28 protein-coding genes and 1 riboswitch (2 of these 29 running past the window's edge) are annotated in these 57671 nt (G+C 70.8%); of the genes, 12 read left to right on the top strand and 16 right to left on the bottom strand.

Annotated features, from left to right (window positions below):
• Together ACFYWY_RS13425 and ACFYWY_RS13420 are read right to left on the bottom strand one after the other, a co-directional pair.
• Positions 1-578 carry the start of a ricin-type beta-trefoil lectin domain protein gene (locus ACFYWY_RS13425; protein ID WP_389184427.1) on the bottom strand. It extends 643 nt beyond the left edge of the window, so the window shows 578 of its 1221 coding nt (coding positions 1-578); it begins with the start codon at positions 576-578; its stop codon lies off the left edge, out of view.
• The gene (locus ACFYWY_RS13420) at positions 575-1408 is read right to left on the bottom strand and encodes a type VII secretion system-associated protein (protein ID WP_389184458.1); all 834 of its coding nucleotides are present in this window, start codon (positions 1406-1408) and stop codon (positions 575-577) included. Before ACFYWY_RS13420 ends, ACFYWY_RS13425 begins: the two co-directional genes overlap by 4 nt.
• A 605-nt stretch (positions 1409-2013) precedes the next feature.
• Between ACFYWY_RS13420 and ACFYWY_RS13415 the strand changes: the two genes are divergently transcribed.
• Positions 2014-2985, top strand: coding sequence for a mannose-binding protein (locus ACFYWY_RS13415; protein WP_389184425.1), 972 nt, complete (start codon positions 2014-2016; stop codon positions 2983-2985).
• Positions 2986-3123: 138 nt separating this feature from the next.
• Here ACFYWY_RS13415 and ACFYWY_RS13410 read toward each other — a convergent pair whose 3' ends face one another.
• Both ACFYWY_RS13410 and ACFYWY_RS13405 read right to left on the bottom strand, forming a co-directional pair.
• Positions 3124-5520 (bottom strand): glycoside hydrolase family 65 protein, encoded by a 2397-nt coding sequence (locus tag ACFYWY_RS13410; RefSeq protein WP_389184422.1) that lies wholly within the window; start codon positions 5518-5520, stop codon positions 3124-3126.
• The gene (locus ACFYWY_RS13405) at positions 5517-6260 is read right to left on the bottom strand and encodes an HAD family hydrolase (RefSeq protein ID WP_389184420.1); all 744 of its coding nucleotides are present in this window, start codon (positions 6258-6260) and stop codon (positions 5517-5519) included. Before ACFYWY_RS13405 ends, ACFYWY_RS13410 begins: the two co-directional genes overlap by 4 nt.
• A 214-nt stretch (positions 6261-6474) precedes the next feature.
• Between ACFYWY_RS13405 and ACFYWY_RS13400 the strand changes: the two genes are divergently transcribed.
• Positions 6475-7053 (top strand): IS607 family transposase, encoded by a 579-nt coding sequence (locus tag ACFYWY_RS13400; protein ID WP_389184417.1) that lies wholly within the window; start codon positions 6475-6477, stop codon positions 7051-7053.
• A gap of 61 nt (positions 7054-7114) precedes the next feature.
• Positions 7115-8695: an IS200/IS605 family accessory protein TnpB-related protein gene (locus tag ACFYWY_RS13395; RefSeq protein WP_389184414.1), complete on the top strand. Its 1581-nt coding sequence runs from the start codon at positions 7115-7117 to the stop codon at positions 8693-8695.
• Between the two features lie 19 nt (positions 8696-8714).
• Here the strand turns inward: ACFYWY_RS13395 and zwf are convergent, their stop codons facing one another.
• From zwf to ACFYWY_RS13360, 7 genes are all read right to left on the bottom strand, one after another.
• Positions 8715-10172: a glucose-6-phosphate dehydrogenase gene (zwf, locus tag ACFYWY_RS13390; RefSeq protein WP_389184412.1), complete on the bottom strand. Its 1458-nt coding sequence runs from the start codon at positions 10170-10172 to the stop codon at positions 8715-8717.
• 3 nt (positions 10173-10175) lie between these two features.
• Positions 10176-11207: a phosphogluconate dehydrogenase (NAD(+)-dependent, decarboxylating) gene (gnd, locus tag ACFYWY_RS13385; protein WP_389184409.1), complete on the bottom strand. Its 1032-nt coding sequence runs from the start codon at positions 11205-11207 to the stop codon at positions 10176-10178.
• Between the two features lie 78 nt (positions 11208-11285).
• Complete coding sequence (tkt, locus tag ACFYWY_RS13380) at positions 11286-13349, bottom strand: transketolase (protein ID WP_389184406.1); 2064 nt, start codon at positions 13347-13349, stop codon at positions 11286-11288.
• A gap of 366 nt (positions 13350-13715) precedes the next feature.
• On the bottom strand, positions 13716-15056 hold the full coding sequence (locus ACFYWY_RS13375; protein ID WP_389184403.1) for a diacylglycerol/lipid kinase family protein: 1341 nt from the start codon (positions 15054-15056) through the stop codon (positions 13716-13718).
• 226 nt (positions 15057-15282) lie between these two features.
• Entirely contained in the window at positions 15283-16302 is a 1020-nt protein-coding gene (locus ACFYWY_RS13370; RefSeq protein ID WP_389184400.1) for an ABC transporter substrate-binding protein, read from the bottom strand.
• Positions 16303-16311: 9 nt separating this feature from the next.
• Entirely contained in the window at positions 16312-17097 is a 786-nt protein-coding gene (locus tag ACFYWY_RS13365) for an ABC transporter ATP-binding protein (protein ID WP_389184397.1), read from the bottom strand.
• The gene (locus tag ACFYWY_RS13360; protein ID WP_389184394.1) at positions 17097-18125 is read right to left on the bottom strand and encodes a FecCD family ABC transporter permease; all 1029 of its coding nucleotides are present in this window, start codon (positions 18123-18125) and stop codon (positions 17097-17099) included. The genes ACFYWY_RS13365 and ACFYWY_RS13360 overlap by 1 nt, the downstream gene beginning before the upstream one ends.
• A gap of 200 nt (positions 18126-18325) precedes the next feature.
• Positions 18326-18418, bottom strand: a riboswitch (cobalamin riboswitch).
• Positions 18419-18763: 345 nt separating this feature from the next.
• On the opposite strand from ACFYWY_RS13360, the gene ACFYWY_RS13355 reads away from it, so the two are divergent.
• From ACFYWY_RS13355 to ACFYWY_RS13325, 7 genes are all read left to right on the top strand, one after another.
• Complete coding sequence (locus ACFYWY_RS13355; RefSeq protein ID WP_389184391.1) at positions 18764-20098, top strand: MFS transporter; 1335 nt, start codon at positions 18764-18766, stop codon at positions 20096-20098.
• Positions 20099-20227: 129 nt separating this feature from the next.
• Positions 20228-21562, top strand: a complete 1335-nt coding sequence (locus tag ACFYWY_RS13350) for a non-ribosomal peptide synthetase (protein WP_389184388.1) — start codon at positions 20228-20230, stop codon at positions 21560-21562.
• A 237-nt stretch (positions 21563-21799) separates the two neighbouring features.
• On the top strand, positions 21800-25024 hold the full coding sequence (locus ACFYWY_RS13345) for an amino acid adenylation domain-containing protein (RefSeq protein WP_389184385.1): 3225 nt from the start codon (positions 21800-21802) through the stop codon (positions 25022-25024).
• On the top strand, positions 25024-26997 hold the full coding sequence (locus ACFYWY_RS13340) for a non-ribosomal peptide synthetase (protein ID WP_389184383.1): 1974 nt from the start codon (positions 25024-25026) through the stop codon (positions 26995-26997). The genes ACFYWY_RS13345 and ACFYWY_RS13340 overlap by 1 nt, the downstream gene beginning before the upstream one ends.
• 49 nt (positions 26998-27046) lie before the next feature.
• Complete coding sequence (locus ACFYWY_RS13335; protein WP_389184380.1) at positions 27047-28858, top strand: amino acid adenylation domain-containing protein; 1812 nt, start codon at positions 27047-27049, stop codon at positions 28856-28858.
• Positions 28848-31718 carry a condensation domain-containing protein gene (locus tag ACFYWY_RS13330; RefSeq protein ID WP_389184377.1) on the top strand — a complete coding sequence of 957 codons (2871 nt, stop codon included), beginning with the start codon at positions 28848-28850 and terminating at the stop codon, positions 31716-31718. The genes ACFYWY_RS13335 and ACFYWY_RS13330 overlap by 11 nt, the downstream gene beginning before the upstream one ends.
• 192 nt (positions 31719-31910) lie before the next feature.
• The gene (locus ACFYWY_RS13325; RefSeq protein WP_389184374.1) at positions 31911-33743 is read left to right on the top strand and encodes a DUF4328 domain-containing protein; all 1833 of its coding nucleotides are present in this window, start codon (positions 31911-31913) and stop codon (positions 33741-33743) included.
• Positions 33744-33885: 142 nt separating this feature from the next.
• On the opposite strand, the gene ACFYWY_RS13320 is transcribed toward ACFYWY_RS13325, so the two are convergent.
• Positions 33886-36816: an ATP-binding protein gene (locus ACFYWY_RS13320; RefSeq protein WP_389184371.1), complete on the bottom strand. Its 2931-nt coding sequence runs from the start codon at positions 36814-36816 to the stop codon at positions 33886-33888.
• Between the two features lie 342 nt (positions 36817-37158).
• Here ACFYWY_RS13320 and ACFYWY_RS13315 point away from each other — a divergent pair, with 342 nt between their 5' ends.
• Both ACFYWY_RS13315 and ACFYWY_RS13310 read left to right on the top strand, forming a co-directional pair.
• Complete coding sequence (locus ACFYWY_RS13315) at positions 37159-38277, top strand: isoafricanol synthase (protein WP_389184369.1); 1119 nt, start codon at positions 37159-37161, stop codon at positions 38275-38277.
• Between the two features lie 175 nt (positions 38278-38452).
• Positions 38453-41215 carry an ABC transporter substrate-binding protein gene (locus ACFYWY_RS13310; protein ID WP_389184366.1) on the top strand — a complete coding sequence of 921 codons (2763 nt, stop codon included), beginning with the start codon at positions 38453-38455 and terminating at the stop codon, positions 41213-41215.
• 149 nt (positions 41216-41364) lie between these two features.
• Here ACFYWY_RS13310 and ACFYWY_RS13305 read toward each other — a convergent pair whose 3' ends face one another.
• From ACFYWY_RS13305 to ACFYWY_RS13290, 4 genes are all read right to left on the bottom strand, one after another.
• Positions 41365-43083 carry an acyl-CoA dehydrogenase family protein gene (locus ACFYWY_RS13305; protein WP_389184363.1) on the bottom strand — a complete coding sequence of 573 codons (1719 nt, stop codon included), beginning with the start codon at positions 43081-43083 and terminating at the stop codon, positions 41365-41367.
• A gap of 110 nt (positions 43084-43193) precedes the next feature.
• The gene (locus ACFYWY_RS13300) at positions 43194-43751 is read right to left on the bottom strand and encodes a PadR family transcriptional regulator (RefSeq protein ID WP_389184360.1); all 558 of its coding nucleotides are present in this window, start codon (positions 43749-43751) and stop codon (positions 43194-43196) included.
• 146 nt (positions 43752-43897) lie between these two features.
• The gene (locus tag ACFYWY_RS13295; protein ID WP_389184358.1) at positions 43898-53428 is read right to left on the bottom strand and encodes a neuraminidase-like domain-containing protein; all 9531 of its coding nucleotides are present in this window, start codon (positions 53426-53428) and stop codon (positions 43898-43900) included.
• Between the two features lie 64 nt (positions 53429-53492).
• Positions 53493-57671, bottom strand: the 3' portion of a protein-coding gene (locus ACFYWY_RS13290; protein WP_389184355.1) for a SpvB/TcaC N-terminal domain-containing protein. The gene runs 3378 nt beyond the window's last position; only the last 4179 of its 7557 coding nucleotides appear in the window; its start codon lies beyond the right edge, outside the window; it ends in the stop codon at positions 53493-53495.

The raw sequence follows: 57671 nt of genomic DNA, 5'->3' as shown, positions 1-57671 counted from the left end.
TGCGCGTTCCCGCCGAGCACTGTTCCCTCCGACGCCGGCCCCCTGCGGTCCTTTTCGTCGCTCCCGCCGAGCATCATGAACGGCACCGACACGAGCAGCGCCCCCGCGACCGCGGCCCCGGCCAGCACCGCCCTACCCGGCCGCCCCACCGGTCCGGCCTGCTGCTGCGGCCGGTCGATCGCGGTCACGGTCATGGTCCGTACGAACGCCGGCAGCCGGCTCTTGGCGGCCGCGGCGGCACCGGGGTCGCCTTCGGCTTCGGACTGACTGCCGGAGGCCGCACCGCTCTCGGAGCCGGTGCCGGTCTCGGAGCCGGCCCGGCTCTCGGAGTTGGTGCCGGTCTCGGAGCCGGCGCCACCTTCGGGCTCTGTGGTGCTGCCCTGTGCGGCCGTCTCCTCGGCCGCGGCAAGTTTCGTACCGGCCTCGGCTCCGCTCTTCGCCTCCGCGGGCTCAGAGTTGGGCTCGGTATTGGGTGCGGGTGCGGGCTCGGCGACGGCTGCGGTCGCGGCCGTCTCCAGGCCGTCGGAACCGGGCTCGGCAGGCGGGGAGGTGGGGGGTTGTGGGGCCGAACGTGTCACGTGGTCCTCCCTGAGGTGTGGGGCCAGGGTTCAGGAGAGCTGTCGGTCCGGGCGGCGGCCGCAGGGCCGGTACGGTCCGCAGGGCCGGTACGGTCCGCAGGGCCGGTACGGTCCGCCGAGCCGGTACGGTCCGCCGAGCCGGAGAGGCCGCCGGAGCTCTCCACCGTCACGGCCTCTGCTGCGGGCGCCCCCTCGGCACCCGGCACACGTACGGGATCGAGAAGACTGTCCGCCGGGACGAGCAAGGGGGCCGCGGCTCCGGCGTTCGCCAGCAACCGGGTGCCCGAATCACTCAGTGAACGGGCCAACTCGCTTGCGGGAAGCGTGTCATGTCGAAGTGCCGCGGACATGAACTCGTGTACCGGCGAGGTGAACAACAGCACCACCGGTGCCCCGTCCAGGCCGGTGGCCGTGAGCGGCCCGCCGTCCGGCCCGCGCACCACTGTGATCTCCGCCTCCGCGAGCGCCGCGAGCGCCTCGTCCACCGAGCCGTAACCGGTGGCGGCACGCTGCGCCGCCGCGTCCACCGGGTCGCTGGGCTCCGGCCAGCCGAGCACCCGGGCCGAGGGCCGGTACGCCGGGTTGGCGCGGTAGTCCCCCACGCCCCCGTCCTCGTCCGACTGCCACTCCCCCAGCACCGCCCACTCCGGCGGCGTCCGCTCCTCGGTCCACTCCGGGTCGACCACGCCGATCCAGTGCCCCGGCGCCCGGCGGGCGGCGGCCCGCACGGCCTCGGGTATCTCGGGCGTGTCCGCTAATTCGGTGATCTCGGTGACGTCGGCAACGACTGGCTCGGAAGCGGCGGTCGGGCCGGAGCCGTCAGGCACCACGGACAAGGCATCATGCCTGACCTCTTGCCGTTCTCCGGGCCGCATTTTCACCTGAACTCTTCGGTCCGTACGAATTCTTGGGTGCCGCGCGCCATGCGCGCACCTCGACGTTGATCAGATCGGGGAGCCAACAGGATGCCACACGCGCCCCGCCCGTGGGCGACCGGGTCATGTCCGTATCAGGGGCCCGCGTGCCCGTTTGCTGCCCGGGTGGTGAACTTTTGGGACCAGTGAGGCGTGGGTGGACAAAAGCCGGGGGGCGGTTGGGGCTGGGGGTGCTGCTGTCGCCCCTGTGACGGGCTAAGTTGGGTGTGCCATCGGACCCGTCGACGTACACATGCCTTCCGCCCGGACGTCCAAGCCAGGGCTGTACGGGAGGACTTCGCGGCTCGGAAAGGTTCGCAGCCCGGAAAGGCTCGGACCGGGTCCGCGGCCGCCGCCGTGGAGGGTCACGCGGAACTCGACGACCAGGACCGAGAGCCGAACCGGCTCACTCGACGCGGCACTTGCCCAAGCCCGCCGCGCCGACCGCCGTTCGTCCGGCCCGGCCGCTGTGCGGGCCCGTGCCCACCACCGACAGCTCCGCCACCGAGGAGGAGTACCGCATGTCCCCCCAGCACCACACCCCCGGCGCGAACGCGGAGGCGGCCGCCGCCCGCGCAGAGGAGGCCGGGTCGCCACCCCCGTCCTCGGCACCGGACGAGCAGGCCCCGAGCCCCGCCGCGGCCCCCAAGGCGGAGTCAGGCACTGCCCCGAGCGGGGAGACCGCTGCCGTGACCGCCACCGCCGCCGCCCCGCCCCCGGCCGCCGCCAAGCCCGCCGAGGAGCCCGAGGAGGGCGTCGCCGTGGCGGCGGCCGTCGGAACGGCACCGCCGGACGTCAACGCCGACACCGGTACCGACACAGGACGCCCCCGCAAGCCGATCCTGGCGGGGGCCGCGATCGCCGGCGCCGTCCTGGTCGCCATACCCCTGCTGCTGGCGGGGAGCGCGAACGACGAGCGACCCGACTCCGCCAAGGGGCTGGCCGCGGACTCCGACACCGTCCTGAACGCGAGCTCCGCCCCCGCCGTGCTCGACGACTACGTGGCCGAGAAGCCCAGTTCGTCCCCGGGCAAGGCGAAGCCCAAGAAGAGCGAGGCTCCGAAAGTCGCCGTCGTCCAGCCTGCCGCGCCCTCGCCGAGCCCCAAGGCGAGCAGCTCGCCCGAGAAGAAGGCCGAGGCGAAGCCCAAGCCAAAGTCGACCCCGAAGCCGAACTGGGGCACCAAGACCGTCTACGCGACCAGTGTCCTGCAGGTCGGACAGGCCTGGTCCACCAACCGCATCCGCATGGTCATGCAGAGCGACGGCAACCTCGTCGTCTACAACGAGAAGGGCAAGCCCATCTGGGCGGCCATGACGTTCGGCGCCAACCACCGGGCAATCTTCCAGCAGGACGGCAACCTCGTCATCCACAACGCCGACGACCGCCCCATCTGGGCCTCCAAGAGCCACGGCCACGAGAACGCCCAGCTGGCCCTGCGGGCGGACGGCAAGGTCGTCATTCTTCACAACGGCGGAGTCATCTGGTCCACCTGACGCCGCGGCGGGTCGGAAAGGCCCCCCCGGACTGTCGGACCTCGCCGCTATGTGACGGGCCGTGATCGCACAACGGCGCCACGGCCCGTCACGCTGCCCATTCCGCCGCTCGCCGCGCGGACCTCAGCGGCTGACAGGTCAGCCGACCGCCTCCCCGCCGGTCATCGCCGCGGCGCCCATGCGGTCGGCAGGGCGACGGCCCCTGGGCTGCAGCGGTTCCGGTTTTACGGGCACCGGCGTCAGGGGACGCTCCACGGGCCGGGACACCGTGACGGTGAACGGCTCGCCGTGGTGCAGGACCTTCAGCGGGTCCCCCTCCACCAGGGTGTAGACGGCTGCGGAGCTGCGGATGTCCACACGCAGCCTGCGCCCCCGCACCAGCACGGTGAACCGAAGGCCGGAGAGATGCTCGGGCAGCCGCGGGGCGAACCCCAGACCGCCCGCACCGCCCTCCCCGTCGCACTGGCGCATTCCTCCAAGCCCGAGCACCAGCGCCATCCAGGTGCCCGCAAGGGAGGCGATGTGCAGGCCGTCGCGGGTGTTGTGCTCCAGGTTCTCCAGGTCCATCAGGGCCGCCTCGCCCAGATAGGCATAGGCCAGCCGGAGGTGTCCCGTCTCGGCGGCCATGACGGCCTGGCAGCACGCCGACAGCGAGGAGTCCCGTACGGTCAGCTGCTCGTAGTAGGCGAAGTTGCGGGCCTTCTCCTCGGTGGTGAAGGCGTCGCCGCAGGTCAGCATGGCGAGGACCAGGTCCGCCTGTTTTACGACCTGTTTGCGGTAGAGGTCGAAGTACGGGAAATGCAGCATCAGCGGGTACTGCTGCGGGGAGGTGTGGTCGAAGTCCCACCGCTGGAAGCCCGTGAACCCGGCCGACTGCTCGTGCACACCGAGCGTCTCGTTGTACGGCACGGCGATCCGGGCGGCGGCGTCCCGCCATGCGGCGGTCTCCTCGTCGTCGACCCCCAGTTCCTCCGCGTGTTCCACGTGGCGCACCGCCGCCTCCGCGGCAGCCACCAGATTCCGGCGCGCCATCAGGTTGGTGTAGAGGTTGTCGCGAGCGATGGCGCTGTACTCGTCGGGGCCCGTGACGCCGTCGATATGGAAGACGCCCTCCGCGTCGTGGTGGCCGAGCGAGTGCCAGAGCCGCGCGGTGTGCACCAGCAGTTCCAGTCCCGGCCCCCGCTCGAACGCCTCGTCGCCGGTGGCGGTCACGTACCGCAGCACGGCGTCGGCGATATCGGCGTTGACATGAAACGCGGCCGTGCCCGCCGGCCAGTACGCCGAGCATTCCGCGCCGGTGATGGTCCGCCACGGGAACGCCGCTCCGGCCAGCCCGAGCTGATGGGCGCGGTCCCGGGCCGCGGGCAGGGTCGTGTGCCGCCAGCGCAGGACCGAAGCGACGGACTGGGGGGCCGTGTAGGTGAGCACCGGGAGGACGAAGGACTCCACGTCCCAGAACGAGTGCCCGTCGTAGCCCGTCCCCGTCAGCCCCTTGGCGGGGATCGCCCGTTCCTCGCCGCGGGCCGCGGCCTGCAGCACATGGAACAGCCCGAAGCGCACGGCCTGCTGGATCTCCGCGTCCCCGTCCACCTCGACGTCCGCGCCGGACCAGAAGTCGTCCAGATAGGCCCGCTGCTCGGCGAGCAGCCCGTCCCAGCCGGTGCTGCGGGCGGCGGCGACCGCGCCGTCGACCTGGTCGTGGACGGCGGGCAGCGACCTCTCCGCGGACCACCCGTACGCCACGAACTTCACCAGCCGCAGCCGCTCGCCGGGCGCCAGGGCGGCGGTGACCGTGAGTCTGCTGACGTCGGGCTCGCTCTCGGCCGACCAGGCCGTCCCCTCGGGGCCCTCGACGATGTGCTCGGCCGCGGCCGCCACCCGCTGGCCGCTCTTCCTGGTGCGGTGCACCAGGCGCAGCCGCGTGCCCTGGGCGAAGTCCTCCTCCGCCTCGAGCGGGGACTCGACCGCGGCCGCGACCCGCGGATCGCCGGTGTCGTGCGGCATCTGCTCGTTGGCGACCAGCTCGGACTGAACGGCCACGGTGGCCCCAGCGTCCAGCGGCTCCACCTCGTACGCAATCGCCGCGATGGCGCGCTGGGTGAACGACACCAGCCGGTACGAGGTGATGCGGACGGCGCGGCCGCCCGGGGAGGTCCACTCCGCGGTGCGGCGGAGGACTCCTGTGCGGAAGTCCAGTACCCGCTCGTGTGCCGTCAGTTCGCCATACCGCAGGTCGTAGGGGTGGTCGTCCACCAGCAGCCGGATGATCTTCCCGTCGGTGACGTTGATCATCGTCTGACCGGACTCCGGATAGCCGTAGCCGGCCTCGGCGTACGGCAGCGGATGCAGTTCGTGGACACCGTTGAGATAGGCGCCGGGCAGCCCGTGCGGTTCGCCCTCGTCGAGATTGCCGCGCCATCCGATGTGGCCGTTGGCAAGCGCGAACACGGACTCGCTCTGGGCGAGGACGTCGAGGTTCAGCTCGGTCTCGCGCAGGCACCACGGTTCGACCGCATAGCTGGGATGGGTGATCATCGTGACTCCAGCAGTTCGGCGAGATCGTTCACCACGATGTCCGCGCCGTGACGCCGGAGCTCCGCGGCCTGCCCAGTCCTGTCGATGCCCACGACAAGCCCGAACCCCCCTGCCCGGCCGGCCTCCACGCCCGCCAGCGCGTCCTCGAAGACGGCCGCTACACCCGGTTCGGCGCCCAGGGCACGGGCGGCGGCCAGATAGGTGTCCGGTTGCGGCTTGCCCCGCAAACGCTGCTCCCTGGCGACGACCCCGTCGATGCGCTCCTCGAAAAGAGCCTCGATGCCCGCCGCGGCCAGCACATCGCGGCAGTTGGCGCTGGAGGAGACCACGGCACGCCGCAGACCCGCGTCCCTGGCGGCGCTCACATACGCCACCGAGCCCTCGTAGGCCTCCACCCCCTCCTCACGGATCTTGCGGAGCACCAGCGCGTTCTTACGGGTGCCCAGGCCGTTCACCGTCTCTCTGTCCGGCCCCTCGTCGGGCGCACCCTCGGGCAGCCGGATCCCCCGCGAGGCGAGGAAGGTGCGCACCCCGTCCTCGCGCGGCCGGCCGTCCACGTACTCGTCGTAGTCGTGCACGGCGTCGAACGGCTCGAAGGGAACGCCCTCACGTTCGGCGCGCCGGCGAAGGTAGTCGTCGAACATCTCCTTCCATGCCGCCGCGTGCACCTTCGCGGTGCGCGTGAGGACGCCGTCGAGGTCGAACAGGCAAGTGCGTACGTGATCCGGAAGCCCCAGCATGCCGTCGAGGCTAGAAGGGTGAGGCGGTCGCCGGGGGCGGCAGATGCCGCCCGCCGCGCCACGCGTAGCCCGTGGGGATGATGTGGCGGTGTCATCCGGAGCAGCCGCGGGCACGGCCGGGCACCGGGCCCGGCCGCACGGGGTCGGGAACTGCTCGGAGTTGAGTCAACTCTAGTGTGCGTTAATGCCTCTGAGTGAGTGTTATAGTCGCTCGATGAACCTCAAGGAATGGGCGATAGCGAACGGTGTGCACCCGCATACGGCGTATCGCTGGTTCCGTGAGGGCACGCTTCCGGTCCCTGCTGAGCGGGTCGGGCCGCGCACGATTCTGGTGAACGTCGAGGCGAACTCGTCACCGACTGCGACAGGCGGCGTGGGCCTGTATGCCCGAGTCTCGTCCCACGACCAGAAAGCCGATCTGGAGCGCCAGACGGCCCGGCTGTCGGAGTGGGCAGCGAAGGCCGGGCACCGGGTGGTGCGGATCGAGTCCGAGATCGCCTCCGGGATGAACGGCGGCCGGACCAAGGCCAGGCGACTACTCGCCGATCCGGCGGTGATCACGGTGGTCGTGGAGCACAAGGACCGCCTCGGCCGGATGAACGTGGAACTCGTTGAGGCCGCGCTGTCCGCGACCGGCCGTCGCCTGGTGGTGCTGGACGAAGGCGAAGTCGATGACGACCTGGTACAGGACATCGTGGATGTGCTGACCTCGTTCTGTGCCGGTCTGTACGGTCGTCGCTCTGCGAAGGACCGTGCCCGTAAGGCTCTTGAGGCGGCGGCTGCAGGTGACTGATCCGAGGAGAAAGCAGCTCCGCTCCATCGACGCGCCGTTCGTTGCCCCGGGTCCATCTGGCGTGGCGGCACGCGACCGCCTCAAAAACCTCACGGCCAAGGACGAGAAGGTTCTTCGTGCCATGGGTGAGCACCTGGGACGCCTGGCCTCCCGAGACCTCAAACAGCGGTGCACGGACGGCCTGGAACACTCCACGGACACCTGGGCGACCCGCAAGCGGGACCTGACCGAAGAGTCTTCCTCTCGCTGGGCCGGGTCGATCACGAAGGCCACGCACGATCAGTGGGCGCTCTCCCGCCGCTGCCAGCTCGCCCACATCCAGGGCCTTGAGGCCGGTGTTCGAACGCTGGTGCACCGCCTGTCCCAGCCCATCGGCGAGAAGGGCACAAAGCGGGCACCGGGCGGATACCGGTCCGAGCACGAGTGGTTCCACAAGTCCCGCCGCCTGCACACACTCACCGCACGGCTGGAGCAGGAGGGGGCCGACCGCGAGGCCGGGATCGTGCATGTAGTGCGCGGAGGGAAGCGGCTCGCACGCAACCGGCACAATCTCGCTGCGGCACAGCTCACCGAGGAGCAGTGGCGACAACGCTGGGGGGCGGAGCGGTGGTCCCTGGCCGCTGACGGCGAATCGGGGAAGCGGTTCGGGAACGAGACGATCCGTGTCACCCCGGACGGCGAGGTGTCCATCAAACTCCCGGCACCGCTCGCGCATCTGGCGAACACCAAGCACGGCCGCTACGTCCTCGCCGCCACCGTGACCTTCGCCCACCGAGGCGAGGAATGGCGCGACCGCATCGAGGTGAACCGGGCGGTTGCCTACCGTATCCACTACGACGTGCAGCGCGGGCGCTGGTACCTGACCGCCTCCTGGCAACGCCCCGTCGTCACGACCATCCCGCTGGAGACAGCCCGCGCCCAGGGCATGATCGGCGTGGACACGAACGCTGACCACTTCGCCGCCTACCAGCTCGACGCGCACGGCAACCCGGTCGGCGACCCGCACCGCTTTCATTACGACCTGTCGGGCACCGCGAACCATCGGGATGCACAGATCCGGCACGCCATTACCCAACTCCTGCACTGGGCCAAACGATCCGGCGTCATCGCGATCGGCATTGAGGACCTGGACTTCACCGCCGAGAAGACCCGCGAGAAGCACGGCCGCAGGAAGCGGTTCCGGCAGCTCATCTCCGGCATCCCCACCGGCAGACTCAAGGCACGGCTCGTTTCGATGGCCGCCGAGACGGACCTGATCATCGTGGCCGTCGATCCGGCCTACACCTCCCAGTGGGGCGCGCAGCACTGGCAAAAACCCATGACAGCGCCTCACCGCACCACCACCCGACACGATGCGGCAAGCATCGCGATCGGACGACGCGCCCTCGGGCACCCGATCCGGCGACGGACGGCACCGCCCCTGTATCACCAGAGCGATGACGCAGGGCATCGGACCGTCCAGGCCGATCGCGGTACCCGAGGACGTAAGGAAACCCGCCGCCCCGTCACGGAGCGTGCACACGATGCACCTGGCCGGACAGGGACTACTCAAAGAACGCGGGCGACCAGCGCACCCAAAACCGTTCGGGATGCGCGCAGTGCCGGGACGTGGGTCCAAGACCCACTCCTGCTCACTGATTAGGAACGGTCACTCGCGGGTGTCAGTGAGCGTCCGGCAGGCTCCACCGGTAGGGCGCGATCAGCCGGTCGACCGACTCGGGGCCCCAGGAGCCCGGTGCGTAGGGCTCGACCGGCGGCGGGTTCTGAAGCAGCGGGGCGGATGCCTCCCAGAGCCGCTCGATCCCGTCGGAGCGGGTGAACAGGGACTGGTCCCCGAGCATCGCGTCCAGGATGAGGCGCTCGTATCCCTCCAGCGCGTACATCGAGTCGACGGAGTCCGCGTAGTTGAAGACCATCTCGGCCTCGCTCAGGCGCATGGCGGGTCCTGGCTCCTTCACCAGGAAACGGGCGGCGATCCGGCCAGGGTCATCGAAATCGATCACAAGTTCATTGTTCCGGGATTCCGTGCCGCTCTGCGCGGCCAGAGGGAACATGCGAAGCGCTGGTTCCCGGAAGCCGAGCGTCACGAGGTGCCGCCCCTGACCGAGCGCCTTTCCCGAGCGCAGGTAGAAGGGCACGCCGGCCCACCGCCAGTTGTCGAGTTCGACGCGCAGTGCGACGAAGGTCTCGGTGTCCGACCGGGGGTCAACGCCCGGCTCGTCGCGATAGCCCTCGTACTGGCCGCGGACGACCTGTGCCGGATCCAGCGGCCGCATGCTCTCGAAGACCTTCTCCTTCTCGTCCCGCAGGGGCTTCGCCGCAAGGGCGGTCGGGGGTTCCATCGCCACGAACCCCATGAGCTGGAAGAGGTGAGTGACGATCATGTCCCGGAAGGTGCCGGTCCCTTCGAAGAACTGTGCGCGGCCCTCGATGCCGATCTTCTCGGGCACGTCGATCTGCACATGGCTGATGTGGTCGCGGTTCCACACGGGCTCGAGGAGGCCGTTGGCGAAGCGGAGGGCGAGGATGTTGTCGACGGACTCCTTGCCGAGGAAGTGGTCGATGCGGAAGACGCGGGACTCGTCGAAGACCGCGTGGATCGTCGCGTTGAGGGCATGGGCCGAGGGGAGGTCCGTGCCGAAGGGTTTCTCCACGATGACACGGGCGTTGTCGGCGAGGCCCGTCGTGCCGAGCAGCTCCACGACGGAGCCGAAGGCCTTGGGCGGCACGGCGAGGTGGAACAGGCGGCGGGGGTTGCCGCCGACGGCCCGCTCGGCCTCCCGTACGGCCTCCAGGAGCGGCTCGGGGGCGTCGGGGTCGGCCGCGCCGAAGGACAGCGCGTCCTCGAACTCCTGCCACGCCTTGCCCTCGGGCTTCGACCTACCGAACTCGGTGACCGACTCCCGTGCCTGCTTGCGGAATTCGTCGTCGCTGAGCGCGACCTGGGAGGGGGCCGAGCCGATGACACGGAAGCGGGGCGGCATCAGCCCCGCCTTGGCCAGGTGGAAAAGCCCCGGCAGGAGCTTGCGCCTGGCCAGGTCGCCGGTCGCGCCGAAGAGCACGATGACATGGTCCTCCGGGACCGGGGGACGGCTTTCCGGCTGGGAAGGGCCGGCCACGGTTCACCCCGCCTTCTCGGCGTGACCGCCGAACTCGCCGCGCATCGCGGACAGCACCTTGTCGGTGAACTCGCCCAGCCCGCGCGATTCGTACCGCTGCGTCAGCGCAGAGATGATGACCGGGGCGGGCACGCTCTCGTCGACCGCCGCCAGGACCGTCCAGCGGCCCTCCCCCGAGTCCGAGACGCGGCCGGTGAACGTGTCGAGCTCGGGCGAGCGCGCCAGCGCGTCGGCGGCCAGGTCGACAAGCCATGAACTGACGACCGAGCCTCGGCGCCACACCTCGGCGACCTCGGCGACGTCGATCTCGTACTGGTAGGCCTCCGGCTCGCGCAGCGGGGCGGTCTCGGCGTTGACGGCCCTGCGGCGCAGGCCCGCGTCCGCGTGCTTGATGATGCTGAGCCCCTCGGCGACGGCGGCCATCATCCCGTACTCGACTCCGTTGTGCACCATCTTCACGAAGTGGCCCGCGCCGCTCGGGCCGCAGTGCAGATAGCCCTCGGGCGCGGTCCCGTCGGCGCGGGTCCTGCCCGGGGTGGGCTCGACGCCCCCGGCGCCGGGGGCGATGGTGCGGAAGATCGGGTTCAGCCGTGCCACCACGTCGTCCTCGCCGCCGATCATCAGGCAGTAGCCCCTTTCGAGACCCCAGACGCCGCCCGAGGTCCCGCAGTCGACGTAGTGGATTCCGCGGGGAGCGAGCTGCTTCGCCCGGGCGATGTCGTCCCGGTAGTACGAGTTGCCGCCGTCGACGACGGTGTCATCGGGGTCCAGCAGCGCGGCCAGCTGGTCCAGTGTCGCCTGCACCACCCCGGCGGGAAGCATCAGCCAGACGTTCCTGGGCACTTCCAGCTTGTCCACGAAGTCATGGAGCGAGGTGGCGGCCGTCGCCCCCTCCTTCTCCAGCTCCTGCAGGGCCTCCCGGTCGAGGTCGTAGACGACGCATCGGTGGCCGTCACGCATCAGCCGGCGCACGAGATTGGCACCCATCCGGCCGAGCCCGATCATGCCGAGCTGCATGGGTGTGTCAGTGGTCATGTCCGGCTTCCCCGTTCTTCAGAGCGTCGGTAATGACGTATGTGGGCGTTGGCGGACGGCTCGTGGCCGAGGTCCGGCTCATTCCCTCGCCTCCCGCCGGGACTCCACCAGCTCCCGTGCGACCTCGGCCACCCGCTGCGGGGTGAACCCGAACTTCGTGAGCAGTTGTTTCAGGGGCGCCGAGGCACCGTAGGTGTGCATGCCGACGAGAGCGCCCCCGTCTCCCACGTAGCGGTCCCAGCCGAACGTCGATGCCTGCTCGATGCCGACCCGCGCGGTCACCGTCGGCGGCAGGACCTGGTCGCGGTACTCCCGCGGCTGACGGTCGAACAGCTCCCAGCACGGCATGCTGACCACCCGGGCCCCGATGCCGTCGGCTGCGAGTTCGTCCCGGGCGGCCAGCGCCAGGGACACTTCGGATCCGGTGGCGAGCAGGATCACCTGTGGCTCGCCGGAGGGCGGGTCCGCCAGCACATAGGCACCGTGTGCGACACCCGAGGCGGCGGCCAGCCGCGTTCGGTCGAGCGTGGGCAGCGCCTGGCGGGAGAGGACCAGTGCCGCCGGCTCGTGGCGCAGGCCGGCGACCAGCCGCCAGGTCTCGACGACTTCGCCCGCGTCGCCGGGGCGGAACACCAGCAGTCCCGGCATCGCCCGCAGGCCCGCAAGCTGTTCGACCGGCTGGTGGGTGGGTCCGTCCTCGCCGACGCCGATGGAGTCGTGCGTGAAGATGTGAACGACCGGAATCTCCATCAGCGCGGACAGCCGGATGGCCGCCTTGGCGTAGTCGGAGAAGATGAGGAATCCCGACCAGTACGGCCGCAGCTTGGTCAGGGCCATACCGTTGGCCACGGCCGCTGCGGCGTGCTCCCGGATGCCGAGGTGGAGGTTGCGCCCGGACGGGCTCTGCGGCTGCATGTCTCCCGCGCCGTCGAAGGTGAGATGGGTCTTGGTCGACGGTGCGAGGTCGGCGGAGCCGCCGAGGAGCCAGGGAATGCTCTGCGCGAGGGCGTTGAGCACCTGGGCCGAGGAGTCCCTGGTGGCCAGACCCTTGGGGTCGGCGGGGAAGTCGGGGAGCTTGCTGTCCCATCCGTCCGGGAGTTCACGGCGCTGCATGCGCTCCAGCTCGTCGGCGAGTTCGGGCCAGGCGGCGCGGTATGCGTCGAACCGTTTCTCCCAGGCGGTGCGCAGTTGTGCACCACGCGCACCGATGCCCTGACCGAACCAGTCACGGACCTCCTCGGGAATCCAGAACTGCTCGTTCTCGGGTATGCCGAGGAAGCTCTTGGTCGCCCGGACGCCGTCCGGTCCGAACGGTGCTCCGTGGGCCTTCGGTGAGTCCTCGGCGGGTGAGCCGTAGCCGATGTGGCTGTGAACCAGGACCAGGGTGGGGCGCTCGGTCTCGGCCAGGAAGGTGTGGAAGGCGCGAGCGACGGCGTCGAGGTCGTTGGCATCGGCGACGGTGGCCACGTTCCAGCCGTACGCGAGGAACCGGGCGGCGACGTCCTCGGTGAAGGTGATGCTGGTGTGGCCCTCGATGGTGACCCGGTTCGAGTCGTAGATCCAGCACAGGTTGGACAGCCGTTGATGCCCTGCGAGCGAGGCGGCCTCCGAGGCGACGCCCTCCATCATGCAGCCGTCCCCGGCGAGCGCGTACACGTCGAAGTCGAAGAGGGGGAAGTCCTCCCGGTTGTACCGCGCGGCGAGCCACCTGCCGGCCATCGCCATCCCGACGGAGTCCGCCACCCCCTGGCCGAGCGGCCCGGTCGTGGCCTCGACACCACTCGTCCAGCGGTACTCGGGGTGACCGGGGCAGCGGGAGCCGAGCTGACGGAACGACTTCAGATCGTCGAGCGTCACCGCCGGCCGTCCCAGCACCTCGTAGTCCGGGTCGACGGCACGGACGCCGCTCAGATGGAGCAGGGACCACAGCAGCGTCGAGGCGTGCCCCTCGGAGAGCACGAAGCGGTCGCGGTTGGGCCAGATCGGGTCCTGGGGATCGAACCGCAGGAACCGCTGCCAGAGGGTGTAGGCAACGGGCGCGATCCCCATGGGCGTGCCCGGGTGGCCTGACTGGGCCTTCTGGACGGCGTCCATGCAGAGACCGCGGACGGTGTTCACCGACAGCGTGTCCAGGTCGGTCATGAGCGTTCCCCCCTCTCGGTGGGCTCAGGTCGGTCCGCCGACCGGTGCGCCTGGCGACGGTGGTCCGGCGCTGGGTGGGCCACGCAGCGTTGGCGATCCTGCTCGGAGGATGCCGGGAGCGCCCGCTGCGATGCCTCACCCGCGACGGGTGAAATGCCGTCACGGGCATCCGCGCAAGAGGGCGCCTGATCAAGAAATTACCCATACACCGGACATGCCGCGATTCAGGGCATCACAGACAGTGAACCGTGCCCTCCGCGAACGGCAGGCACCGGTGGTCCGTGCGCGAACGGCCGGCCCGGTCCCGTACGGACGAGGCCGGAGCCCCCGCCCCGGGCGGCAGGGAGTCGCGCAGGATGCCGTTGATCAGACGGCATCGCGTCCTGCGGCGACCCGCCCCATCGTCAGCGCCAGACGCCGCACCCGGCGCCAGTCCATCGGCGGCGCGACGTGCGGCACGCCGGGCCGGTGCCGGGGCACGCGCACGCGCAGAGCGCCGGACGCGAGACGACAGTGCACCGGAGTGGGCAACGTCAAGGCCTCGCCGTCGACACCGACCGCGATGACGGGAGCGTCGGCGTCGACGACGACCTCTCGGGCGGTGGCCTCGGTCAGCCCGCGGCCCTGCCCGCCACGCAGCAGGAGCTCCGTCGCTTCGGCGGCGTTGCCGACGCCGACACAAAGCACCCCCAGCTCGCCGGAGTCCAGACGCTCTCGGCGCCCCAGTCCCGCCGGGTCGCCCCTCTCATAGGGGTTGTTGCTCACCAGTACGGCCTGGGGACCGTCCATGGTCAGCGAACCGGCACGGACGCTCAGCCGCGCGCCGCTGTGGTGGGTCAGCAGATCCGGCAGCATCTCCAGGATGGTGCGGGCCTTGTCGTCGCGATAGGCGGGACTCTGCACGACTTCTGCGTACACGCCGAGCGAGGCGTTGTTGACGAAGACGCGCTCCGCGCTCCGGTCCGCAGGCTCTCCCGCATGGAGGTAGCCGAGGTCGACGCGCAGTTCGACGCCGTCGGTCAGTGCCTCCAGACACTTGGCGGGATCCTGCCGGTCCAGGCCCAGATCCATGGCGAAGTGGTTGCGGGTGCCGGCGCTGATCACCATGAAGGGAATCTCGTGCTGTGCAGCCACGCCGGCGACCAAGGCCTGCGTACCGTCGCCACCCGCGACGCCGAGCAGGTCGGCTCCACCCTGGACGGCCCGCCGCGCCAGCTCGGCCACATCCTGCCGCCGGGCCGGATCCAGCACGACGACCTCGGCGCCAAGGGCCCTGGCTCGCTCCGCAAGGTGGAACTTCTCGACCTTTCCGCCGCCTGAGAGCGGATTCATGATCAGAAACGGTCGCTCGGCCCGGCTGACGGAGCGCTCCGGCATGCTTGGCGGGGTGTCTTCGACAAGTGCGGACCTGCCTGCGGAGACGGCCAGCGCCCAGAGGCCGAGCGAGACCAGCACGACCCACAGCAGCCCGGCAGCCGCGTACAGAAGCAGGACACCGAGCGGCGCGGCGACCACCAGCAGCCCGGCCAGCACCCTGATCCAGCCGGTGCGGGTGAGGATCCACCACACGCCGGCCGCCGTGAGCGCCAGTCCTGCCCACCCCACCCCCATGAGCACGAGGCTTCCGAGCCCGGCGAAGACCACCAGCACCAGAAGCGCCGCTGCGCCCGCCGCCAGGGCCAGACGCGCGGTCCAGCGCCTGCTCATGGGGCAACCTCCCACCGCTCCACCCGCTGCCGGACAGGAATCTCGAGCACTGCGTTCCGAGTGAGCCGACTTCCCGTGGCCATGAACGCAGGCATCCACTTCAGGCTACGAGTGGTCACCCTGCGCGGCATGTCCACCGTGGACGCCCGATCGGCCGCACCGCTGGGCCGCCCGCCTGCTCGGGCGCTGGATCGGCCCGGTCAGGCACCTCCTCCGCGCATTTGCGTCACCGATTCAGGTTCCGCAAATCTGCGGCGAGCGAGGCGATCGCCGCCGGATTGCGCGGGCTCTCCACCAGCTCCGCGTAGTCGAGGACGACGATGCGGTCATGCTTGATCGCCGAGACGTCCGCGAGCGGTGGGTAGGACTTCAGGAATTTCCTCTTCTGCTCGGCGCTGGTGTCCCCGTAGTCGTTGATCACGATCACTTCGGGGTCCCGCTCGACGACGGTCTCCCAACCGATGGTCGTCCAGCTGTCCTTGAGGTCCTTCATGACGTGGTCGCCGCCCGCCCTGGTGATGATGTCGTGCGGCCCCGCGTACGCACCTGAGGTAAAGGGCCTGTCGCGGCCGTCGTCGTAGAGGAAGACGCGGGGCCGGTCGGCTCCCTTCGGGGCCTTCGCCTGCGCGTCGGTCACCTGCTTCCGGAACTTCGCGATGAGGGCTTCGGCGCGCTCCTCGACGTCGAAGAGCTTTCCCAGATTCCGCAGATCGGCGTAGAGCGCTTCGAGCGGCGGCATCACGCCACGTGCCTTGCCGCGCCCGTTGCGGCAGGACTCGGTCAGCAGATAGGAGTCGATACCGACTCTCTTCAGCTCGGCGGGGGTGAGGCCTTCCCCTTCGTTGAAGCCGTAGTTCCAGCCCGCGAAGACCAAATCCGCGCGGGCGTCGAGGACCAGCTCCTTGTTGATCGTCTTCTTCGACAGCCACTTCGTCTTCTGATAGGCGTCCTTCCACGGGACGGAGTCGAGATCGCCCCTGTCGTCGGGCATCACGTAGCCCGCCATCCGGTCCTCCAGGCCCAGCGCGAACATGATCTCGGTAATGCCGACGTCATTGGTGACTACGCGCTCAGGGGCCGTGTCGTAGGTCCTCTTCTGACCGCAGTTCTCGATGGTCACGGGATAGTGGCCGCCTGCCTTGGCCGGGCCGTCCCCACTGTCGCGGGAGGTGACTTCGGCGCCGCAGCCGGTGAGAGCCAGAGCCGCGGCGAGCGCAAGAGCGACGGGTCGTACGAGAGGGGGCATGGTGGCTCCTTACGAAGCGGGCTGGGTGGGCGGGAGACGGTCGAAGAGAAGTTGCAGCGCCCCGGACTCGGGGTGCGGCACGCGGTGCGCCCGTACGCCGAAGACCTCGGCCAGCAGCTCTGGGGTGAGCACGTCGTACGGAGCGCCGGAGGCGACGATCCGGCCGTGCTCGATGACGTAGAGCAGGTCGCAGTGGACGGCGGCGAGATTGAGGTCGTGGAGCGCGGTGAGCACGGTGAGCTGGCTGCCGCGCACCAGGGAGAGCACCTCCAACTGCTGTGCGATATCGAGGTGGTTGGTGGGCTCGTCGAGTACGAGCACCTGCGGCTGCTGGGCGAGCGCGCGGGCGATCAGGACCCGTTGCTTCTCCCCGCCGGAGAGGGTGAGGAAGCCGCGGTCGGCGAGGTGGTCGGCGCCGACCCGGGCCAGTGCGGCCTCGCACGCCCGCCGGTCCTCGGCGGTGGTCCGGGCCGCCGCGCTCTGGTGCGGCAGCCGTCCCATCGCCACGACCTCGGCGACCGTGAAGTCGAACTCGGCGACCGACTCCTGAGGGAGCGCGGCCAGCCGGCGGGCACCTTCGCGCGCGCTCATCGCGTGCAGGTCCTCCCCGCCGAGCCGGACCGTGCCGGCCGTGGGGCGCAGCGCCCGGTAGACGCAGCGCAGCAGGCTGGACTTGCCACTGCCGTTGGGTCCCACCAGCCCGACGAGCTGCCCGCCGCCAACCCGCAGGGTGACGTCCCGCACCAGCCGCGCGCCCGCGACCTCGACCGTCAGGTCGTTGATGTCGATCCGCATCACGCGCCTCCAAAGGTGTACGAGCGGCGGCTCATCAGCAGGACGAAGCACGGCACGCCGACGACCGCGGTCAGTACGCCCACCGGAAGCTCAGTCGGTGCCATCACGACGCGGGAGAGGATGTCCACCCAGATCATCAGGACTGCGCCCGCCGACGGAGCGACGGCCAGAACCCGGCGGTGGTCGGCACCCACCAGCATGCGTACGGCGTGGGGAACCATCAGCCCGACGAAGCCGATCGCACCGCTGACGGCGACCACGGCCCCGGTAACGGCCGCGCAGACCACGAAGAGCTCCTTGCGCAGCCGCCCCGCGTCCACGCCCAGCGCGGCCGCCGTCTCGTCGCCCATGGCGAGCGCGTTCAGTCGGCGCGCGGACAGCGAGAGATGGACGAGGCCGGCGAGCACGGCACCCGCGGCGATGGGCAGGGAGGCCCAGTTGGCCCCACCGAGGCTGCCGAGCAGCCACATCATCGCGGAGCGGGCCGCCTCACCGCGCTCGGCCGCGAACACCATGAACGTGGTGACGGCCGAGAAGCCGTAATACATCGCGCTGCCCGTGAGGACGAGCCGCATCGGGGTCAGACCGCGGTCGGTGCGGGCGATCGCGTACACCAGCACCATGGAGAGGAGCGCGGCGAGGAAGGCGGCGGTGGACAGCGCCCAGATGCCGAGCGCGCCCAGCGCACCGAAGAGGAGGACGGCGTTGGCGCCGACGGCCGCGCCCGAGGATATGCCGAGGACGAACGGGTCGGCGAGCGCGTTGCGGACCATGGCCTGCACGGCGACGCCGATGGCCGAGAGCCCCGCGCCGATGACTGCGGCCAGCAGGGCCCGTGGGAAGCGCAGTTCCCAGACGATGGTGTACGCCGACACCTCTTCGGGGGCTATCGCTCCCCCCGTCAGCCCCGCCCAGAGATGACGCAGCACCTCGCCCCAGGAGAGTCCGGAAGCCCCGATCCCCACCCCGCAGGCGAGGGAGAGCACCAGCACGGCGCACAGGGCGGCGAGGAGAGGGGGTAGTGGCACGCGTCTTGGCGGCGCGGGCCGGTGCCCGTTCGGGGAGCGTGCGGCGTCGCAGCACTGCTGCGTTCGACGGGTATGGCCACGGGCGGATCGCCTTCGCCTCGGGCCGTGCCACGCGCCAAGGAGCAGCCCGCGGACGCGGTGCGTCCGGCGCAGCACCCTCTCGCAGTCCACGGCGAGTTGTCAGGAGCCTTCACCGCCGCGGGTAATCGGGCTCACGGGGACGCGACCTGCGTACAGGTTCGTCACTCCGCCTACCGTTGCGGGTCAGCGCCGGACTTCGACCGGACTTCCCCCGCGGGGCGTCTGCAGCCTAGCGCGCTCCTGACGGTGCGGCAGACCTCTATGGACGAACCGCCTATAGCGGCTGGAGTCGACACCTCGGACACCGAGGGTGAGTAGGCGACTATTTTCGGTCAGAGGTGCGATTCGTGTCGCCATGTACGAGATCGACCGCGGCCTGCCAGGGCGAGCGCTGTGCGGATCCTCTTGCCGGAAGGCCTCAACGCGTGTCATTCATCCGGAAGTTGCCTCATTCTGGCGGAAGATTTACCGATCTGACGGAGAGAATGCAAGATAAACGACCGAAAGTGTCCTTTGTGTTTTGACTGTTGATCGACCCGGCGGTGAAGGTCTGGCTCATGTCCCCCTCACCCCCTGCCGCATCCAGCGGTCTGCTGCGCATGCGCGACTTCCGTCTCCTGCTCGCCGGAGCTGCGGCCGGTCAAGTCGGCGCCCAGGTCACTCTGGTCGCGCTCCCGCTGGTGGCGGTTCTCGTGCTCAAGGCACCCGCGTTTCAGGTGGGACTGCTCACGGCTGCAGAAACCGCCGCGTTCCTCCTGATAGGGCTGCCTGCGGGCGCCTGGGTCGACCGGATGCGGAAGCTCCCGCTGATGATCCGGGCCGATGCCGTGCGCGCCCTGGCCATGGCGAGCATCCCGCTGGCCGCAGTCGCCGACGTACTGACGATGGCGCAGCTGTACGTCGTCGCTCTGGTCACCGGAGCGGCAACCGTCTTCTTCGACGTGGCCCACCAGAGCTACCTGCCCGAACTGCTGCCCAAGGAGCGGCTGATGGCGGGCAACGGTGCGTTGGAGACGGTCCGCTCATCGGCCCACATCGCCGGCCCGGGGCTCGGCGGCGGACTCGTACAAGTCCTCGGAGCCCATCTTGCGATCGTGGCCGACGCGATCGGCTACGCCGTGTCCGCGCTGTTCCTGCTGGCCATGAAGCGGCCGCCCGAGAGCCGTCCCGAGCCTGTTCCGGGCGCGTCCCTGCGCAAGGACATCGGGGAAGGCCTCCGGTTCGTCCTCGGCCACCCCTTGCTGCGGGTCATCGCCGCAACGACCGGCCTCGGCAACTTCTTCACCGCGATGCTGATGGCCACTCAGACCATCTTCCTGGTACGGGTGATCGGCCTGCAGCCGGTCGCCATCGGTCTGATGCTCTCCGCGTCCGCCGTGGGCGGACTCGTCGGTGCACTGAGCGCCGGCACGCTCGCCGGACGCCTCGGGCAGGCCCGCATCATCTGGCTCTCCGCCCTGACAACCGGTCCGTTCGCACTGTTGTGGCCGCTGTCCGGACCGGGGGCCACCGCCGCGCTGTTCGCCATCGGCTCCGGCGTGGTCTCCTTCGGCGCGGTTGTCTACAACGTCGCCCAGGTCAGCTTCCGTCAGACGCTCTGCCCGCCCCGACTGCTCGGCCGGATGAACGCCACACTGCGCTTCCTTGTGTGGGGCACCCTGCCGCTCGGCGCCGTCGTGGGCGGCGCCGTCGCGGGCGCCTTCGATCCGCGCGTCGCACTCTGGGCCTGCGCGATCGGCTTCCTTGTCGTACCGCTGCCGTTGCTGCTCTCGCCCCTGCGCCGCATGCGCGATCTGCCGGCCGCTCCGGACGACACGCAAGCCCCGGAAGACCGGGAAGACCCGGACACGCGCGACACCGGCGGCCACCCCGAGCCCGTCGCCGTCGGCTGACTCGAAGCCCCCGTTCCAGCTCCGCCTGCCTGCCGGTCATTTCCTGCTGCCGTCCCGCCCGAGCGTCATGGCGCGGCGTCCGACGCGCGGCCATGACATCGACAGAACAGACACGACAGAGAGGACAACGTGCACCTCGGCATCACGGGCCAGTACCTGGCTCGCTACCAGCGCATCGCCGCCGACAACAGGGAAATCGATCTGCTGCCCGTCACCGGAGCCCAGCGGCGCTTCGTCCTGGTGCGTTCCCTGGACCCCGCCGGACGGCCGGACATCGTCCCGATGTTCTTCGCCTTCCCCCGCGGCACCGTGGATCCGGTACGGCTGCGAGCGGCCGCGAACCATCTGGCCGCCCGGCACCCGGTGCTGCGCGCCCACCCGGAGGTGCTCCGCGGCACCCCCGCGCTTCGCCTGGCGGAGCCGGACGTACCGGTGGAACGCATCGTTCGCGCGCCCGGCGAGGACGCGGCCACCAGCGTGCGTCGAGCCCTGGGGGCCTGGACTGCTCAGGGCTCACCGCTGCGGCTCTACCTGGCCGAGGACGGACCGGATGCCGAGGAAGAGGTGCTCGCCGTCGTACTGGACCACACCGCCTGCGACGGCCAGTCGCTGGCACGCATCGTCGAGGAGCTGAGCAGCGCCTACCGCGACGGGATCGGCCCCGGAGAACTCGCGCCCGCCGACGCGGCCGGGGAACTGGCCGCTTACCGGGAAGCGGTCCTGATGCAGCTCGACGCCGAGCAGCGCGCGGGGTCGTCCGCCGCGCTGGAGTACTGGGGCGGGCGGCTGCGCGAGGTGCGCGAACGCGCTCCGCTGCCCGGGCTGCGGGCTCCCGCCCCCGGCGCGCTGCCCACCGGCGCGGCCGAACTGCGGCTGCCCGCTCCGGCCTCCGGCGTACCGTTCCCCTCGCTGCTCGACGCCTGTCGGGCAACGGCCCGCGTCCTGTACGGAGCCGGTCATGTGTCACCGATCGGGTACCCGTGGGGCGGCCGTCCGGCCGCCGCGGCACCGGTGGTCGGCTGCTTCCTCAACACCGTCGTCTTCCCCGCCGGGACCGATGACGCCCCCGACGGCCCGGCCGGCGACGACCCCTTCGGCGAGGAGGCGACGGCCACCGATTGGTGGGGCGACCTCGACCGGGCGGACACCCCCTTCGACGAAGTCGTGCACGCCGCCCGGTCGGCCGGGTCCCCGTGGTCGGGCCGGCTGGACGGTCTGCTGACCGTCGACGACGCCCGTCACCGTTCACCGCTGAGCCTGGGCGGAGTGGCAGGCCGCGAGGTCCACATCGACGGCCGGCACGTGCGCGCCCCGTTCGCCGTGTCCGTCACCCTCGGCCCGGAACTCCACATCCGCATGGTGTGGAACCGACACATGCTCGACGACCACACGGCCGAAGACGGGTTCGGAGCCTTCTGCGCGGCCCTGCCCGCCACGGAGCGAGCCGACGTCACCGTCGGCTGAACGCCGCAGCCGTACACGGAAACGGCACACCGCCGAGCCGTACACGGCCGGCGCACCGCCCACCGCACACCCCTCAAGCCACAGAGCGGCAGAGCCCCAGAGCCGCCCCGAAGCCAACGAGCACAGCACGGCCGGACCGCGCGATCCGCGGGCCCGCCTGCGAACCCCGGGTGGGAGCACAACCGTGCCCCGACCCGCATCCGAAGAACCCCGACCCGACTACCTCAGGGATCGCCCATGCTTCCCCTCTCCTCCTCGCAGGAGATCGTCTGGCTGCACGAACAAGTGCAGCCCGGCAGCCGCGCCTACAACTTCACCGCCTCACTCGACCTGTGGGGGACGCTGGACACCGAGGCTCTGCGCCGCGGACTCACCGCCGCCCTCGACCGTCACCCCGGACTGCGCCTCGAACTCGTGGCCGTCCCCGGCGCGATGCCCGGCCAGCGGGCCGCTGACGCCTGTGCGCCCCGCCTGCGCAGCGTGGATCTGACCGGGGAGGCCGACCCGGAGGCCGCATTCGCCAGGCTGCTGCGCACCGAGGCAGAGACCCCGCTCGACACGTACGAGGCGCCGCTGCTCCGCTGGACCCTGGCGCGGCTCGCCGACGACCAGCACCGGCTCATCCACGTCGAGCACCACCTGATCCACGACGGGCACTCCTTCGCGATCCTGCTGGGCGATGTCTTCACCGCCTACCGCGCCCATGTCCTCGGTGAGCCGGTCGCCCTGTCTCCCGCGACCTCGTACGCGGACCATGTGCGTGCCCAGGCCGACGCCCGGGCCGACGACGGACGAACCATGGAGCGGCAGGCGAGCCTCGAGTACTGGGCCGACGAACTGCGCGACGCCTCCCACGACATGCCGTTGCCCGGCCTGACCCGGCCCGGCGCCCGGCGCAGGCACCACGGCGGCCAGCTGCGGCAGTCGATCGGCGCGGATCTGACACAGCGGCTGCGCGCCCACACCCGCGAGCGCGGCCTGACCCCGTTCTCCACGCTGCTCGGGCTCTTCGCGGAACTCCTGCGCCGGCACAGCGGACGCTCCCAGATGGTCGTCGGCACCGCCGTCGGCAACCGCCCACGGGGATTCGAAGATGCCGTGGGCATGTTCGTCAACACGATCCCGCTGCGGCTTCGCCTGGACCCGAAAGCGCCGGCCGAGGACACCATGGACGAGGTGACCGACACCCTCATCCGCGCTCTGCCGCATCAGGAAGTGCCGGTCCAGGAATTGACCCGCGCACTGGCCCTGCACACCTCCGGAGCGGACAACCCCCTGTTCAGCGTCATGTTCAGCGCGCACGACGCGGCACTGCCCGAGATCGAGGTGCCAGGCCTGGACATCACCCTGTTCGAAGGGTTCAACACCGGCACCACCCGATTCGACCTCGATGTCGTCCTGCTGCCCGACGACCGGCGTGGAGTGGGCCCCCGGCACGGGGCGCCCGGCATGACGCTGGTCTGGGACTACGACGCCGATCTCTTCGGCGAGGACGTGGCGAAGCTGCTCGCCGAACGCTTCCTGGATCTGCTGCGCGCCTACCTGGACGCTCCCGCCACCCTGCTCACCGACCTCGCCCTTCCGGCGACGGCCGGCGATGCCGCACCCGAACCGCACGCGGTCGCGCAGGGCCGGGACGCGCTCGACCCGGCCGCCGCCAACGACGCCTCGCTGCCCGCGCTGCTGATAGGGGCCCGCCGGGTCACCTACGGCGACCTGAACGAGCGGGTCGCCTCCCTCGCGCAGCGGATGCGGGACGCCGGTGTGACGGCCGGTCAGCCGGTCGCCGCCGTACTGCCGCGCGGCGCCGACTCGGTGGCACTGCTGCTGGCCTGTCTCCGGACCGGAGCCGTGTACTGCCCGCTCTCACCGTCCGACCCTCTCTCCCGTCTGGAGCTGCTGCTCGAGCGGCTCGGCCCGGCGCTCGTGCTCACCTCCGCCGACGCGGGGGCGACGCTGCCCGCACACCTTCCGACGGCGCAGATCGATGCCACATCCTTCCCCGCCGCGCGACCGGCCGATGTGGTGGCCGGTGCGGCGTACATCATCCACACCTCGGGTTCGACCGGCATACCCAAGCCCGTCGCGGTGGGCCGGGCGGCCCTGAAGAACCATGTGACCGGCGCGGCCGACCGGTTCGGCCTGGTCGCCGGTGACCGCGTGCTGTTGTTCGCCCAGCCCTCGTTCGACGTGGCGCTGGAAGAGGTCCTGCCCTCGCTGTACGCCGGCGCCTGCCTCGTCGTACCGGAGCGGGAAGTGCCCACCGGAGCAGAACTCGCCGACCTGCTGGCCGCCGCCCGGGTCACCGTCGCCAACCTCCCGACCAGTTACTTCCTCGCCACCCGCGAGGAGTTGCGGCCGGTGCTGCGCGAGCGCCGCTGGGCGCCGAGGCTGCTGATTCTCGGCGGCGAGCGCATCCCGGCGGAGGCGATGCGCACGTTCCTCGCCGACACCGACGCTGCCGTGCTCAACGTCTACGGGGTGACCGAAGCGGCGATCAGCTCGACCGTGTACGAGATCACCGGCGAGAACCTCGCGGACGGGGCGGAAATCCCCCTGGGCACCGAACTGCCCGGCGAGCGGATCCACGTCCTGGACGCGGCGCTGCGTCCGCTGCCGGACGGTGCAGTCGGTGAACTGGCCATCGCCGGCGCCGGTCTGGCCGAGGGGTACGTCGGCAATCCGGAAGCCACTGCGGCACGATTCGTACGGATCGAGGCACTGAACGGCGAGCGGGTCTATCTCACCGGCGACCTCGGCTACCGAGATCGCGACGGGCTGTTGCACTTCCTGGGGCGCCGCGACAACCAGATCAAACTGCGGGGTTACCGCATCGAACTGGAGGAGGTGGAGGCCGCCGCATCGGCCGTGCTCGGCGGTCGTTCCTGCGCCGTCGTACTGGACCGGGAAGCGGCCGGCGGACCGCGCCTGGTCGGCTTCCTGGAGAACTCCGGCGAACAGCAGCCGTGGGACGAGCAGGCGATGCACATCGAACTGAGCCGGCGGCTGCCGGGTGCCCTCGTACCCGGCCGCTGGGCGCTGCTGGACGCCATGCCGACACTGGCCGGCGGCAAGCCGAACCGAGTGGCGCTGGCCCGGCTGGCCGCCGAACTCGAGCCCACCGCACCGGCCGAGGAGAGCGCCACGGCCGAAACCGACCCCGCGGCATTCGCCGATCCGACGCTGGCTCTGCTCGCCGAGGGCTGGCGCGAGGTGCTGGGACACAGTCGGTTCACCGATGCCTCCCACTTCTTCCGGACCGGCGGGCACTCGCTGCTCGCCGCGCAGCTTGCGGCCTGGCTGGAACCCCGCATCGGCGCACGGCCGCCGATGCAGCTGCTCTTCCGGAACCCGGTCCTGTCCGACCAGGCGCGCGCCCTTGGCGCTTTCGACACGCCGACCGCTGCCGCCACGCAGACCGCTGCTGCCCACACCGCTACGACCACGCCGACGGAGTCGTGATGACCGAGATCCTGAGTGACACGCCGACGGGGGCCGCGCCGATGACCGGGCGGTCTGCCGAGAAGACGGCCGAGCAGACCTCCGAGCTGATGAACGACCGTCAGGGCGCCCTGCCGAGCGTCGTACACGGCACTCCCCTTCCCGAAGCCACCGCCGGAGTGCTCTGTCGCTACGAGGAATGGGTGCGTCGCAGTCCCGAGGCCCCCGCCCTGGTCGACGGGACCCGTACCTGGAGCTACCGGCAGCTGGACGAGGCCGCCGCCGACGTCCTTCGCGCCCTGGGCGACCGGGTCCGCCCGGGCGACCTGGTCGGCGTCTGCCTGGACCGCTCGGCGGCGCTGGCCGTGACCGCGATCGCCCTCGCCCGGATCGGCGCGGTCTATCTCCCGCTGGGCCCCCGCCCCGGTGAGCGCCGCATCGACGCGGTCACCGAGGACGTCGCCGTGGTCTGTCTGATCGGTGACCTCACCGTGCTGCCCGCCCGCCATCAGGCCGCCGAGCAGATCGCGCTGCCGCTGCCGGGAGAGGGGACGAACGCCGCCCCGAAGGCCGTCGCGGCCTTCGCCCCTCCCGCAGCGAGTGCGCGCCCGGCTCCGCAAGAAGCCTTCTACGCCGTGCTGACCTCCGGCTCCACCGGACGGCCCAAGGCCGTCGCCGTCGCGGAACCCGCTCTGTCCGCACTGCTGGACTGGTACCGCACCGAGACCGGCCTGGCGCCCGGAGACCGGCAGTCCCTGCTGATCGGCGTCGCGTTCGACCCGCATGTGATGGAGCTGTGGGCCGGTCTGACGTCCGGCGCGGCTCTGGTTCCCGCTCCGGACGCTGTTCGCTGGGACCCGGCCGAACTCACCGCATGGTGGCGCGACGCCGCCCTGACGGTGTGCGTCGTGGCCACTCCGATGGCCGAACCGGTGCTGGACCGGCCCTGGCCCCAGGACCTGAAACTGCGTCACCTCGTCGTCGGCGGCGACCGGATGCGCCGACGTCCCGGCGCGGATGTGACCGCCACGGTGCACAACGCGTACGGGCCGGCCGAGGCCACCGTCGTCACCACCACCCACGCCATGCGCGCCACGGACCACGACGCAGGCGACGAGACAGCGCCGTCGATCGGAACTCCGATCCCGGGCGCCACGGTCGTCGTCACCGCGGCGGACGGCCGTGTCGTCTCCCGCGGTGAGGCCGGCGAACTGTGCATCGGCGGAACGGGCCTGGCGCTCGGCTATCTGGACCCGGAGCTGACGGCACGTCGGTTCATCGCCCCGCCCCCGGGGATCGACGCGAGGCAGACAGACCGCGTGTACCGCACCGGGGACCGGGTGCGGATGCTGGACGACGGCAGGCTGGAATTCCTCGGCCGTCTCGACGATCAGGTGAAGATCAGCGGAGTACGGATCGAACCGGCCGAGGTGGAGGCCGCGCTCGAACAGAACCCGTCGGTGCGCAGCGCGGTCGTCACCGCGCCCCGTTCCGCCGATGGCAGCGCCCGGCTGGTGGCGTACGTCCTGGCATCCGACGGAGCGACCGCTGAAGAGCTGCTGTCCGCGGTACGGGCCTGGCTGCCCGAGCAGGCCGTGCCCTCGGCCGTGCGGATCCTGGACGCCTTCCCACTCGACGCCAACGGCAAGGTCGACCGTGCCCAACTGCTGAAGCAGGCTGCGGCCCCCGCGCAGCCGAACGCCGTCGGCAGCGCCACGGCCGACAACGGCGATTCACACGATGGCGCGACGGAGAGCGAGCGACTGGTCCTACGGGTCGTGCGCGACCTGCTGGAGCGCCCCCGTACCGAACTGACGGACAACTTCACAGAGGCCGGCGGAACCTCGCTCGTCGCCTCGCGCTTGCTGACCGTGATCGAGAAAGAGACCGGAGTGCGGCTGCGCGCACCGGAGTTGCTCCGCCAGCCCGACCTTCGGGCAGTCGCCGCCGTACTCGACAAGCGCCGCGCCGCCGTCAGACCGGGGGTGGCCTGAGATGGCGACTGTCCTGGCGAACACCCCCGACCACAGGAAGGAAAGCCCCGTGCCGGCTGACCGCACACCGTCCGCGTACGCCGCCGGCCTGCCCGCCCTGGTGGCGCGGCACGCCGAGCAGACCCCGCAGGCCCTGGCCGTGATGGACGGCGACACCACGCTGACGTACGCGCAGCTGATCGCCTCCGCCCGCGCTCTGGCCGCACACCTGCACGACCACGGCGTCCGCCCCGGCGACCGGGTGGCGCTGCTGGTGCCGCGCTCGGCCCTCACCATCGTCGCCCAGCTCGCGCTGTGGTGGGCGGGCGCGGCGTGCGTGCCGCTCGACCCGGCGCACCCGCGTCCGCGTATCGAGGCGATGCTCGCCACCGCCGGGGCGACACTGACCGTCGGCGACAGCAAGCTGCTCGAATCCGCGGCCCTCACGGGCGCCACCCTGGCGCTGCACGACGACCCACTGCTGACCGGCGCGGAGCTGCCCGCGGCTGAGCCCGGCCCGGACGCGATGGCGCTCGTCCTGTTCACCTCGGGGTCCACCGGCCTCCCCAAGGGCGTGACGGTCACCCACGGCGGCATCGCCCAACTGGTCACCGCTCCGCAGTACGCCACCGTCACCGCGCGCGACCGGGTGCTGTTCCACTCGCCGACCACCTTCGACGCCTCGACCTTCGAGGTGTGGTCGGCCCTCGCCAACGGAGCCGCCGTGGTGGTGTGCACCGCCGAGCGGCCCTCCTTCGAGGATCTGGCCCGGCAGGTGGAGCGGCACGGCGTGACCGTGGCGTTCTTCACCACGGCGCTGTTCCACCAGCTGGCTGCCCGCCGCTCCCGGGTGTTCTCGGTGCTCCGCACTGTGGTGGTGGGAGGCGAGGCGATGGCCGCCCAGCATGCCAGCGCGGTGCTGCGCGCGTTCCCCTGGCTCGAGTTGGTCAATGGCTACGGGCCGACGGAGACGACGACGTTCGCCACGGCCCACCGGGTCACCGATGCGGACTGCGACGGCCCGGTGCCGATCGGCCGCCCGATCGCCGGGGCCGTCACACACGTCCTGGACGGGACCGGGCAGCCGGTCGCGCCGGGCGAACACGGTGAACTGTGGATCGGCGGCAGCCGTCTGGCAGGCGGATACGCGGGACGGCCGGAGCTGACCGCCGAACGCTTCGTGGACCATGCGTCGCTGGGCCGGCTGTACCGCTCCGGCGACCTGGTCTCGGTGCGCCCGGACGGAGTTCTGGACTTTCACGGCCGCGTCGACGACCAGGTCAAGGTCCGTGGATTCCGCATCGAGCCGGGCGAGGTCGAGCACATCCTGCGCGAGCAGGCGGAGGTGGACGACGCCGCGGTGACCGTACGCCGGCCTGCAGCGGACGACGCACGCCTGGCCGCCTTCGTCGTAGCCGCACCCGGCCCGGTACCCCGTGCCGAGACGCTGCGGGCGCGGCTCGCCGCACAACTGCCCGCCCATCTGGTCCCCGACGAGCTGACCCTCGTGGAGCGGCTGCCCCTGACGGTCTCCGGCAAGGTGGACCGGCGCGCGCTCACCGCTTTTCACGGCACCGCAACCGCCGAAGTCGCCACCGAGGCGCTGACCCCGCTCCAGCAGGCCGTCGCCGAGGTGTGGAGCCGCAGCCTGGGCTGCGAAGTGAACCGGCCGGACGCCGACTTCCTCGCCTACGGCGGTCACTCCCTGCTCGCCCTGGTCGTCACGGACGACCTGCGCGAGGAGCTCGGAGTGGAGCTGTCCCTGCCCGACTTCTTCGCCGCCCCCACGGTGGCCGGACAGGCCGCGCTCGTCGAGCGCGCCCTGCTGGCCGACCACAGCGATCTCCACCTCGACGCGGCGGAGGACACCGATGGCCACTGACATCACCCCCAGCTCCGCCGCGCTGCAGGAGGAACTGCTGCGCAGGGCCCGGGCCCGCGCCGGCACGCGCCGAGCCGCCCCGGTCCCCACAGCCGTCCACGACCAGGGTCCCGCCCCGCTGTCCCACGCCCAGCGCCGGATGTGGCTGATGGACCGCCTCGGCCAGGGAGGCTCCCTCTACAGCGTGCCCTTCGCCACCCGGCTGCACGGGCCGTTCGACGTGGACGCCTTCACCGTCGCGCTCACCACACTCGTACGACGCCACGCCATCTTGCGCACCCGTTACGGTCAGCACGGCGACGAGCCGTACCAGGAGACGCTCCCCGCGCCCGACACGATCGCCGTGCCAGTGGTGGAGGCCGACGGTGACGGCGTGCAGACGCTCGCCGAGGAGGCGCGCCGTCCGTTCGACCTGGCTGCGGGCCCCCTGCCACGCGCCCTGGTGCTGCGGCACGGCCCCCAGGACCACACCGTGCTGCTGACCTTCCACCACATCACCATCGACGGCGGGTCGCTGGAGACCGTCGCCGACGAACTGACTCAGCTGTACGCAGCAGCCGTGGACGGACGCCCTCACGAACAGCCGGAGCCGCCGCAGTACACGGACTACGCGCGCCGCGAGAACGCGGCGGCCGGCCGCCTCGATGAAGGACTGGGGCACTGGACGTGCCGGCTCGCCGGAGCCGTACCGCTGCGGCTGCCCCGGCCCGCGCACCCTTCCGCCGACCTGGGCACGCGGTCGGCCGTCGCCCGCACCGCGAAGCTCGACGCCTCGGTGCTGCCTGCACTGCGCGAGATGGGCAGGCAGCACCGGGCCACCCTCTTCACGGTGTCCCTCGCCGCCGCCTTCGCCGCGCTGCAGCGGTTCACCGGCGAGGACGACCTGGTCATCGGCTGCGCCGGCACCCACCGCGAGGGGGCGGCCATGCGCGGTCTCGTCGGGCTGTGCGTCAATACCCTTCCGGTACGTGTGAACCTGTCCGGCGATCCGGAGTTCGGGGTCCTTGTGGACCGGGTGCGGGACGCGCTGCTGGAGGCCCAGGAGCACCGGGACGTTCCCTTCGACCTGATCCTGGAGCGGCTCGGCGCCGCCGCGCGGGACGCCGACGGCACGCCGCTGGTACGGGTCACCGCGGACGTCCTGCGGGAGCCCACGGCGCTCCCGCTGCCCGGCACGGTCGCCGAGCCCGTCGAAGTCGGCCTCGGCGAAGCCAAGTTCGACCTGTCGTTCGGCCTCATGGACACCGACAAGCCCGCCTGCCTGGTCCAGTACGGGCAGGCAGCCCTGGCGACGGAGGCCGGCGACCAGCTGGCAGACGCCTTCGCCGACCTGCTGGCCGCAGTCGCCGTCGACCCGGAGCTGACGCTGTCACGGCTGCCCGGCCGGCCGTGGGCGGTCCCGGCCGACGACGACTGCCATCCGGCCGAGACCCGGCTGCGGATGCATCCGCAGGTGAGCGATGCGGCAGTGCCCGAGCCGGCGACCGGACCGCTGATCGCCTATGCCGTCCTGCGGGAGACCGGGGGCCCCTCGCCCGCCGAGTTGCGGACCCACCTCCGGTCCGCCCTCGCGCGGGAACTCGTCCCGGCCGCGGTGACGCTGCTTGACGCGATGCCGCGGAACGCCGACGGCGCACTGGACGCCGGCCGGCTGCCCGGCGCGGCATCAGCCTCCGCGCTGCACGGGGACCGTGCGCACGCGGTGACGGCTGCGTTCGCCGCTTTGCTGGGCCGAACCCCCGCGCCGGACGACGACTTCTTCGTCCTCGGCGGCCACTCCCTGATCGCCGTGCAGCTTGCCGAGCGTTTGCGCACCGGGCTCAAGCTGCCGCTGACCGGTCTCGATGTGATGCAGAACCGGACACCGCGCGCGCTGGCGGCGCTGCTCGACGCGCGTGAGACGGAACGGGCGGCCGCGGCCGCCTCGACGGCCCAGCCGGCGTCACGTACCCGGCGGGCGCGGGAGGGCACCGTGCTGGTGACCGGCGGCACGGGCGGCGTCGGAGCGTTCATCCTGCGCGAACTCGCCGCCCAGGGGAGGCCGGTGCTCGCGCTCGCCCGCCCCGAGTCGGCACATCTGGTGGCCGGGGACGGTGTGGACGTCCTCGAGGGTGATCTGACCGACCTGGACGGCCTGCGCGCCGCGGTGGAGAGTGCGGACGCGGTGATCCACGCCGCCTGCACCTTCACCCGTCCCGAGGTGGACGTGGCGGCGATGGAAGCGATGGTCGACGCCTGGCACAGCGGCCCGTTCGTCTTCGTCAGCAGCGTGGACGCCTACGGACGCCCCACGGAGCAGTGGGTGGCCGAGGAGTCGGCCTCCCGGCAGCCGTTGAGCGCGTACGGACAGGCGAAGCTCGACTGCGAACAGCTGCTGCTGCGGGCGGCCGGCACCGGGGGCCGGGGCGGGGCCAGCGCCGTACGCTCGCCGATCGTGTGGGGTCCGCACGACCGGCTGCGCGACCAGCTGCGCTGGGGCGCGACCGGGATGCTCTATCAGGCTGCCCTCGCCGGAAAGCCGATCCCCCTCCCACGGCCCGGCACAGCCGGGCGCGACTGGTACGGCGCTCCGTGGGTCCACGCGGCTGCCCTGGCCCGTGCTGTGACCGCCTGCCTGGACACGGCCGTCCACGGCGTGGCCAACGCCCTGAGCGGTCACGTCGCGTGGCAGGACCTCGCCGCCGAGCTGCGCAAGCTCCTCGCCGGCGACAGTGAGATCCAGCTCACCGAGCGGGCGCATCCGGACCTCGACCACTCCTGGCACTACCACGCGGACCGGCTTGCCACCGCACTGCGCGAACAGCCCGGGGAGGACTGGCGCTCCGTACTCGCTGCGATGGTCGACGCCTCCCGGGCCTGAGCGCCCAGGACAGCGGGCCACGCGATCAGCCCTCGGCTCAGCCCTCGGCTCGGGCCGAGGGCTGATCGCGCGCGACGCCGACCACACGCTGCCGCGCCCCTGAGAGCCCCGTGGGCATCCCGATCCTCGAACACACATATCCTTCTGGCTGGCGTCGTGAGCGAATGGCAGCAGGGGGAGGACCAACCTCACATGGAGTACCTGAATCCGGGCGATCCACAGGCGATCGGTGCGTACCGGCTGCTGCGCAGACTCGGTGCCGGAGGCATGGGACAGGTCTATCTGGCGCGGTCCGCCGGCGGCCGTACCGTCGCGGTAAAACTGGTGCACAGAGAACTCGCCGGCCAGGCGGAGTTCCGGCGGCGTTTCCAGCAGGAGGTGGAGGCCGCCCGGCGCGTGGGCGGCGAGTGGACCGCCCCCGTGCTCGACGCCGACACGAACGCCGCCACGCCATGGGTGGCGACCGGCTACATCGCCGGACCGTCGCTCCAGGACGTCGTGGCCGACGCCAGCTATGGGCCGCTGCCCGAACGGTCCGTACTCGTCCTGGCCGACGGACTGCTCGGGGCTCTCGCGGACATCCACCGTGCGGGACTCGTCCATCGTGACCTCAAGCCCTCCAATGTGCTGATCACCCTCGACGGTCCGCGCGTCATCGACTTCGGAATCGCCCGCGCCCTGGACCCGGTCGCGGAAGCCCCGGCCACCCGCACCGGTGCGGTGATCGGCTCTCCGGGCTTCATGTCACCCGAGCAGGTGCGGGGCGAGCGGGTCGGCACGGCGAGCGATGTGTTCTGCCTCGGCGCGGTCCTCGCGTACGCCATGACCGGGCGGGTGCCGTTCGGCGGGGTCGAGAGCGGCATCCACGCGCTGCTCTTCCGTATCGCCCACGAGGATCCGGACCTCTCGGCGCTCCCTGAGGGCCCCCTCCTCCGTCTGATCACCGCCTGTCTCGCCAAGAACGCCGAGGACCGGCCGACGGTCGCGCAACTGCGGGAGTTCACCGAGCCCTACATACGGGAACAGGACGCGGGCGCATGGCTCCCTGCCGAGCTGACCGCGCACCTGGGGCGCCACGCGGCACGGCTGCTGGATGCCGACGTGGCGGGGCAGCCGCCGACGGTGGCGCCCGGTGGTCACGTACCGAGCGCCCCGACAGGCCAGTTCGGGCCCGCGTTGCCGTTCCCGCCCCACCCGGCTCCCGGCATCCACGGACCGGTGCCGTCACCGGTGTTCGGGCCCGCGACACCGCCGCCGCGCCCGGCAGCCGGCGGGCCGGTGCTGAAGTCGCCCAGGGGCCTGTCCAATGCACTGGTCATTCTTCTGGGCGCGGGAGCGCTCGTGTCCGTCATCGACCTCAACTACGACGCAAAGCTCGTCGGCGAACTGGCCGATATCCAAAGCACGGTGGATCTGACCGGATCGAATCCTTCCGACCTGCTCCAATCGCTCCAGTGGACCTGGAAGGGCACCCCGGACGCGTTCCTGGGGCTCTGGTTCGTGATCCTGCTCGCGACGGTCGTGCTGTGGCTCATCTGGTTCCGGCGCGTGCGGATCAACGCCGAACTGTTCGATCCGCAGGCGCACAGGCTCGGGCGCGGATGGGCACTGGCCGCCTGGTTCGTGCCCGTGGCTCACCTGTGGCTGCCCAAGCAGGTCATCAACGACATCTGGACCGCCAGCGCATCGCCGCCCGCCCCCGCGTCCTATGCCACCCAGCCCCAGCGGCCGGCGCCCTCACGCGGCGCACTGCACGCATGGTGGCTGTCGTTCGCCGGGAGCATCGGCCTGCTGTACGTCTCCAAGGCCTGGCAGACCTGGGACGAGGCCAAGAACCTCGACGAAGCCCGGCTGTTCGCCCTGGTGAGCCTCTTCGAAGGCGCACTGACCCTGGCGTCGACGGTGCTGGCCGTCGTGGTCGTGCAGCAGGTGACGTCGATGCAGCAGCGCCGCATCGCCGCCGCCCAACAGCCGTCGGCGGGTGGCCTCGTGGGGACCGGGGGAAGTCACACGACGCACAGGTGAGCGCGCTCGGGCAAAACCAGTGGGCGCGGTCCTGGACCAAGGACCCAACGACCTCGTGCATGTGCTCGCGGCGGCCGTGGTGGCGGGCGAGGCATCGCGAGTCGCCCCTCGGCTCCCCCTCAGGTCTGCCCCCACTCACTGCTCAGTCAGGCGGTGTCGGCCGCGCGCCGTCCTGCCTCCCGATCAGCCGTGGCAGACCTGCGTGGTCGGAGCCGACCTTGCGGTAAATGTCCGACAGCAGGCGCGTCACCACCGGGTCCTGAGCGCCCAGCGCCTCCGCGATCCGGGCGTTCGACCAGCCGCGGGCAGCCCATTCGGCCACGGTCCGCTCCTGCGCGGTGAGCGACTCCGTGGCTGCGGTGCGCAGTTGGAGCGGCCACAGACCGGCCGCGTCCAGCTCCTCGCGAGCCCGCGCCGCGACGGCGTCGGCCCCGCACTGAACGGCGCCTTCCAGTCCACGGTGAAGTTGCTCGGCCGCGGCCTGCGGCATTCCGACACGGCGCAGTGCGATGCCGTGGTCCACCAGCGCACACGCCAGGTCGTAGCCGGCAGGTGAGCGCTCGAGGTGTTCGACGGCCTCGGCCAGCAGTGAGACCCGTTCCGCACCGTTGGCCACCGAGGCCACGGCACGCAGGGCCTGCCCGATGGCGGACTGGGTACCGAATCGGCGGGCCCTCCGGACGCCTTCGGAGGCGAACTCGAGGGCCCGTTCCGGTTCGTCGACTTCCAGTGCCTGGGCCAAGTGGAGCTGCCAAGGACACCAGGCGGGGTTGCGCATGCCGCGCGATTCGAGCCGCAGGCCGACCCGGGACAGCTGATGCTCGGCCTCCCGACGCATGCCGAGGGCGAGCAGCAGCTCGCTGTAGACGGTCTGGGAGTCCGGGTACACCACGGCGCTGGGCACGACCTCGCCGTAGCTGTACATGGTGGCGAGTTCTTGGGCGTCCCGGGTACGGCCGCGGGCGAGCAGGATCTCGATGAGGATGCCGATGGCGAAGTACTGTGCGGGCACCTGGTGCCCGACCCTGTCCGCGATCCGCAGTCCGCCGCGGACCAGGTTCTCGGCCTCGTCAAGGCGTCCGCGGCGATAGCGGATATAGCCCAGGAGTGTGTAACCGAACGACAGATGGGCGCCGCGCCAGCCCTTGCTCTCGCATTCTGCGATGCCCCTGTTGAAGAGTTCCTCCGCTCGCCCGGGCTGGTCGCAGTACATGAAGGTAAGTGCGACCAGGACCGGGACCTCGAAACCCCACTGCTCGTCAGTCCACTTGAGGCCCTCGCCGAGGGCTTCTTCCGCATAGTGGAGCGCGGTGGCAGCGGGCTCGCCACGCACCATGGCGTCCCAGGCACGCAGCCCCAGGATGTACCGCTCCGCTGTGCCTCGGCCGGTGAGGTGCTCGGCGAGCCTGGCCAGCTTTCGTGAACGGGCGGGCGAGTCCTGTTCGTCGGCCCGGAAGGCGTTCCACATGAACTGCTCCGCCTGCATGCGCAGCCGGGTCCTGGCGTCGGTGGCCCCCCGGGCGGCTTCGGCGACCGTCTCGGCGGCCTCCGCCATCCGGTCCGAGTGGCCCAGAGCCTGTGCCAGCCGGTAGACGATGGCCTCGCGCAGGGCCGGGTCGAGGACGGGCTCGTCCAGTGCGGCCTGCAGATGGTTTACCGTGGTCGCAGGTTCGGTCAGCAGGGCGGAGCAGCCGAGTTCGAACAGCACATCGGCCCGCTCCTCCAAGGCGGGTGGCTCGCGCAGTGCCCGGGCGAGGCAGCGCCGAGCGGCCTCGGGAGCACCTGCCCTGAGGTACTCACGGGCGGCATCGCGGAACTGCCGCACGGCCCAGGGGTCACTCTCGGGGTGCACCTCCAACAGGTGCCGGGCAGCCGCGGTGGCGCCCAGGCCCGCGCTCGAGACAACAGCGGCGGCCTGACCGTGCATTGCCACCCGGAACGCCGCGGGAATCGCTCGGTAAACGGCGGTGGCGACCAGCGGGTGGAAGAACTCCAACCGGTCGTCTTCGGGGGCGTCGGGAGCCGGTTCGGCGAGGATGCGGGCCTGGCGCAGCCGGGCGACGGCCTCGGCGGACTCGGCGTCGCCCAGTCCGCCGACGCTCGCGGCCAGGTTCCGGGACGCCCCGGAGCCCAGCACGGCGGCACTCCAGGCGAAGCGGACGGCGGAGGTGCCGAGCCGCTCCAGCCGCTCGACGAGCCCGCCGCCCTTCACGCTGGAGGCGAGCTCTCGCAGCTCGGGCACGTGTACGACCTGCGGTTTCAGCCCTCGATCGACGACCTTGGCGGTGAGTTCGATGGTCTCGAACGGGTTCCCTCCGGTGACCGCCCAGGCCTCTCGGCAGAACCCCTCGTCGGCTTCCTCACCCAGGGTGTCCCGGACGATGCGGCTGACCGCGCCGGGGGTGAAGGGTACGAGATCGAAGGGGCGCGATCCATGGCGTTCGGCAAGCCTGCCGAACGCCGCCGCGTCAGCGGGGAGTTCATCGGAGCGGTAGGCCACGACGAGCAGCATCGGGAGCTCGGTGACCCGCGGTGCGAAGCCGGTGAGCCACGCCAGTGACTCGGCGTCGGCCCAGTGGGCGTCGTCCAGCATCACCACCAGCGGCGCTTGCTGCACGGCGAAGCGGGTGGCGATCCAGTCCAGGCCGTCCCGCACGCCCTGCGGATCGGGGGAACCGTTGTTGTTCCCCGCCACCAGGCCGACCGCCGGGGCGACGATTTCGTACCAACTGCCCAGTATCTTACGGTGTTCCTTCTCGGTGGCTGCCGCGAGTACGGGCTGGACGAGCTGGCGTACGACATGGAACGCCACGCCCTGCTCCTGCTCTCCTCCGCGAGCGAAGAGCACCGTGCAACCGCGAGCCACGGCCTTCCTGCGCACCTCCGTGAGGAGTGTGGTCTTGCCGAGTCCGGCCGGCCCGGCGAAGCTCAGTAAGCCGCCCGTACCCGGCGCCGCCGAGCCCGTGGACGCCCCGCTCAGGTCGGCCAACAGAGCATCCACTGCTGCGAGTTCTGCGTCACGTTCCAGCAGTAGCCGACGCGGTCGCCCCGGCCGGTCTCCCGTGTAGGTCACATCAGTTCCTTCGGCCGTGTGTCGTCCGAGTACGCGAAGAGTACGCCCTCGGAGACTGTCCGTAACCCGTCGCGGAAGCTTTGCCCCCACGGGGACGAAATTCTGGTAACACCCGCGACCGCGGCGGTTTCACTCTCTCCCCATCTCCCCATCTCCCCGTCTCCCCCACACTCCTCCGCAAAACGGCGCGCACGCGGTCGCGCGCGCCGGATTCACGCCCCATCGCACCCGTCGGCTGCGGTCGCAAAGGTGATGCGACACCTAGCCTCGAAGGACGGCGAGAACGCGTCAGAGCTGAATCGCCGACCCGGCGGGACGCGCCGCGACACGCAGGGAGTGTGCATGGCGAACGCGATGGCTTCCGGCCGCCAATCGGTACCCACGGACCCCACCCGGCGCACCGCCGCGATCAGGATTCCGTTCCCCGCCCGCTTCAGCCCTCATGCGGAGCGCGCCCGGCGGCACACACTGCAGTGGCTGCAGGAGACGGGTCTGCTGACGGGGGAAGCCGTGACGGCGGAGTACGACGCGCTGCGGTTGGAGCGGCTGATGGCGCATTTCTACCCCGACGCCACAGGCAACGACCTCGAGCTCGCAGCCGACTTCAACGCCTGGTTCTTCATCTTCGACGACCAGTTCGACGGGCGCCTGGGGGTACGGCCCGAAGCGATCGAACGTGTGGTGGACAGCCTCGTACGGACCATGACGGCGGACGGCGCGCCCCAGGTGTCCGGCGAACACGGCCCGCCGCTCGTCCGGGGGTTCCGGGACATCTGGCGCCGGGCCGCCGTCGGCACACCGTACGGCTGGCAGCGTCGGTTCCGTACGCACTGGCAGGCCTACATGGCCGCCCACCAGGGGGAAGCGCACAACCGGAACGCTGAACGCCTGCCTTCCCTGAAGCAGTTCCTCAAGGTCCGTCGGAACTCCATAGGCGTACAGCCTTGCCTCGACTTCACCGAGAGGTGCGGTGGCTACACGCTGCCGGACGAGCTGCACGGCTCCTCTCCGCTGCGGGAGATGCGTGAGATCACCGGTGATGTGGTGATCTTCGTCAACGACATCGTCTCGCTCGTCAAGGAACTGGCAGCCGGGGATGTGAACAACAGCGTCATCGTCCTGCGCGAACAGAAGGGTTGCACCCTGGAGCAGTCCGTCGAGTACATCGCCGCCCTCGCCAACGCGCAAACGGCCCGCTTCGCACAGCTCGCCACGGCCCTCCCCAAGACGCTGAGCGAACGAGGCGTGCTTCCGGAGGTGCGCGAGCACATCGACCACTACGTGGAGGGCATGGGGCACCTGATGGCGGGCAACCTCGCCTGGTCCCTTGCGACATCCCGCTACGACGAGACCGGGATCGCCGCCGTGAGCGGCGGGCGGCAACGTCCGTGGGCGCGTCTCGCCGTGGCGTACGAGTCCACCGGCGCGCGTGCTGGGCGGAACCCTCCGACGGAGAGTTGAGCAACTGCGCCGGCGCCGGGACCGGCACGCCCGGAGACGCGAGGGCTTGGGGTCGCCGTGGGGCGGGGAGGTCCCCGCCAAGATTGTGCTTGCCATGTGATCCAACTCCACGCTTGCATATGGCAGTCAATGGGAATAACCCTTGCTTCTCAGGGGGAACAAGGGGGGCCTGCTCATGACTGCGGGAGATCCACAAAGCCGTATTCCGGCCTATCCGGGCATCGAGCGCTTCATCGACGCGTTCGACAAACTGGTCGTACAGCCACGGCGCAGCCGCAGCAGAGTGCCGGTCGTCCTGCTCAGTGAGCCGGGCGGCGGCAACGCGGGACGCCGGATCGTCACAGGGCTCCGCTCACGGATGCGCGGCCGCAGCGAGGTCCTCGCCCCGCACGCGTACATCACGCAGATCCCGGACGGGACGGACCCGCCACCGCTCGAACTCTTCGAGCATCTGACCCTTCAGCTCGCCGAGACCATGCCACCCGGCACCGGTGAACTACGGCTGCACAGCTACCGGTTGCTGCGCTCCGTCGTCACCGCGCCCGCCATCGAGGGACTCATGGAGCGCCGCCACGCCGAGCTGCGCAACCACTGCTACGCGGAGCACCGCAACTGGTCCCGTACCGCCCAGACCCTGTGGTGGCTCGGCGGCCGCGACCAGGCCAGCGGCGGCACGCTGCTCGAGCTGCTGTGGAACTTCATCGCAGGCCCGCTCTTCCAGCGGCTGCCGCGCGCCTACTATGGCTGGCGCGCCAACCGCCGCATGCTCGGGCGGGCCCGCAGCCGCAGCTGGTACGCGGAGTGGGTGCGCCGTCAGCACGGGAGCCCGCCCACCGATTTCTTCCGCTCCGCGCTCGACCTCGTACACGGCGAGCCGGCCAATGAGCCGGAGCGCATGGACCGAGTGCTCATGCACGCCCTGCTCGCCGACCTCGACCAGGCGTGCCGGGCCCGTCTCTTCAACCCCTGGCGGCGACGCCGCGCCTCCCGCTTCGTGCTTCTCTTCGACGAGGCCGGGCCCGCCGACTCGCGCGTTCAGCGCTTCCTGCGTGAACTGCGCTCCGCCATGGAGGACTTGCGCTGTACCTCGGTGTTCGCAGTGGCGGGCGGCGTACGCTCGCTGGCCTCGCGCATCCCCGACATCGACGCATCGGGCCTCGCCCACGCCGGCGCCGAGCTGATCAACATCGAGCGGCGCGGGATGACGCCGGGCCAGCCGACCGGCATCGTCGTGCCGGTGGCCGAGGGACCCGAGGACGACCAGGCGGCGGTGTACTGGCTGGGCCGCTGGCCCACGCTGGTGACGCCGTCGCCGCGCTGGGGTCCCGGCGCCGAGGTGGCCGGTGTGCTCGGCATCGGGGCGCTGACGCTCGCGCTCGCCGCCGGTCTCGTCCTCGTACCGGACATCGGGAGCCGGGAGAAGGACGACCCCTGCCAGGGCTCCACCTTCCTCGGCACCGACGGGCAGTGCGTCGGCGTCGCAGAAGGCGCGGCCGGCTTCGGCAAGGAGCCGAGTGAGCAGGCCCTACGGGCCGTGCTCCAGCAGATCGAGCGGCAGAACGAGGAGGTCGACAAGGAGCTCGCCGGCCGGCCCGGCGACGACGCGCGCCCCGGTCGCCGCACCGTCGTCTACTTCGGCCCGCTCACCGGCGGCAAGAACGCAGAAGACCCGGTGCGCGGTGGCACGTTGGCGGAGCTGCGCGGCATCGCGCTGGCACAGCAGCACATCAACGCCCAGGCGCTGCGTTCCGGCGAGCGCGTCCCGCTGCGGGTGCTCGCCGCCAACGCGGGTGACCGCTTCAAGGACGCACCCGCCGTCGCCGACCGGATCGCGGAGCTCGCCGCGAGCGATCCGTCCATCGCGGGCGTCGTCGGTTTCGGGCAGAGCCGCCGCAACACGTACGACGCGATACACATCCTCGACAAGGCCGGCATCCCGATGGTCGGCACCTCGGGCACCGCCGATGAACTCCTTCGCCAGGGCGAGCACTACTACCAGACGGCCCCCACCGATGCGCGGGCCGCCGAGCTGATGGCAGCGTTCGCTTCGAGCGCCGGGATGACGCCGGGCGGCCAGAAGGCGCGCCGGGTGAGTCTTGTTGCCGACGCCACCGACGCCTACAGCAACAGCCTTGCCGCGTCCTTCCGCGCGTCGTACGGGCCGGGGCGCACCGACGTACTCCTCTACACCCCCACCGACGCACCGGAACCGGGGCCGGTGCCGGGTGCGCTCGGCGGCCGGCCCGTGCCGACCGTGGAGGACCTGGCCCGCGAGGTCTGCCGTGCCGTGAGTGAGGAGCCGCGGACGGCGGTGGTGTGGTCGGCGCGGGCCAGCCAGTTCCAGCTGTTCCTGGCCGAGATCGCCCGTATCTCCGGCGACTGCCCGAAGATCAGCGTGCTCGGCGGCGACGACGTCACCAACACGCTGACGGAAGAGCAGCGCCCCTGGGACGACTTCAAGGGCCTCAGCCTCTTCTACGTCTCGCACGGCTACGCCCCCACGCTGGCGGCACGGAGCCCGGAGGCCGCGGCATTCCTCGCCGCATACGACCGTTCGTACGGCGGCGACCGCAGCGCCAGGACGAAGGCCATGCGCGAGGACGGCCATGTCGCGCTCGCCTGGGACGCGTTGCGCTATCTCGCGGAAGGCATCGACCAGGCCTGGCGCACCACCGGCGGACATGATGACCGCCTCGACCGCGGCTTGCTGCAAGGCGTGCTCTACCAGGGCCTGGGCGGCGGGGGCTTCGACGGCGCCACCGGCCGTATCGACGCGCACGGCGCGGCGGGCGGGGGACGTCTGACGGAGGACAAGCTGCTTGCGGTGCTGCGGGGCAGCAGTGCCGAGCCGGCGACCGAGTTGCTGTGCGGCACGGTGGCACGCGGCGATGAACGCACGAGGTGGGGGCCGAAGGGCAACGAGCACCCATGCCCGTGACTGCCCGCCTCGGAGCCGCGGGGAGCGCTGTGGCTTCCTGCGGTCCGAGACGGGCGGTCGCCGACGGCAGTCGGCCCGGCGGCGCTCGCCGACGCGTGCGGACGGCGGCTGAGCCTGCGGGCCCGGCCGGCGGACAGCCCGGTCTGCTGCTACGGCGCCATCTCGTACGCCCCGGACAGTGCCTCGACGCGCTCCCAGACTCGGGCCGAGCGGGCGTCGTCGACGACCGGGCGCCGGACCGCGCCCAGCGCCCAGCGCTGCTGTTCCGCGGTGGCGGAGTCCTTACCGTGCAGCTCGACGGCGTGCGAGGAGAAGTCGCGTACGAGGACAGCGAACAGTTCGTCGAGTACGTCCTGCGAGCAGCCGGTCAGGCGCGCCTGTTCCAGGATGAGCTGACCGTGTACGACCAGCGCGAACAGCTGGCCGACGGCGAGAAGAAGATCGAGGTCGCGGCTCTGCTCCTCGCCGGGGGCTGCGGTGGTCACGAACTCGCACAGGGCGTCCGCCTGCTCCCGGAAGCGGCCGACGTTGGGCACATCGGCATACCCGTCGTAGGCGGTGCGCCAGTCGTGGAAGCGTATGGAGCCCAGGCCCCGGGCCGGTCCCTGCCGGAAGAGGAAAGCGTCGTCGGACGCGTCGAGGCGGGTCGGCACGGGCGCGTACTCGGCCGGGTCCAGCAGATGGTTGCGCATGAACTTGAGGATCAGCGCGAGGTTGACGTGGACCGTGCCCTCCAGCTTCGGCAGCCCCCGGATCTCGGTGGCGGCCTGGGCGAAGTAGGTGTCCTTCTCGAACCCCTTGGCGGCGATGACGTCCCACATCAGGTCGATGACCTTCTCGCCCTCGGTGGTCACCTTCATCTTCGTCATCGGATTGAACAGCAGGTAGCGCCGGTCGTCGGGGCCGGCGGAGCGGAAGTAGTCGACAGCACGGTCGCTGAACAGCTTCATCCCGACGAGACGGACGTACGCGTCGGTCAGTTCGCGGCGCACGTGCGGGAAAGCGGTGACGGGGCGGCCGTAGAGGATGCGGTTGTGCGCGTGGGTGACGGCCTCGTACATCGCGTGTTCGCAGATGCCGATAGAGGCGGTGCAGAGGTTGAACTTGCCGACGTTGACGGTGTTGAGGGCGGCGTCGAAGGCGGCCCGGCCGGTGTGCAGTACGTCGTCGGCACCGACCGGGTAGTCGTCGAGGCGGAACTCGCTGACGTACTTCGAGGAGTCGACGACGTTCTTCACCAGGTGGTAGGCCGGGTGTCGGCTGTCGGCGGCGAAGAAGACGTAGCCGTCGGGGCCCTCGATGTCGGTGCGGCGGCCGAAGACAGAGACGAGCCCGGCGGCGTTGCCGTTGCCGATGTAGTACTTGGAGCCGCTGGCCCGGAAGCCGCCGTCACCGTCGGGCTCCAGCAGCATGTCGGTGGAGTAGATGTCGGCGCCGTGGGACTTCTCGGACAGGCCGAAGGCGAACACCTCACCCTGGGAGAGGAGTTCCGCCGCGCGGGTGCGAGCGGCGGCGTTGTCGCTCTGCCAGACCGGTCCGAGACCGAGGATGGTGACCTGCCAGGCGTACCAGTAGTCCAGCCCGTAGAAGCCGAAGATCTCGTTGAGAGCGGCGATCCGAGCGGTGTCCCACCGCTGGTCTTTCTGCCCGGCGTCGGAGGCCGGAGTGAGGAAGGTCGCGAACAGCCCTTCCTTGGCGGAGAAGGCGAGGAAGTCCGCCAGCCAGGCACGGGAGCGGTAGTCCTCGATCAGCCTGCGCTTGCCACGGTCCTCGAACCAGTCGACGGTGGCGCGCAGCAGCCTGCGGGTCTCGGGGTCGAAGTGCGCCGGGTCGTAGGTGCGCGGGTTGAACAGCAGCGGGTCGGCCATGGATGTTCGCCTTTCCGGCTCAGGGGAGGGATTGTGGGCTGGAGATCTTCAGGTGGGTGACGGTGAGGGATCTGGCCTCGGGGCGAGCGGGTGGCTCGCCGGCGCCGGTTTCAGCGATCGGGGCCGAGCCGGTGGAGGGTGGCGAGCACGTCGTCGAGCCAGGCGAGCGTCATCCGCTCGTACGCGATGCCGCCGCGCAGCACGACGTGCTGGAGCTCCTGCCCGGCGTCGGGCGTTCCGGGAGCCTCATGTCCGGTGAAATCACGCAGCTCCCCCGCGAGATAGTGCGCGAGGCGGCAGGTGTGCGCCTGGTGGTGCCGCTCGACCTCGCGGATCAGCGCGGCCGGGTCGTCGAAGGCCGCGCCGCGGATCTTCACGGCGAGGTCGTGCCGTACGCTCTCGGGTTCGATCGGCTCGTGCAGCCACTGGGAGAGGGCGGCCCGGCCGAGGGCGGCGACGGAGTACTCCTTCTTGTCCGGCCGGGCCTGCTGCGGCACTTCGCGGACGTCGATCCAGCCGTCGCTCTCCATACGCTTGAGGACGCGGTAGATCTGCTGGTGGGTGGCGGTCCAGAAGTAACCGATGGACCGATCGAACCGCCGGGCCAGCTCATAGCCGGAGCCCGGCTTCTCCAGCAGAGAGACGAGGATCGCGTGTTCGAGCGCCATGCCCCGATGCTGCTATGCAACTCGTTGCATACACAAGAGGGACCGCCCGGGGTGAGACACGGCTCACCCCGGGCGACTGCGCCTCGCGCCGGGCGGCCGGGCGGAGCTACAGCGCAACGTGGACTCCTGGGATCCGCCCAGCCCCGTCAGCCGACGGTGTAATTGACGATCAGGAACGCCTCCTGAACCGCGTCCGCCGGCAGCGAGTGGAAATCGGTCGCACCCGTGCGCCTCAGCTTCAGCGTCCAGGCCCCCAGGTCGATCGCATTGCCTGTCAGGTCCCTCACTCCTCTGTGCAGGCCCTGGAAGTACGAGTCCGGGCCGACCGGGATCAGGTCTGCCGGGGCGCTGCCCAGCGGTGAGAGCATCGCCTCGAATGCGGACGCCGGCTCCTTCGCGCGTACGACGATCTCGATCCTGCGGGCCTTCCTGTCCTCGAAGCCGCGGGTGAAGTAGGGCAGCCGGTCGGGCAGGTCCTCGAGCGTGAGCTGCTGGTCGTCGGTGGTGCCGCCGGGGTGAAGGAAGCGGTACCAGGCGTCCGGGTATTCGCGCCGGAGGTCGACCACCCGGTACAGGCCGCGCCGCCCCTCGGCCAGGGCCGCGTCGCTGAGCGTCTGGCGCAGTTCACCGGCCGCCTGCGACCTGAGGACGGCGCCGCCCTCGCGGGCGGTGTAGCGCAGGTGCAGCACCGCGTCCGAGATGGACGCGAAGTCGAACTGCGGCAGGTCCTTGTTGAGCCGCAGGTGCCACGAGCTGACCGCACCCGCGCCCTCGAAGGGCAGATAGCGCTCGTCTCGGAAGCTCAGTTCGAACAGGCCCTGGTCGTCCTGGGCGGTGCTGGTGGCGATCGACTGGACCGCGCCGACCTCGTCGCGGAAGCGGGGGTCGTCGCCGGCGGTGTCCCGCGCGTACTTCCCGGCAAGGAGGGTGGCGTCCTTGCGCAGCCGGTTGCTGGTGAGCGTGAGGGTGCAGGCGATGGTGGTGGCGGGGCCGCTGACGCACGGGATGGTCAGTCCGACCGTCTTCAGGCGGCGGAAGTAGTGGCCGGGGTAGTCCATGTCGAAGGCGGATTCCGGGATGTCGATGAAGCACTCGCCGTTCTGCCGAAGGCGAAGCAGCGCCACCGGGTCGAGCTGGGCCAGCGAGAGGTGCTTGGTGAGTTCGTACTCGCGCCGGTTCTGCTCGTAGTACGCCGTCTCCAGGCGCCGCAGGTCGTGCCCGAGACGCTCACCGGACAGCAGGCCCTTCTTCAGGCTGTCCCAGGAGCCGAAGCGGACGTAGTCGGAGTCGGCCAGGCCCAGTTCGTACCGGAAGCAGCGCTCGGCCCGCCGGGCCATGTCGTGGGCGAGCCGGTAGCTCTGGAAGTACAGCGTGGACAGCTGGGTGACAGTCCAGTCGTACAGTTCCTGGTTGGTGTACTTGCCGCGCAGGAACTCGTCCTCGCCCGCGGCGTTCTCGATCCGCTTGTCCTGCTCGGCCAGTTCGCGCTCGGCGATGCGGATGCGTACGGCCGCGGCGGCGATCTGCTTGTCCGCCTGGACCATCTCCTGTTCGGCGAGGGAACGCTGCAACTCCCACTCCTGGACGCGGCGTTCGTAGGAGCCGATGGTGGCGGTCATGCCCGCGCCCATCTGGGCGATGCTGGCCAGGCCCTTGAGGGCCTCGGCGGTCTTGCTGAGGGCTCCAGAGACCTGTTCGCCGCCGATGGACACGGTGACGACCGGGGAGCCGCCGAAGCCGGAGGCACCGGCCGAGATGCTGGGGATGACCGCCATCGGTGAGGCGAGGAAGTTGAGCACGGTGCCCGCGGTCTCCAGGCCCATCGCGCCGATGGTGAGGCCGAGCCAGGCCTTCTCCCAGCCGTTCCATCCGTCGTCGAGCAGGCGGCGGTAGTGGTCGCGGCGCCGCTCGGCCACCTTACGGCTCTCCTGAAGGCTCTCGCGGGTGCGGGTCTCCTCCTCGATCCGGTCGGCGCGTACCAGCCGGCTCTGGCGCAGCAGTTGCTGCTCGTGGGTGGAGCGCAGCAGGGCCATGGCCTCGGCGTCCCGCTTCTCCAGGGCCGAGAGCATGGCGGCGCCGAGGGACTTGACCTCGTCGCACATCGCCTTCGCCTGCTGAATCATGAAAGAGAAGCGGTACAGCGGCAGCGGCGCGTTCAGGTCGGCGATGCCCGCCGCGACGTCACCGCCGCGCGCCACGGCGCCGATGAGCGCGCCAGGGTCCAGTTCCGGTTCGAACAGCGGCAGAGAGCGCTCGACGCCCTGCAGGTTCATGCAGTGGCGGATCTTGAACAGCCGGTCCTCGACGGTGTCCCACAGCCCGAGGAGTTTGCTGTTGTGGGGGACGCAGAAGTACAGGACGTCCAGTCGTGGCAGTTCCGGCCCCTCCTCGTCACCCTCGATGCCGCCGGGGTCGACGTCCGCGAGGAGGTTCTCGATCTCGACGAGGGCGTTGCCGAAGTCGTCGATGTGCTCGGTCTGCAGCTGGTAGTACGTCCTGGCCTCCTCCGCCGTCCTTCTCGGTACGCTGCGGGGGCGCGGGCCGAGCACGGAGGCGGCCAGGACGTAGAGCTGCGTGGCCTCGTTGACGGTCTCGATGGTGTCCTGCCCGAAGAGCTGGTCGGCCCAGGCGATCAGCGTCTGCACGTACTTGATGAGCACGTTCTTCTGGTAGGCGACCGTCCGCATCCGTGCGATCAGGTGCGGGTTGAAGGGGTTGTTGCGCCACTCGGCGACCTGGGCGCGCAGTTCGGTGTCGCCCTGCGCGACGGCGCGCATGATGTTCTCGATCCGCTGCGCGTGGTACTGCGCGGTCGTCGTCTCGTAGAACTTCTTCGTGATCCAGAACTTCTGCTGGGGGCTGTCCGGGTCGGGGGTGGAGGTGTCGGTGCTGGTGGGGTCGAAGATGTAGTGGAACCACTCCAGTGCCTCTTCGAACCGCTGGTTGGCGGCGAGCTTCTGCGCCAGCAGCAGCGGCGCGTGGAAGAACAGCTCCCAGTTGTAGGGGGCGTAGGCGCCCTGGTAGCTGAAGTCGACGTCCTCGACGGGCCACGGCGGCGGGGCGTAGAAGGTGGTCGGCTGGTAGGTGGCGAAGTCGAAAAGGCCGGGTGCGCCCGGCACGCTCTGCGGGGCGGTCTGGATCCGCCGGTTCAAGATCCCCTTGATTCCGCCTGCGTTGAGCTCCTTCACGAACAGGTCGGTGAAGGGGTGGTAGTGAATGTCGAAGCGGGCCTGGGCGAACGTCCAGCCGCCCCAGGCGAATCCGAACCACCAGAACCACCAGGTCCACTGGCTCAGCGACATGAGGTAGGTGTGCCGGGAGTCCCACAGGAAGGACGTGCCGTAGGAGGGGAGGTCCTGCGCCGTCGAGTCGATCACCGAGTACGTCGATCCCGCCTCGATGTTGTTCGCCAGCCACAGCGAGAGGGCCTGCGAGTGCGCGGGGAAAGTGTGCGGCTTGAAGGTGTCCTCGAACAGGGAGTTGTACGAGAAGCACAGTGCCTGTGAGTCGTGCTGGATCAGGCCGTCGCGCAGGCGGCTCTGGGCCGGGGAGATGAGGTGTTCGTAGAGGTTTCCGGTGTGCGCGAGGCTGATCTGCGGCCCGGACTTGTCGAAGGCCCGGATGCTGCGCGGGGCGTTGGCGGCCGGGTCACGGCTGACGTAGAGCTGGGTGCGGATGCCATGGGGCTGCGGGCGGACGCGCAACGCGACGTGGTGGGGGTTGTCCCCTCCAGCAGTTGACTGCCAGATGACGGCCGGCCGGTCGGAGAGGACCTTCGGGGTCCAGCGGCCCTTCTTCAGCTCGCTCCAGAACATCCGGATTTCCCAGTACTTGTCCGGTGCGGGCAGCGGGGCCGTGGCGTTGGGTCCCGGCGTGGGCACCCGGCTGGGCGAGGTGGCCTTCTCCAGGAACTGCGGCCACAGCAGGTGCAGTCGGCGATGGTGCACGGCGGTCACCAGGTGGCCCGAGTTGACTTCGAGGTCGATCTTCTCCCAGGGTGTCCAGCGCGCTCCGTTGACCCGGCGCCGGTAGTAGTACTCGGCTCCCTGGCTGGAGCGGGTGCGGCCGATGACGTGCAGATAGGTCTCGTCGGGGCCGACGACCTCCGTGTACTGGGCCCGGATCTCCAGGTTGGCGACCTTGTCGAGGCTTTCGACGTACGTGCGGAAGGCATCCTCGACGGATTCGGCAGTGACCTCGTTCTGCATCAGCTCCTGTTCCAGGTCCCGGAAGAACGGTGACTTCTCGTCGCGCAGCTCCGGCTCCAGCCAGTTCTCCGGGTAGAGGAACACCTTCCGGTTGGCCTCCCAGACCCGGTAGCGCTTCATCCACGTCCACTGCTTCCACCGGGGGTCGAGCTCGGTTGAGGCCAGGATGTCGGTCTCCAGGTTGAGCAGGCAGCGCTGCACGAACAGCTGGGCGGAGGCACCGGCCTGCTTGAGGCGGGAGGTGAGCATGCACGGGCTCATCTCGACGTCGATGAGGTAGTGGTGGTAGAGGCCGGCGGCATCGCTCCAGCTCTGGCCGAGCGCCGGGGCGGGGTGGGCGACGAGCCAGTCGACGAGCGCCTTGCGCTTGCGTTCGCGGAAGACGTCCTGCAGGGGCCGGATCACTTCCTGCCACTGGGCGAGGTCGTACTTGGCCTTCACGGTCTGCTTCAGGCTCTCCGCCGTCTCCTCCCCGGGCTCGGCGACCGCCCAGGACAGGGCGCGCGCGGCGCCCACGCCCACCCGCCGCAGCAGGGCGGCTGCGGACGCGAGCCGCAACAGCTCTTCCGCGTCCGCAAGGCGCTCCTTGACCACATCGAGGCCGCTGGTGGCGTCCAGCCAGCCGAAGGCGGCCACCAGCGCATCGATGTCGCCGGGCAGCCAGCCGGTGAGCGTGGCCAGGTCGGTGAGAACAGCGTCCGAGGGCACGACGGGGTCCAGGACCCGGGCGGCGAACTCCAGCGCGGTCAGAGCGGACGGCGGCAGCCCGGCGCGCCAGGTGAAGAACCGCACCAGGGCGGTCCACGCCGACAGCGGCACCGGGATGCCGACGGCGTCCACGGGGAATTCTCCCGGGTGCATCCAGCCCAGGCCGCTCGCGTGCCCGTCGGCCAGCCACCACTCCACGTCGCTCGCCGTGAGGTGGAGTTTGCCGATGACCAGCGCATTCTTGTGCAGCAGGCGCAGTGCCCCGAAGGCGGCCGGGAAATCGGCCTCGGTCGGCGCGAAGCGGTAGCTGCCGTCGGGCAGCCGCTCGAGGAGGCGTGGGTCGTTGATGTCCCGCAGCAATGTGGTGGCGGAGCCGGGCAGGTGCAGGGCGGTGAGCAGGGCGGTGGCCGTGGGGACGTCCAGACGCAGCAGGTCGCCGCTCTGCTGGGCGAGGAACGCCTCGCGCTGGGTGGTCAGCAAGAACGCCTCGAGGGCGGGCTGGAGGTAGCCGAAGCGGGCGTCGACGGCCTGTTGGCGCTGGGGTGGGGTCAGTCCCGGGGGCAGCGCGGCGAGGCGGCTGTTGGCCTCGGCGAGGTCGAGGACCCCGGTGAAGTACTGCGCGATCAGCGCGTCGCGCCGGGCCGTCTCGCCCTGCCAGGTGCCGTCGGCGATCGCGAGCGCGGTGATCTGGTCGGCGTCGGCGGCGAGCGCGGGCAGCAGTCCGAGGCGGGCCCGGACATAGGCCTCGGGGCTCTCCTCGTCCTTGATCCGCAGTTCGGTGGTGATCTTCTCCAGGCCGGTGCGCAGCGCGGTCAGGAAGGCGGTGACGGTCTTGTTCTCCAGCGCGGTGGCGGAGTTGGGGGTGATCTGGTGGGCGAGGAGATAGTCGAGTTCGGCGACCGAGAAGGATGAGGCGGCGACCAAGGCCGCGAGGTCTGCGAAGTCCTCCATGGCGGCCGGGCGGGTGAAGGGGTCCCGGTCCCAGAGCCGTACGAGCCGCAGGAACTGATCCACACTCAGCCGCAGCGCCTTGGCGGCGAGGGTGCTGCGGTGGATGTCGCTGAGGACGTCGATGTCGAGAGGGGTTTCGGTGTCGACTCCGAGGTGGTCGAGGATCAGCTGGAGATCGGCTTCCTGGATGCGGAAGGCGGCGAGGATGCCGGGTACCCGGTCGCCGACGGTGCCGGTGATGTCGTCGGGGTCGGCGGGGAACTCGGCGACCGCGTCGACCAACCGGTTACGGAAAAGTCGCTGGTACTGGCTCTGGACGTCCGGCGCGCCCTCACGGCCCCAGTCGCGGTGGACGCTGTGCTCGATGCCACGGAAGAGGCTGCGGACATCAATCCAGTCGAGGCCCAGACGGGTGCGCAGGCGCAGCAGCCCGGCGAGTTCCCGCAGCGCCCTGTTGCTGATCACTCCGGGGGTCGCGGCGAGCGTTTCGTCGGGGACGGGCAGCAGCAGATCGAGCTGGACCATCGTCCAGTCCTGCGCCCGCCACAGCCGGACGAACCGGTGGATGCGGTCCAGTGCTGCGGCGTCCAGGCCGCGGACCGTGAAGGTGGAGATGTCGCACTCGGCGCCGGCGCCCTCGCCCGCCTGCACGATCCGCAGGTCACCGTCGGGGTTGACGTAGCTCGTCTCGAGGAGTTGGAGCAGGCCGGTGTAGGCGAGACCGGTGCGGTGCAGCAGCACCGGGACATGGCTGAGCACCTCGGTCCAGGTACCGGTGAAGCTGTGGGCGGGGTCGTCCGGGTCGGGGATGTCGTTGCCGGTCTCGGCCAGGCCGTAGAACTCCCACGGCCGCCGATCGGGCAGGTTCCCGGTGACGATCAGCCGTCCGGTCTCGGTCAGGCCGAGCCAGGCCGCGGCGAGCTGGTTCTCGGTGAGCGTGCCGGGCCCGCCCCGCCGCAGCAGATCCAGCAACTCCGGCCTGGGCACGCCGAGGTGGTCGAGATACGTACGGACCTGAAGGTGCGCCAGGTCGAAGGGAAGGTGCAGCGGGAAGACCTCGCGGCGCAGCCGGCGGTAGGCCTCCTGGTTGGTGTACTCGGGGTTGGCGCGCAGTTCGGCCGCGGAGCCGAAGGTCTGGCGCGAAACCAACAGGCGTAGTTCCTCACCGCTTTCGACCGGGTGGCGGGAGACGGTGTACGCATGACGGCTGTCGCGGATGGTCCACAGGCCGCGGCTGTCCGGGGCCTGGACCCGGGCGTCGGCGGCGACGGTGATGTTCTGGGCGGCCAGTGCGGCGCGCAGGGCCGGGGAGATCGGCCCTGCGGTGAGCTCGGCGGCGAGGGCCACATCGAGCGGCACGGGCACCGGCGGGGCGACGACGTCCTCCAGGATCTCGTTGACCAGGTCGACGTAGGGCAGCGGGGTTTCGGTGTTCTCACAGCTGAGTTCGAGGGCCCCCAGGTCGGGGCGGCGCTGCAGCAGGACATCGCGCACGCTCTTGCCCGCGTGCGGCCCGCTGCCCTGAGTGCCGCGCTGCCCGAGGAAGCGCAGTACGTCGACGAAGTACGCGGCGGGGCTGTGCACCGAGCGGCAGGGTGCGCAGGCGCAGTAGTCGAGGGAGCCGAACAGGGTCCGCAGATTGGGCAGCGCCCGGATCTTCGCCTGGGTCTCGGCGTCCGGAGTCTGGTCGGGCAGCGCGAAGGGGGTGGCCCCGGCGAAGGCCAGGTTGTAGTCGCTGTAGAGGGCGAGGGACTGGGCGTAGACGTTCTCGGCCTGGCGGTACAGGCGCAGCGCGGTGGTCTCGGCGAGGGGCGTCGCCTCTGCGTCCTCGCCGGCGGCGGCGAGCCGGGCGGCCAGGATGCCGTTACGCGCCGTCTCGGCGCCGGTGACGGCGGCCACGAACTGGCCGCGGCCCAGGAAGTACACGGCCTGGGCGGAGTCCAGGCCACGGTCGCGCAGCGTCTTGACCGAGCTGTAGGTGGGCCCGAGTTTGAACGTCCGCTGGACCGCCTTCAGGTCCGTCGCCAGCGCCTCGGGGTCCTCGATCCCCTCCAGGGCGCCGGGAGTCTGGTCGATGTAGTGGTCGACGCGGATCCGGTCGAGTTCGAAGCCCGGGTTATGGTCGAGGAAGTGCACCAGCTGCTGATCCCCGCCGGCTGCCAGGGAGCGGTTCTGCCGCTGGGCGCGGTCGAGTTTTCCGGTGAACGAGGCCGTGGGGAAGGCCCGTTCGAACTGCCGGTCCAGACTGGCCGCGTACACCCGCCGTTTCTCCTCTGGCGTGTCGCCCTCGGTGTCCTCGGGCGCGCCGATGGGACCGCCGCCTCCGGGGGCGGGCTGCTCCAGCTGGCGCTCCCATTCGTCCGTGGAGAGCCGGGCCAGGGAACGCTCGAACGCCTCCCGTTCCACCGCGAGCGCTTCCACCGATCGGCCGGCGAGTTGTGCGGTCTGCTCGCTGAACCGGTTGGCCAGAGCCCCGACCAGCGGCACGTGGTTGCGGGTGAGACCGCCCAGCTCCAGGGAGAGCCGTACACGCGGCACGGTCCCCGGCGGGATCACCTCGTCCCGGGCGATGCCGTCCCAGAAGTCGTCCGGCGATCCGGAGAAGGACGAGAAGGCGTCCAGGAAACGGGTCTTGTTCTCGGCGGCGTCGGGGGTGAGGTCGAGCAGGTCGCCGATCGTGCCCTGGCCCTCGCCGAGCACCGTGTCCCCGGTGTAGCGCAGCTTGATCTTCCGGAGGGTCTCCAGGATCGCGGGGATCCGCTCCTCGACAGCCAACGGGACGAGGTTCTCCGCGAGGGCCGTCTCCAGCAGGGACTTCTGGGTCTCCTCGGCCAGTTCGGCAAGGGCGCGCAGGGTCTTGTCCTCCAGCTGTGCCATGCGCTGGGGGTCCTTGATGTCTTCGAGCAGGGACTCGCTGAAGATCGAGGGCTGGCCCTGGCGCAGGAAGGCGAAGAACACCTCGGCGGCCAGCGGCACGTTCTCCCTGGCCGTCTTGGCCGCGAGCCGATGGCAGCCGACCCACACGCCGATGGCCAGGGGTGTACGTGCCGTCTCCCCGGCCAGGAACGAGATGTCCTGGAACCGGTCGTCCTCGCGCAGCTCCACCGGCGACACCGAGTCGAGCAGAGGCGTCAGCTCACCGCTGACCACCTCCCACTCGGAGGGGCCGGGGTACTCCCGCTCCCCCAGTGTGAGGTTCCACTCCAGTTCATCGGGGGCATTGAAGTGCACCGGGGTACGCAAGAGTTCCTCGCCGTCCGCCCCGAGCACCCTGAGGACCAGGTCGGCGCTGTCCTTCTCGGAGCGCCGGAACTGATCCGCGCTGTACCGGATCTCGTACTTTCCCTCCCGCAACTGCGCGCTGCCGAGCTGCTCCTCGCTGCGCAGGTCCCGGTCGAGCGCCTCGACGCTGCCCCCGCGCAGCAGGTCGCCCGCGCGGTCGCGGACCTCGCCGTAGACGCGCAGGGGTTTCTGGCCGGGCTCCCCCGGCTCCCGGTCGACCGTCAGATCGATCACGGTCTCCTCGTCGAGGCGAACGAACGGGCTCTCGCCCAGCTGTTCGCTGTCGCTGAACACCCGGATGCGGCACAGGAATTGGGCCGCGGCGAGGCCGGCGACGCCGAGCCCCTGGAAGGAGACGAGATAGCGGCCGTCGTCGTCGGTGGTGGCGGGCTCGCCGACCTCCCGCTCATTGGCGGAGCTGCCGCTTTTGACGTACACCCGTACCGTCAGGCCGGGGAAGGGGAGTCCGGAGACGCTGATGACGCGCCCGAGGACGGTGAACCTGTTGGTTTGAGTCGCCTCGCGCATCGGCCGGCGTCCTTTCGCAAGCTCAGAGGTGATGGTGTGTCATCAAGGGCTCGTGGGCGGATGTTCAGGGACGGCTGCTGAGCCAGCGGTACAGATGGAACAGGCCGACCCCGACGGCGGCGATCGCACCCGCGGCGAGCAACAGCGGCGCACCGAAGATCACTCCGGCGGCGATGGCAAGCCCGGCGGCGACGCCGACGACGCCCGCGGCGACGCCCGCGGTGTCGCCCGCCTGGTAGGCCCGGTAGCCGTAGACACCGGATGCCGCGGCGATGCCCAGGCCGCCGAGCACAAGTCCCGCGCTCATCGCGCTGACACCGGCGACCGTGGCCCCGGTGCTCCCCAGCGCGTACAGCTCCAGGCCTCCGCCGGCGGTGCTCAGGGCGTCGCCGACGCCCATGGCCCAGTCGCCGCGCTCCCAGTCCTGGTAGAGCGAGTAGGCGGAGAGTCCGGTTCCGACGACGGACAGGCCCGCACCGACCTGCCCCCACCTGCCGGGCAGGCCGCGGATGTGCTCGGGGGGCAGGGCGTTCGCCGGGATCTTGCGCCCGCGTCCCGGCTGAAGCGCGGTGGTGATGTCGTTCGCGCTGCTCGCCGACACGTCCGTACGCGTGACGACGACCGGCTGCGGACGCCGGGTGCCCGCGGCTGCAGGGTTGTCCCTGATGTAGTTCGCGGCGGCCTTGGCGGCCTTGCGGGTGACGTCGCCCTTTCGCGCCACGTCGGTGGACTTCACCTGCTGGACCGCGGTGTCGGTCATGAGGTCCATGTCCTTGCCGCTGTCCCGCCAGGGCACGCCGTACATCCATTCCAGGATCTGACCGCGCCGGCTTCCTGGTCTGCCCTGCTTGGGGAAGTCGTACTCCCAGATGAACCGTTCCGCGGCGGGTGCGGCCTGGGCGGCCGCCGAACCGGTGACGGAGGGCGCCGCCTCAGGCTCTGCGGCCGGTTCGGGCGGTGGAGGCGGCTCCGGTTCGGGCGCGGCGGCCTGCTGTCCGCTCTGCCCGCTGCCCGGCGCGGCATCTGCCTCCCCTACGGTCACCGGGGCATCGGGGACCAGTACGTTCCACACGCCGCCCTGGTCGCCCTGCGGGGCCACCCAGTAGTCCCGGAAGTTCTGCGCGGTGACCGCCGGGTTGAGGTGCCAGCCGGGGATGCCTCGCGCAAGGGAACTGACCTGGCCGAAGCTCTCGCGTCCGGTGACCGGATGGGGTTTGACGAGGACCATCTGCGAGTCGAGGCCGTCCGGGTCGGCCCGCATCACCGGGTTGTTGCGGCAGTAGCGGTAGAGGTTGAGCCCATCGACGAATCCCGCCGGGTCCGGGCCGGTCCAACGGCCCAGCCATGGCGCGTAGTAGCGCGCCCCGACGTAGTACAGACCGGTCTCCTCGTCACGTTCCTTGCCCGCGAAGCGGTAGCGCTTCAGGCTCAGGTCGGTGCCCGGACGGCCGCTGCGGTAGGCCGTGGTGCCGTAGGGGTGGTACTCCTCGTACGAGAGGGGCCGACCGCTCTCGTCGGTCTCCAGGGTCGCCGATCCGAGATGGTTGCCGTACTGGTAGCGGATCAGCGGGGCGCCGAGCGGATTGGCCGGATCGCTGCCGCGGTCGTCGCGGACCTTGATGTCGACCTGGGCGATTCGGCCGGCGTCGTCGGACAGGTGCAGGGTGTGCCGTTCGTAGAACGGCGCGCCGGTCCCCTGCCGCCGGCGGTGGATCTCCAGCGGGCCCAGGTAGATGTGCTCGATGATCTCCCCGCCGGGGCGTTCGACCACCTTGCGGGTGCGCTGCCCGTCGCCGCCGTAGCGGTAGTGGGCCACTCCCCCGCCCCCGAGGTCCGCGCGGCGCAGTCGGTCGAAGGCGTCCCAGGCCAGTTCGTCGGGGGTCGCGGTACGCAGCCGGGTCATATTGCCCCGGGGATCGTGGTCGTAGGTGGCGGTGTAAGGCCCCGCGGTCGGATCCCCGGGACGGCTGGTGGCGGACAGGCGGTTGGTGAGGTTGGCGGGGTCGTCCTGGTAGGCGTAGCGGTAGCGGCGGGTCCACAGGTCCCCCACGGCGCGGTGGCGCATCGCGGTGAGGTTGCCGAGCAGGTCGTACTCGTAGCTCTCGCTGTACGTGCGAACCGCCGCCGAGTCGTTGACGTGCGGCAGCTGCGTGACGGGCGCGAGGTCGGCGTCGGTACGCGTGGTGTCGTTGCCGCCGCCGGCGTGCTCACGGCCGAAGGCCCGTACGAGCTGGTAGAGGGCGTCGTACTCGTAGCGGGCCGTTGCCTCGACGACCTGGTTCGCGAAGAAGTGGGTCTGCTGGGCACTGTCGCGGACTTGGGTGACATTGCCGACCGGGTCGTAGGTGTAGTGCAGGTCCTGCAGGGGGGTTGCGGGCTCGCCGGTGACCAGGCCGGTCAGGCGCAGCGTCGCCGGGTCGTAGGTGTACCGGGTCAGCAGGTCGTTTCCGTAGCGGGCGAAGCGGCGCCGGCCCAGGGCGTCGTAGTCCTGCTCCTTCAGGAAGGTGACCGGGGCGCCCTGGCCGCCGATGCGCGCCGCGATCGAGGCGGGCCGACCGGAGTCGTCGTAGGTGGGGACGATCTCGGTGCCGTCCGGGAGCGTGAGGCGGACCGGACGGCCCAGCGCATCGTGGGCGGAGGTCGCGCTCAAGGGCTCCGCGCTGTTGAGCAGGGGTGCGGCCGCCGTCTGCACCGCCTGGTAGGAGGAGGCGGCCGCCACCGGGCTCCAGTCGGCTTCGGTGGCGTGGTCGCGGGACAGGAGACGCTCCACCTCGGTGGGGTTGCCACGGAAGTCGGCGCGCAGGATGCGTACCGCACCGTCGGAGTCGAAGACCTGGTGGGCGGTGCCCAGCAGGTTGCGCTCGGCGGCCTCCGGGTGCCGGTCGCCGTACACGGTGTGGCGGAAGACCGTCTCCGTCCCGCCGGGCGGGCGGACCAGGCCGCTGACCGGGCGGCGCAGCGCGTCGTACTCGGCACGGAAGACGCGGCCGTGTTCGTCCCACATCCGCACCAGGCCGCCGCCGATATCGGCGAAGGTCCAACGCCGGCCGCGTTCGGCGCTGTCGGAGAGCACAGGCGTGCCGGCCATGCCCATGAAGCCGGAGGCGACCGGACGGCCCAACTGGTCGAAGATCCGAGAGTGACGGCCCGTCAGGTCGGTCTCCGAGCGTACGGACGAAGTCGCTCCACCTCCATGGGAGGCAACCGCGAGCACGGGGCGGCCAAGGCTGTCGAGATGAGTCGCGGTGGGTGTTCCGTCGTGCTTGGCGGCCAGCCAGGCAGCCCGCCTTTCGGGGTCTGCCAGCGGCTCGGGCTCGGTGAGCGGATCGGGTCGGCCGCGCCGCTGGTACCAACGGCTTTGCCTCACGGTGTCGTTGGCGTCGTGGAACAGGCTCGACCACTGCCCGTACTCGGTGTGGGTGAAGGTGCCGTCGGGCAGTTCGGTGCGGACGGTGCGGCCCACCGGGTCGTAGAAGCGGATCGCGGTGGAGCCGATGGTGCGCATCGCCTCTTCGGCGTCGTACTCGTGGGTGGAGCTGAAGTAGGGCTCGTAACTCTTGACCGGCAGGCCCTTGTTGTTGAAGATCGTGCGTCCGGTGCCGATCCAGCGCGGGTCCGCGTGGACGGTGGAGGCAGTGCCGTCGGGGCGCACGGTGGGTGCCTCGCCCGGGGCGGTGCGGACCTTGGTCAGAGCCACCGCGCCGCTGCCGTCGAGATGTGTGTACGACTCGCGCAGCCGGGAGGCGGGGTTGCCGTGCTCCTCCTTGGCGAGTGTCCGGCTGAAGTTGGGTTTGCCGTGGCGCGTCCAGTTGAAGAGCTCGTACTCGAGGCGGGTGGTCGGGTCTGCCAGGGTGTCGCCCTCGCCCGCGCCCTCCTTGCCGAGCAGCGCCGTTTTCACGACGGAGCCCAGCGCGTCGAACCCGACCGCGGACCGGTTGCCGTTGGGGTCGGTCAGCTGGACGGGGGCCAGAACGCGGTAGTCGTTGACCACCTGGGTGGTGTTCCAGGGCGCCTGAACGACGCGGACCCGCTCGGGCAGCAGGTCGTAGGCGTCGAAGTCGGTGACCGTTTCCACACCGAAGGGGTCCCTGGCGCCGATGGGGCGGAAGAAGCGGGCGGCGGGGTCGCCGGACGGACGGATGTCGGTGCCGGAGGGGATCCACCAGTTCGCGTCGCCGGCGAAGTGCACATATCCGGCAGCGATGAAGTCGGCGTCGGTGATCTGTCCGCCGTAGTGGTCCGC

Source organism: Streptomyces sp. NPDC002870 (assembly GCF_042888505.1).
Lineage (GTDB): Bacteria > Actinomycetota > Actinomycetes > Streptomycetales > Streptomycetaceae > Streptomyces.
Note: the sequence above shows the minus strand (reverse complement) of the source record. Positions and strands in the feature narration are given on the sequence as shown.

Excerpts from the sequence above, each read along its gene's own strand:
- ACFYWY_RS13415 (WP_389184425.1), top strand. The coding sequence starts at position 2,014 with ATGTCCCCCCAGCACCACACCCCCGGCGCGAACGCGGAGGCGGCCGCC.
- ACFYWY_RS13410 (WP_389184422.1), bottom strand. The coding sequence starts at position 5,520 with ATGATCACCCATCCCAGCTATGCGGTCGAACCGTGGTGCCTGCGCGAG.
- ACFYWY_RS13405 (WP_389184420.1), bottom strand. The coding sequence starts at position 6,260 with ATGCTGGGGCTTCCGGATCACGTACGCACTTGCCTGTTCGACCTCGAC.
- ACFYWY_RS13400 (WP_389184417.1), top strand. The coding sequence starts at position 6,475 with ATGAACCTCAAGGAATGGGCGATAGCGAACGGTGTGCACCCGCATACG.
- gnd (WP_389184409.1), bottom strand. The coding sequence starts at position 11,207 with ATGACCACTGACACACCCATGCAGCTCGGCATGATCGGGCTCGGCCGG.
- tkt (WP_389184406.1), bottom strand. The coding sequence starts at position 13,349 with ATGACCGACCTGGACACGCTGTCGGTGAACACCGTCCGCGGTCTCTGC.
- ACFYWY_RS13375 (WP_389184403.1), bottom strand. The coding sequence starts at position 15,056 with ATGAGCAGGCGCTGGACCGCGCGTCTGGCCCTGGCGGCGGGCGCAGCG.
- ACFYWY_RS13370 (WP_389184400.1), bottom strand. The coding sequence starts at position 16,302 with ATGCCCCCTCTCGTACGACCCGTCGCTCTTGCGCTCGCCGCGGCTCTG.
- ACFYWY_RS13365 (WP_389184397.1), bottom strand. The coding sequence starts at position 17,097 with ATGCGGATCGACATCAACGACCTGACGGTCGAGGTCGCGGGCGCGCGG.
- ACFYWY_RS13355 (WP_389184391.1), top strand. The coding sequence starts at position 18,764 with ATGTCCCCCTCACCCCCTGCCGCATCCAGCGGTCTGCTGCGCATGCGC.
- ACFYWY_RS13345 (WP_389184385.1), top strand. The coding sequence starts at position 21,800 with ATGCTTCCCCTCTCCTCCTCGCAGGAGATCGTCTGGCTGCACGAACAA.
- ACFYWY_RS13340 (WP_389184383.1), top strand. The coding sequence starts at position 25,024 with ATGACCGAGATCCTGAGTGACACGCCGACGGGGGCCGCGCCGATGACC.
- ACFYWY_RS13330 (WP_389184377.1), top strand. The coding sequence starts at position 28,848 with ATGGCCACTGACATCACCCCCAGCTCCGCCGCGCTGCAGGAGGAACTG.
- ACFYWY_RS13325 (WP_389184374.1), top strand. The coding sequence starts at position 31,911 with ATGGAGTACCTGAATCCGGGCGATCCACAGGCGATCGGTGCGTACCGG.
- ACFYWY_RS13315 (WP_389184369.1), top strand. The coding sequence starts at position 37,159 with ATGGCGAACGCGATGGCTTCCGGCCGCCAATCGGTACCCACGGACCCC.
- ACFYWY_RS13310 (WP_389184366.1), top strand. The coding sequence starts at position 38,453 with ATGACTGCGGGAGATCCACAAAGCCGTATTCCGGCCTATCCGGGCATC.
- ACFYWY_RS13305 (WP_389184363.1), bottom strand. The coding sequence starts at position 43,083 with ATGGCCGACCCGCTGCTGTTCAACCCGCGCACCTACGACCCGGCGCAC.
- ACFYWY_RS13300 (WP_389184360.1), bottom strand. The coding sequence starts at position 43,751 with ATGGCGCTCGAACACGCGATCCTCGTCTCTCTGCTGGAGAAGCCGGGC.
- ACFYWY_RS13295 (WP_389184358.1), bottom strand. The coding sequence starts at position 53,428 with ATGCGCGAGGCGACTCAAACCAACAGGTTCACCGTCCTCGGGCGCGTC.